Origin of the sequence: Bacillus sp. R86525, from assembly GCF_042466195.1 — a bacterium.
Taxonomy (GTDB): Bacteria; Bacillota; Bacilli; order Bacillales; family Bacillaceae_G; genus Bacillus_A; species Bacillus_A nitratireducens.
In genome coordinates, this window is sequence record NZ_JAXHPX010000007.1 from 3,168,669 (window position 1) to 3,225,250 (window position 56,582).

At 34.9% G+C, this 56,582-nt stretch carries 72 protein-coding genes and 1 pseudogene (2 of these 73 cut by a window edge); 10 read left to right on the top strand and 63 right to left on the bottom strand.

All coding sequences use genetic code 11. The annotated features are described in order from the left end of the window. From SJY24_RS18905 to SJY24_RS18945, 9 genes are all read right to left on the bottom strand, one after another. A protein-coding gene (locus SJY24_RS18905; RefSeq protein WP_088009808.1) for a phage major capsid protein crosses the window boundary here: on the bottom strand, positions 1-366 show its beginning. 792 nt of this gene lie to the left of the window's left edge; 366 of the gene's 1,158 nt are visible here — the first part of the coding sequence; it begins with the start codon at positions 364-366; its stop codon lies off the left edge, out of view. A gap of 37 nt (positions 367-403) precedes the next feature. Further along, positions 404-1,096: a head maturation protease, ClpP-related gene (locus SJY24_RS18910; protein ID WP_088009809.1), complete on the bottom strand. Its 693-nt coding sequence runs from the start codon at positions 1,094-1,096 to the stop codon at positions 404-406. After that, positions 1,077-2,318: a phage portal protein gene (locus SJY24_RS18915; protein ID WP_016079332.1), complete on the bottom strand. Its 1,242-nt coding sequence runs from the start codon at positions 2,316-2,318 to the stop codon at positions 1,077-1,079. The genes SJY24_RS18910 and SJY24_RS18915 overlap by 20 nt, the downstream gene beginning before the upstream one ends. A 13-nt stretch (positions 2,319-2,331) precedes the next feature. Further along, entirely contained in the window at positions 2,332-4,047 is a 1,716-nt protein-coding gene (locus SJY24_RS18920; protein WP_088009810.1) for a terminase large subunit, read from the bottom strand. Between the two features lie 8 nt (positions 4,048-4,055). Next, on the bottom strand, positions 4,056-4,577 hold the full coding sequence (locus tag SJY24_RS18925) for a phage terminase small subunit P27 family (protein WP_088009811.1): 522 nt from the start codon (positions 4,575-4,577) through the stop codon (positions 4,056-4,058). Positions 4,578-4,677: 100 nt separating this feature from the next. Continuing rightward, positions 4,678-5,091: an HNH endonuclease gene (locus tag SJY24_RS18930; RefSeq protein ID WP_088009812.1), complete on the bottom strand. Its 414-nt coding sequence runs from the start codon at positions 5,089-5,091 to the stop codon at positions 4,678-4,680. A 5-nt stretch (positions 5,092-5,096) separates the two neighbouring features. Continuing rightward, positions 5,097-5,339: a hypothetical protein gene (locus SJY24_RS18935; RefSeq protein WP_377865796.1), complete on the bottom strand. Its 243-nt coding sequence runs from the start codon at positions 5,337-5,339 to the stop codon at positions 5,097-5,099. 1 nt (position 5,340) lies between these two features. Continuing rightward, complete coding sequence (locus tag SJY24_RS18940) at positions 5,341-5,559, bottom strand: hypothetical protein (RefSeq protein WP_016079327.1); 219 nt, start codon at positions 5,557-5,559, stop codon at positions 5,341-5,343. A 481-nt stretch (positions 5,560-6,040) separates the two neighbouring features. Then, the gene (locus SJY24_RS18945; RefSeq protein WP_088009814.1) at positions 6,041-6,556 is read right to left on the bottom strand and encodes a DUF3231 family protein; all 516 of its coding nucleotides are present in this window, start codon (positions 6,554-6,556) and stop codon (positions 6,041-6,043) included. A gap of 346 nt (positions 6,557-6,902) precedes the next feature. Between SJY24_RS18945 and SJY24_RS18950 the strand changes: the two genes are divergently transcribed. Then, entirely contained in the window at positions 6,903-7,256 is a 354-nt protein-coding gene (locus SJY24_RS18950; RefSeq protein WP_088009815.1) for a WGxxGxxG family protein, read from the top strand. 365 nt (positions 7,257-7,621) lie between these two features. On the opposite strand, the gene SJY24_RS18955 is transcribed toward SJY24_RS18950, so the two are convergent. The 23 genes and pseudogenes from SJY24_RS18955 to SJY24_RS19065 form a co-directional block, all read right to left on the bottom strand. Continuing rightward, entirely contained in the window at positions 7,622-7,855 is a 234-nt protein-coding gene (locus tag SJY24_RS18955; RefSeq protein WP_088009816.1) for a hemolysin XhlA family protein, read from the bottom strand. Positions 7,856-8,328: 473 nt separating this feature from the next. Further along, positions 8,329-8,871 carry a site-specific integrase gene (locus tag SJY24_RS18960; protein WP_002088115.1) on the bottom strand — a complete coding sequence of 181 codons (543 nt, stop codon included), beginning with the start codon at positions 8,869-8,871 and terminating at the stop codon, positions 8,329-8,331. Further along, positions 8,871-9,353 (bottom strand): ArpU family phage packaging/lysis transcriptional regulator, encoded by a 483-nt coding sequence (locus SJY24_RS18965; RefSeq protein ID WP_098388283.1) that lies wholly within the window; start codon positions 9,351-9,353, stop codon positions 8,871-8,873. The genes SJY24_RS18960 and SJY24_RS18965 overlap by 1 nt, the downstream gene beginning before the upstream one ends. 26 nt (positions 9,354-9,379) lie before the next feature. Continuing rightward, entirely contained in the window at positions 9,380-9,550 is a 171-nt protein-coding gene (locus tag SJY24_RS18970; protein WP_088009818.1) for a hypothetical protein, read from the bottom strand. A gap of 113 nt (positions 9,551-9,663) precedes the next feature. Continuing rightward, on the bottom strand, positions 9,664-9,786 hold the full coding sequence (locus SJY24_RS18975) for a DUF3983 domain-containing protein (protein ID WP_002010097.1): 123 nt from the start codon (positions 9,784-9,786) through the stop codon (positions 9,664-9,666). Positions 9,787-9,831: 45 nt separating this feature from the next. Then, positions 9,832-9,984 carry a hypothetical protein gene (locus SJY24_RS18980; protein ID WP_179884723.1) on the bottom strand — a complete coding sequence of 51 codons (153 nt, stop codon included), beginning with the start codon at positions 9,982-9,984 and terminating at the stop codon, positions 9,832-9,834. A gap of 112 nt (positions 9,985-10,096) precedes the next feature. Further along, positions 10,097-10,333 (bottom strand): hypothetical protein, encoded by a 237-nt coding sequence (locus SJY24_RS18985; RefSeq protein ID WP_088009819.1) that lies wholly within the window; start codon positions 10,331-10,333, stop codon positions 10,097-10,099. Between the two features lie 1,603 nt (positions 10,334-11,936). Further along, the gene (locus tag SJY24_RS18990) at positions 11,937-12,227 is read right to left on the bottom strand and encodes a hypothetical protein (RefSeq protein ID WP_257149337.1); all 291 of its coding nucleotides are present in this window, start codon (positions 12,225-12,227) and stop codon (positions 11,937-11,939) included. A 25-nt stretch (positions 12,228-12,252) separates the two neighbouring features. Continuing rightward, positions 12,253-12,729 (bottom strand): hypothetical protein, encoded by a 477-nt coding sequence (locus SJY24_RS18995; protein WP_088009821.1) that lies wholly within the window; start codon positions 12,727-12,729, stop codon positions 12,253-12,255. A gap of 3 nt (positions 12,730-12,732) precedes the next feature. Next, positions 12,733-13,242 carry a dUTP diphosphatase gene (locus SJY24_RS19000; RefSeq protein ID WP_016129321.1) on the bottom strand — a complete coding sequence of 170 codons (510 nt, stop codon included), beginning with the start codon at positions 13,240-13,242 and terminating at the stop codon, positions 12,733-12,735. 19 nt (positions 13,243-13,261) lie between these two features. Continuing rightward, positions 13,262-13,513, bottom strand: a complete 252-nt coding sequence (locus SJY24_RS19005) for a hypothetical protein (RefSeq protein WP_016129320.1) — start codon at positions 13,511-13,513, stop codon at positions 13,262-13,264. 25 nt (positions 13,514-13,538) lie between these two features. Further along, a complete protein-coding gene (locus tag SJY24_RS19010; RefSeq protein WP_016079313.1) occupies positions 13,539-13,706 on the bottom strand; it encodes a DUF3954 domain-containing protein in 168 nt (55 codons plus the stop codon). Positions 13,707-13,724: 18 nt separating this feature from the next. After that, positions 13,725-14,084 (bottom strand): hypothetical protein, encoded by a 360-nt coding sequence (locus SJY24_RS19015; protein WP_016079312.1) that lies wholly within the window; start codon positions 14,082-14,084, stop codon positions 13,725-13,727. Then, positions 14,077-14,355 carry an AbrB/MazE/SpoVT family DNA-binding domain-containing protein gene (locus tag SJY24_RS19020; RefSeq protein WP_016079311.1) on the bottom strand — a complete coding sequence of 93 codons (279 nt, stop codon included), beginning with the start codon at positions 14,353-14,355 and terminating at the stop codon, positions 14,077-14,079. The genes SJY24_RS19015 and SJY24_RS19020 overlap by 8 nt, the downstream gene beginning before the upstream one ends. Before the next feature lie 16 nt (positions 14,356-14,371). Then, the gene (locus tag SJY24_RS19025) at positions 14,372-14,566 is read right to left on the bottom strand and encodes a hypothetical protein (RefSeq protein WP_016079310.1); all 195 of its coding nucleotides are present in this window, start codon (positions 14,564-14,566) and stop codon (positions 14,372-14,374) included. 2 nt (positions 14,567-14,568) lie between these two features. Continuing rightward, a complete protein-coding gene (locus SJY24_RS19030; protein ID WP_016079309.1) occupies positions 14,569-15,432 on the bottom strand; it encodes an ATP-binding protein in 864 nt (287 codons plus the stop codon). Next, complete coding sequence (locus SJY24_RS19035) at positions 15,374-16,237, bottom strand: phage replisome organizer N-terminal domain-containing protein (RefSeq protein ID WP_016079308.1); 864 nt, start codon at positions 16,235-16,237, stop codon at positions 15,374-15,376. Before SJY24_RS19035 ends, SJY24_RS19030 begins: the two co-directional genes overlap by 59 nt. Further along, positions 16,225-16,419: a hypothetical protein gene (locus SJY24_RS19040; protein ID WP_016079307.1), complete on the bottom strand. Its 195-nt coding sequence runs from the start codon at positions 16,417-16,419 to the stop codon at positions 16,225-16,227. Before SJY24_RS19040 ends, SJY24_RS19035 begins: the two co-directional genes overlap by 13 nt. A 29-nt stretch (positions 16,420-16,448) precedes the next feature. Continuing rightward, a complete protein-coding gene (locus SJY24_RS19045) occupies positions 16,449-16,613 on the bottom strand; it encodes a hypothetical protein (protein ID WP_016079306.1) in 165 nt (54 codons plus the stop codon). After that, positions 16,613-16,879: pseudogene (locus SJY24_RS19050) on the bottom strand (helix-turn-helix domain-containing protein). The gene SJY24_RS19045 and the pseudogene SJY24_RS19050 overlap by 1 nt, the downstream one beginning before the upstream one ends. A gap of 10 nt (positions 16,880-16,889) precedes the next feature. Continuing rightward, on the bottom strand, positions 16,890-17,165 hold the full coding sequence (locus SJY24_RS19055) for a helix-turn-helix domain-containing protein (protein ID WP_016079304.1): 276 nt from the start codon (positions 17,163-17,165) through the stop codon (positions 16,890-16,892). A gap of 4 nt (positions 17,166-17,169) precedes the next feature. Further along, complete coding sequence (locus tag SJY24_RS19060) at positions 17,170-17,343, bottom strand: hypothetical protein (RefSeq protein WP_016079303.1); 174 nt, start codon at positions 17,341-17,343, stop codon at positions 17,170-17,172. A gap of 29 nt (positions 17,344-17,372) precedes the next feature. Then, a complete protein-coding gene (locus SJY24_RS19065) occupies positions 17,373-17,627 on the bottom strand; it encodes a helix-turn-helix domain-containing protein (RefSeq protein WP_016079302.1) in 255 nt (84 codons plus the stop codon). Positions 17,628-17,820: 193 nt separating this feature from the next. Between SJY24_RS19065 and SJY24_RS19070 the strand changes: the two genes are divergently transcribed. The 5 genes from SJY24_RS19070 (at position 17,821) to SJY24_RS19090 (ending at position 21,645) form a co-directional block, all read left to right on the top strand. Continuing rightward, complete coding sequence (locus SJY24_RS19070) at positions 17,821-18,225, top strand: helix-turn-helix domain-containing protein (protein ID WP_016079301.1); 405 nt, start codon at positions 17,821-17,823, stop codon at positions 18,223-18,225. Positions 18,226-18,337: 112 nt separating this feature from the next. Then, the gene (locus tag SJY24_RS19075) at positions 18,338-18,832 is read left to right on the top strand and encodes an ImmA/IrrE family metallo-endopeptidase (RefSeq protein ID WP_229165419.1); all 495 of its coding nucleotides are present in this window, start codon (positions 18,338-18,340) and stop codon (positions 18,830-18,832) included. After that, positions 18,829-19,947: a site-specific integrase gene (locus tag SJY24_RS19080; protein ID WP_016079299.1), complete on the top strand. Its 1,119-nt coding sequence runs from the start codon at positions 18,829-18,831 to the stop codon at positions 19,945-19,947. The genes SJY24_RS19075 and SJY24_RS19080 overlap by 4 nt, the downstream gene beginning before the upstream one ends. 79 nt (positions 19,948-20,026) lie before the next feature. Next, complete coding sequence (locus SJY24_RS19085; protein ID WP_001206934.1) at positions 20,027-20,341, top strand: thioredoxin family protein; 315 nt, start codon at positions 20,027-20,029, stop codon at positions 20,339-20,341. A gap of 422 nt (positions 20,342-20,763) precedes the next feature. Beyond that, positions 20,764-21,645, top strand: coding sequence for a cation diffusion facilitator family transporter (locus tag SJY24_RS19090; protein ID WP_212090752.1), 882 nt, complete (start codon positions 20,764-20,766; stop codon positions 21,643-21,645). Here SJY24_RS19090 and SJY24_RS19095 read toward each other — a convergent pair. The 5 genes from SJY24_RS19095 to SJY24_RS19115 all read right to left on the bottom strand — a co-directional run bounded on the left by SJY24_RS19095 (position 21,635) and on the right by SJY24_RS19115 (position 24,378). Next, positions 21,635-22,270 (bottom strand): phosphatase PAP2 family protein, encoded by a 636-nt coding sequence (locus SJY24_RS19095; protein ID WP_377865797.1) that lies wholly within the window; start codon positions 22,268-22,270, stop codon positions 21,635-21,637. The genes SJY24_RS19090 and SJY24_RS19095 overlap by 11 nt on opposite strands. Positions 22,271-22,347: 77 nt before the next feature. Beyond that, positions 22,348-23,103 (bottom strand): sporulation protein, encoded by a 756-nt coding sequence (locus SJY24_RS19100; protein WP_377865798.1) that lies wholly within the window; start codon positions 23,101-23,103, stop codon positions 22,348-22,350. Then, a complete protein-coding gene (locus tag SJY24_RS19105; protein WP_377865799.1) occupies positions 23,085-23,906 on the bottom strand; it encodes a serine/threonine protein kinase in 822 nt (273 codons plus the stop codon). The genes SJY24_RS19100 and SJY24_RS19105 overlap by 19 nt, the downstream gene beginning before the upstream one ends. Then, positions 23,906-24,088 carry a hypothetical protein gene (locus SJY24_RS19110; protein ID WP_033658247.1) on the bottom strand — a complete coding sequence of 61 codons (183 nt, stop codon included), beginning with the start codon at positions 24,086-24,088 and terminating at the stop codon, positions 23,906-23,908. The genes SJY24_RS19105 and SJY24_RS19110 overlap by 1 nt, the downstream gene beginning before the upstream one ends. A gap of 110 nt (positions 24,089-24,198) precedes the next feature. Next, a complete protein-coding gene (locus tag SJY24_RS19115) occupies positions 24,199-24,378 on the bottom strand; it encodes a YozD family protein (RefSeq protein ID WP_000658453.1) in 180 nt (59 codons plus the stop codon). A gap of 150 nt (positions 24,379-24,528) precedes the next feature. Here SJY24_RS19115 and SJY24_RS19120 point away from each other — a divergent pair, with 150 nt between their 5' ends. Beyond that, entirely contained in the window at positions 24,529-24,696 is a 168-nt protein-coding gene (locus tag SJY24_RS19120; RefSeq protein WP_000456534.1) for a DUF3930 family protein, read from the top strand. Positions 24,697-24,700: 4 nt separating this feature from the next. Here SJY24_RS19120 and SJY24_RS19125 read toward each other — a convergent pair whose 3' ends face one another. From SJY24_RS19125 to SJY24_RS19170, 10 genes are all read right to left on the bottom strand, one after another. Continuing rightward, a complete protein-coding gene (locus SJY24_RS19125; RefSeq protein ID WP_000101504.1) occupies positions 24,701-25,363 on the bottom strand; it encodes a hypothetical protein in 663 nt (220 codons plus the stop codon). 272 nt (positions 25,364-25,635) lie between these two features. Further along, positions 25,636-25,851, bottom strand: coding sequence for a YozE family protein (locus SJY24_RS19130; protein ID WP_377865800.1), 216 nt, complete (start codon positions 25,849-25,851; stop codon positions 25,636-25,638). A 72-nt stretch (positions 25,852-25,923) separates the two neighbouring features. Further along, positions 25,924-26,196 carry a YokU family protein gene (locus tag SJY24_RS19135; RefSeq protein ID WP_000995768.1) on the bottom strand — a complete coding sequence of 91 codons (273 nt, stop codon included), beginning with the start codon at positions 26,194-26,196 and terminating at the stop codon, positions 25,924-25,926. Beyond that, positions 26,193-27,611, bottom strand: a complete 1,419-nt coding sequence (gene kamA / locus SJY24_RS19140; protein ID WP_000902139.1) for a lysine 2,3-aminomutase — start codon at positions 27,609-27,611, stop codon at positions 26,193-26,195. The genes SJY24_RS19135 and kamA overlap by 4 nt, the downstream gene beginning before the upstream one ends. Before the next feature lie 210 nt (positions 27,612-27,821). Next, a complete protein-coding gene (gene rocR / locus SJY24_RS19145; protein WP_377867278.1) occupies positions 27,822-29,207 on the bottom strand; it encodes an arginine utilization transcriptional regulator RocR in 1,386 nt (461 codons plus the stop codon). Positions 29,208-29,399: 192 nt separating this feature from the next. Further along, positions 29,400-30,299, bottom strand: coding sequence for a putative beta-lysine N-acetyltransferase (gene ablB / locus SJY24_RS19150; protein ID WP_377865801.1), 900 nt, complete (start codon positions 30,297-30,299; stop codon positions 29,400-29,402). Continuing rightward, complete coding sequence (locus tag SJY24_RS19155) at positions 30,296-31,564, bottom strand: peptidase (protein WP_377865802.1); 1,269 nt, start codon at positions 31,562-31,564, stop codon at positions 30,296-30,298. The genes ablB and SJY24_RS19155 overlap by 4 nt, the downstream gene beginning before the upstream one ends. A gap of 15 nt (positions 31,565-31,579) precedes the next feature. Further along, positions 31,580-32,242 carry a CoA transferase subunit B gene (locus tag SJY24_RS19160; protein WP_377865803.1) on the bottom strand — a complete coding sequence of 221 codons (663 nt, stop codon included), beginning with the start codon at positions 32,240-32,242 and terminating at the stop codon, positions 31,580-31,582. Then, positions 32,227-32,925: an acetate CoA-transferase subunit alpha gene (atoD, locus tag SJY24_RS19165; protein ID WP_000208113.1), complete on the bottom strand. Its 699-nt coding sequence runs from the start codon at positions 32,923-32,925 to the stop codon at positions 32,227-32,229. Before atoD ends, SJY24_RS19160 begins: the two co-directional genes overlap by 16 nt. Further along, entirely contained in the window at positions 32,922-34,232 is a 1,311-nt protein-coding gene (locus SJY24_RS19170; RefSeq protein ID WP_377865804.1) for an aspartate aminotransferase family protein, read from the bottom strand. The genes atoD and SJY24_RS19170 overlap by 4 nt, the downstream gene beginning before the upstream one ends. A gap of 816 nt (positions 34,233-35,048) precedes the next feature. Here SJY24_RS19170 and SJY24_RS19175 point away from each other — a divergent pair. Beyond that, complete coding sequence (locus SJY24_RS19175; RefSeq protein ID WP_377865805.1) at positions 35,049-35,798, top strand: DUF4397 domain-containing protein; 750 nt, start codon at positions 35,049-35,051, stop codon at positions 35,796-35,798. A gap of 33 nt (positions 35,799-35,831) precedes the next feature. On the opposite strand, the gene SJY24_RS19180 is transcribed toward SJY24_RS19175, so the two are convergent. Beyond that, the gene (locus SJY24_RS19180) at positions 35,832-36,965 is read right to left on the bottom strand and encodes a BA2291 family sporulation histidine kinase (RefSeq protein WP_098763602.1); all 1,134 of its coding nucleotides are present in this window, start codon (positions 36,963-36,965) and stop codon (positions 35,832-35,834) included. Positions 36,966-37,203: 238 nt separating this feature from the next. Here SJY24_RS19180 and SJY24_RS19185 point away from each other — a divergent pair, with 238 nt between their 5' ends. Then, positions 37,204-37,596, top strand: a complete 393-nt coding sequence (locus SJY24_RS19185; protein ID WP_377865806.1) for a YueI family protein — start codon at positions 37,204-37,206, stop codon at positions 37,594-37,596. A gap of 121 nt (positions 37,597-37,717) precedes the next feature. Here SJY24_RS19185 and SJY24_RS19190 read toward each other — a convergent pair whose 3' ends face one another. Both SJY24_RS19190 and SJY24_RS19195 read right to left on the bottom strand, forming a co-directional pair. Beyond that, positions 37,718-39,142: an aldehyde dehydrogenase family protein gene (locus SJY24_RS19190; protein ID WP_377865807.1), complete on the bottom strand. Its 1,425-nt coding sequence runs from the start codon at positions 39,140-39,142 to the stop codon at positions 37,718-37,720. 144 nt (positions 39,143-39,286) lie between these two features. Next, entirely contained in the window at positions 39,287-40,642 is a 1,356-nt protein-coding gene (locus tag SJY24_RS19195; RefSeq protein WP_377865808.1) for a hemolysin family protein, read from the bottom strand. A gap of 362 nt (positions 40,643-41,004) precedes the next feature. Here SJY24_RS19195 and SJY24_RS19200 point away from each other — a divergent pair, with 362 nt between their 5' ends. After that, a complete protein-coding gene (locus tag SJY24_RS19200) occupies positions 41,005-41,490 on the top strand; it encodes a polar chromosome segregation protein (RefSeq protein WP_000456025.1) in 486 nt (161 codons plus the stop codon). 105 nt (positions 41,491-41,595) lie between these two features. Here SJY24_RS19200 and SJY24_RS19205 read toward each other — a convergent pair whose 3' ends face one another. The 13 genes from SJY24_RS19205 to gntK form a co-directional block, all read right to left on the bottom strand. Continuing rightward, a complete protein-coding gene (locus SJY24_RS19205; RefSeq protein ID WP_071745832.1) occupies positions 41,596-42,192 on the bottom strand; it encodes a hypothetical protein in 597 nt (198 codons plus the stop codon). Between the two features lie 316 nt (positions 42,193-42,508). Next, positions 42,509-44,359 (bottom strand): hypothetical protein, encoded by a 1,851-nt coding sequence (locus tag SJY24_RS19210; RefSeq protein ID WP_377865809.1) that lies wholly within the window; start codon positions 44,357-44,359, stop codon positions 42,509-42,511. Next, a complete protein-coding gene (locus SJY24_RS19215; RefSeq protein ID WP_377865810.1) occupies positions 44,349-46,166 on the bottom strand; it encodes an AAA family ATPase in 1,818 nt (605 codons plus the stop codon). The genes SJY24_RS19210 and SJY24_RS19215 overlap by 11 nt, the downstream gene beginning before the upstream one ends. Positions 46,167-46,272: 106 nt before the next feature. Then, entirely contained in the window at positions 46,273-46,533 is a 261-nt protein-coding gene (locus SJY24_RS19220; RefSeq protein ID WP_000504036.1) for a hypothetical protein, read from the bottom strand. Between the two features lie 76 nt (positions 46,534-46,609). Further along, the gene (locus SJY24_RS19225) at positions 46,610-48,037 is read right to left on the bottom strand and encodes a basic amino acid/polyamine antiporter (protein ID WP_000129456.1); all 1,428 of its coding nucleotides are present in this window, start codon (positions 48,035-48,037) and stop codon (positions 46,610-46,612) included. A 213-nt stretch (positions 48,038-48,250) separates the two neighbouring features. Continuing rightward, complete coding sequence (locus tag SJY24_RS19230; protein WP_377865811.1) at positions 48,251-49,762, bottom strand: ABC transporter permease/substrate-binding protein; 1,512 nt, start codon at positions 49,760-49,762, stop codon at positions 48,251-48,253. Positions 49,763-49,765: 3 nt separating this feature from the next. Further along, positions 49,766-50,713 carry an ABC transporter ATP-binding protein gene (locus SJY24_RS19235; protein ID WP_377865812.1) on the bottom strand — a complete coding sequence of 316 codons (948 nt, stop codon included), beginning with the start codon at positions 50,711-50,713 and terminating at the stop codon, positions 49,766-49,768. Between the two features lie 102 nt (positions 50,714-50,815). Continuing rightward, the gene (locus SJY24_RS19240) at positions 50,816-51,373 is read right to left on the bottom strand and encodes a YdcF family protein (RefSeq protein ID WP_377865813.1); all 558 of its coding nucleotides are present in this window, start codon (positions 51,371-51,373) and stop codon (positions 50,816-50,818) included. Between the two features lie 63 nt (positions 51,374-51,436). Further along, on the bottom strand, positions 51,437-52,666 hold the full coding sequence (locus SJY24_RS19245) for an MFS transporter (protein ID WP_377865814.1): 1,230 nt from the start codon (positions 52,664-52,666) through the stop codon (positions 51,437-51,439). 1 nt (position 52,667) lies between these two features. Further along, positions 52,668-53,204 (bottom strand): NADPH-dependent FMN reductase, encoded by a 537-nt coding sequence (locus SJY24_RS19250; RefSeq protein ID WP_071745885.1) that lies wholly within the window; start codon positions 53,202-53,204, stop codon positions 52,668-52,670. 152 nt (positions 53,205-53,356) lie between these two features. Next, complete coding sequence (gene gnd / locus SJY24_RS19255; RefSeq protein ID WP_377865815.1) at positions 53,357-54,253, bottom strand: phosphogluconate dehydrogenase (NAD(+)-dependent, decarboxylating); 897 nt, start codon at positions 54,251-54,253, stop codon at positions 53,357-53,359. A gap of 18 nt (positions 54,254-54,271) precedes the next feature. Then, complete coding sequence (locus SJY24_RS19260; RefSeq protein WP_377865816.1) at positions 54,272-55,621, bottom strand: GntP family permease; 1,350 nt, start codon at positions 55,619-55,621, stop codon at positions 54,272-54,274. A 14-nt stretch (positions 55,622-55,635) separates the two neighbouring features. Then, a protein-coding gene (gene gntK / locus SJY24_RS19265) for a gluconokinase (RefSeq protein ID WP_377865818.1) crosses the window boundary here: on the bottom strand, positions 55,636-56,582 show its 3' portion. The gene runs 592 nt beyond the window's last position; 947 of the gene's 1,539 nt are visible here — the last part of the coding sequence; its start codon lies off the right edge, out of view; the stop codon is at positions 55,636-55,638.

Genomic DNA, 56,582 nt, shown 5'->3' on the forward strand with positions numbered 1-56,582 from the left:
TGTACGAATATCTTTAGGTACAGTTAAACCGCCATCAGCTGGAATACCCTCCGTCATTGTGGTTGCATTTAATACTTCTTTTTCATCATCAGATAACTTATGTTTTCCAACAGCTGCTTTCATCGCATTAACAAACGCATCAGTAGGTTGCACTGTATTTGCCGATGATTGCGGAATAGGATTGTTTGGAATATTACTTCCTTCTTCTTCATACAATGCTGAAGCAATATCAAGTTCCTTCTGTAAATCCTTGATTTCATTTGTAAGTTGTTCTGCTTCTTCCAACTTTTTTTGAGCTAATAGCTCTCGTGCCGCTGCTTTCTTATTCTGAATCTTTGCTAACAGTTCTCTTAATTCTTTTGGCATTTTGCTTCCTCCTTAAAATTGGGAAATAAAAAAAGAGTTAGATTAAATCTAGCTCCCTCATCAATTTATTAATTTTTTCCTGGTCATTATTTTGCGGTGGATTTCTCCTTGGTTCTTTAAAAGCTTTTGGTGTATTCTTGTACTCATTAAAAAGATTGCTTGTACAAGCCACTGCTGTATTTTCTGCTGCTACCTCAATATTAAAATACTCACTAGCTTTAAAACCATTTAACCACGTCTCGTTTTGTACCATTTCTCGTATTCCTTCGATATCTACGCCTTCTTTTAGATTATCCTTATAAACATTGATAATCCCTTCTTCAATTGTGTCTAAATCGTCAGCCATTTTCCTAAAATCATTCGCATTTCCATACGTGCTATTCCATGGTTTATGAATCATAAGATACGCATTAGAAGGCACAATCAATTTATCACCTGCAAACGCAATAACTGAAGCAATCGAACCGCCAAGTCCATCAATGTGAACCGTTTTGTAACCCTCATGACGTTTAATCATATTGTAAATTGCCATCCCAGCAAAAACCGATCCGCCGCCACTGTTAATATAGATATTTAAGTCTTTTCCTTTCACACTATCGAGGATATTTCTTACATTTTCAGGATATTGATCTTCGTCCTCCCAAGCACCCCACCAAGAAGAGACAATATCACCATAAAAATAAAGGGATGGTGTATCTTCAGTTTGATTTTTAATCTGTAGCCAATCCATTTCCCTCACCTCCTTTCTCAACTGAAGTTAGTGGAACATAATTTCCATTGCACATTAATTCATCACCACCTTTTTTACGTGGCAAGTCTACAAACTCTCGCGCTTCGTTCGGTGTATAAATGGCATTATTCACACCTTTTGATAGTCCTTCCATCTGTATCGCGAAATCAGCACGTAAAATACCATTTACATTAAATTTAAAGCAATACCCACTTTGAAATTCATCGGTAAGAAGGAGTTTATAACTCATTTCTTCTTCATAATGTTTCAAAATATATAAAAGGGTATCTACGTAAAATGAACGCTGCTGCGTTTCAACATTTGCATAGTTACCCTTGTCATAGTTATTTACTTGTGCCGGTTTAATTCCAAATGCTCCAGCAACCTGAAGTGCTGTGTACTTATTGATTTCTAAGAATTGAGCATCAGCCATATTTACATTTAATGGAGTGAGTTGAAACCCCAAAGGTAGCGGAACAATTCTCCCTGCATTTTTCAACCCATTACTAAACTCTTCAATCTTTGCCGCCATTTTCTTTGCTTTCTCTTGGTCTAAATCACCAGTATATTGCACAACTGCTTTCCCCATTAAGCCATTGGAAAAATAATTACTAAGATATAAAGCTCCACTTTGTATGTTCTCAATTGAGACTTTTAATATATCCTTTACAGCTAATCCGGAAATCCCATCTAAAGATAGGGATGTTTTAAAATGCATAATCTGATCAAAACGGAATCTATACTGTTTACCTGATTTATTATCTCCCCAGATATACCAAATTGCGTTTTCTTTTTGGAATATCCCAGCATTATCAATCCAAACCTGCACTTGTTCACTTGGAAGAATCCACAAGTCTTTTACTTGAGCCTTGTCGGTATTGATATAAACGTATGCATTACCATGATGATTTTTATTTGCTTCAACTGTGGACCAGAATGTACTTGATGTCATATATGGATTAGGTCGCATTTTTAAAAGTGCATACAAATTATGCTCTGTCGCCTTTTCAAGCCCTTCATTTGTATCCTTATACAATTTTAAAGGTAATTTTCCTACACTTTCAGATAACAGCCTTAAACAGGTAAAATACGTAATCTCACTTAATTTGTTTTTATCTACACTTCCAATATCAATTCCTAGCATCTTTAAAAACTCTTCCGAATCCAAAGCCACGGAGTTTTGGATTTTCTTTGGTTTAATTTTGTTGAGCCAATTCCACATATATTCACCTCCTTTACCACCCTAATTTATCAAGATTCTCATCCGTAACATATTGGCTCAAGTTTAATCCGGCTTCACCTTTCATTGCCATCTTATATGCATCAATAATAGCGTCAATCGGATCAATTCTTTTCTCTTTTAAATGCTTATCAATCTTAATTTCACCAAAACTATTTGAAACTGTTTTAGCGTTTGCTACACTCCACGTTAACAATTGATTTTTACGATTATATTGGATATTTTCCGCCTCAACTTCTAGTCTAAAATCAGTTGTAGCATCATTTAAATTCTTCGCTGATTGAACAATCATGATGCTGTTATATCCAAGCTCTTCAAGATCATTCAAAAAGGCATCTGCATTGTGCGGATCGTATGCTATTATATTTACAATTAGTCCATACTCTTCTACAATCCGTTTTAAATAAGCAATTATATATTTATAATCCGTTTTAATGCCACCCAGTGTCTCTGTAACGGTTAATAATCCATCTCTAATCCAAATATCATAAGGAGCATGATCCGTCTTTATATGTTCCGCTACGCGATTTTTAGGGATAAAGCTATGTGAGTGAATGAAATAATTCTTCACATCCTCTTTTAAATACGGGAATATTGCCCCTAAACTCGTTAAATCACCGCCACTTGATAAATCAAGACCTATATAACACTCTTTCCCTCTAAAATCCTCTAAATCTAATTCTGAAGCACATTTCTTCCAATGTTCCATGTTCATATATTGGCTATCTGTAAATTGCACCCAAATATTAAGGTGTTTTGTCATAAAGTTTCTTAATTCTGATCCACCCATATTTTTTGCTTTTACAGCCATCGTTTGAAGGGTTTTAACTCCTTCAATTGTGCTACAAACAAGCGGATTTGCCTTTATCCAGTTTTCTGGATTCCAAATATCATCTTCTTCATCCATCTGAGCAATATATACAAATTGCGTTTCGTCCTCAAACGCACCTTTTAACACATTACAACAGTATTCGTACAGCTCAAAACATGGTGAATTCAAATCAAAACCTGCTGTTGTAATAACACTAATTAGACATTGCTTTAACTTACTCGTTCCACCTTCAAGGAGCTTATACATTTGGTTATCTTTATGAGCATGATACTCGTCAATAACACCCAAATAAGGACGAAATCCATCTATAGATTGTGTATCTCGTCCTAATGCTCTAATCTCAGAGCTTGTATTTAATGCTAATATTGTATTCTTGTACTCTTTAATCTCAAACAACTCTGATAAATCTTCATCGGCATTGATGAATTTTATCATTTCTTTTAAAACGATTTTAGCCTGATCTGCTTTTGTAGCTGTACAGTAGACTTGGGCATAATTATATCCATCAAAATTTGAATAGTATGTGCCAAGAATACCGTTCTTCATTGATTTACCGTTTTGTCTTGCTAGCTGCGTATAACTAGTACGAAATCTACGATATCCAGTATCTTTATGAATCCAGCCATTTAACGATCCAAAAATAAAAGCCTGGAAATCAGCAAGTTCTAACTGGAATTCCTCGTCACCTTCAGCAATTGTTAACGTTTCAGAATAATCAACAATGAGATTTGCCTTTTCTTCATCAAAAATAAAAGGAAACTCTTCAGTTCCCTGTCTTTCTAAATCATTTATATGTCTTTGACAAGCTAGTTTAACTAAATTCCCAGCAATTACACGACCTTCCAACACATCCAGAGCATATTGAGTAACCCTATTCATATATCAATCTACATAAACTTATTAAATTTATTTTTAGGCTTTTCTTCGGTCTGTTTTGGGACTACTAATCTGCATCTTGATGTAATTGTTAAACCTAAATCGCTGGAAGCTTGTCTACATTGTTTAAAAAGTTTGTCTTGATTTATAAGTAAGTCTGAATAAACGCCGTTAGATATGTTATACCTATTCTCGGATATGATGTTACCTTCCTGATCCTTTTTTACATCCACCACTTCTTCTAACGGACTAAGTTCAAGCATAGCATTTGTAATTTCTACATACATTTTCCTTGCTATCAAAAATCTTGCTAAAGCATCAACATCCAAATTGGACATAATTTCAATCCTGATCAATTCATCTGATATCTTTTTAAAATCTCTCCTCAAATCTTTCGGAAGGTAAGTCGGTGCTCTGACTTTATCATGAGGTGCTTTAACTTCCTTCGCTTTCCGTTCTTCAATTTCAGCTTTTGTTAAATGTTTTTTCCCTTTCAGAACTACTAAATCAACAGGTTCTCTTGGTCTAGCCATCTACCTACCTCCTTTCCGAAATTTTCATTTAGGGAGTTTTCACGAAAAAAAAGACCACCCGGCGACTCGTCGCCCTCCTTGAAAAGTTTTTGATATCCCCCTACCCTATTAGACTTCTTAACTTCTTCTGGGTATTAAACTTTTCTTTACCATCTTCATATAACTTGTGGACTTTCTGGTGGCATTTCTCACACAACGAAATCAAATTACTTCTTACCAAAGCTAATCGATCATTCTCTTCTAAAGGAATAATGTGATGCACTGTGTTCATTGGCTTAACCTTGTTCTCACTCCAACACAGTTGACACAACCCATTGTCTCTATCCTTTATCCTTGCTCTAGTTACTCGCCATGGCTTTGAGTTATAGAACTTCTGGTTGTCCGTATCCGTTCGCTTCGCCTTATAATCTCTGTGTCTTTGCTTCCTTCTTTCTTCAGCAACAACAGCACACGCCTCACACATACCTTGTTCCATTGATACTGTCTTACCACACCTACATATCTTTAGTAACATAGGTACTAATCCTTAATTACAATAGGCTGGTTATGTTGTATCACTGTAGAATTACAGCGTTTATTGTCAACATCTACATGCTCAATATGAATGTAATTCATGCAGCAAACCTTATCTGTATCCGATGCCCAATCAAATACAACCCGTAACTTTCTATCTATCTGTTTACCTTTGTAATGCACAACTGGATTTGAATCTATATCTGACAACATAATTGTTAATAACGGTTGTTTCTCATTCATCCTCATCTCACTCCTTATTCTCCAGGAATTCATCTATTGTTTTATCTACCAAACTAACCATCGCTTCTCTTCTTTGCTTTGGCGTTGTATTATCTTCCATCTCATTAAAAATTGGAAGAACGCTTTCCAATTTCTTTTTATCAATACGCTCATTTACAACTTCTGTCCCTAACATAGAAAAGAATGTAGCAATCACAACCGCTTGTTCTTGTTTAATTAATTTCATTTGTTTCACTCCTTGTCTTCACCAAAATAAAAAGCACCCGAATGGATGCTTTTATACCAATTTTTTATTTGTACTTCAATTGCGGTAAATGAAGTTTTATTCTTCTTCCAATCACCTAATGTTGCTCCATTAATCTGCACCAATATTATTAAGTAGCTGGAAGAAGAGCAAAAGCCCTTCTCCTTCTACACAACGTGAATTGCAATTGAATGTGAAAACAAGAAACAACTGTTCATCCAATTTACAACCACCGCCACCGGTTATGACGATCCATTTTCAGTTATCAGGAATCTTGTGAGCATTGTTTTCCGCCACTACTCACAATACAAATATAACATGCTAATTCCAAAACAACCGGCACATTTACTGCCAAAAAGCGGTCATGACTCTGCCACTTATTTTAATTCGCTAATAAACTTTATTTTCCTAAACGACCTCACTGCAACAGCCATAAAGAATAGATTGAATTTTTATTTAGTTATTATGCTTGATCTGATTGTAGAACGTGTAATGGAGGCGGAATAATCCATCCTTTTTTCTTATTCAAACGAAGTAATATAGCTCCAGCTTGTGCTTTTTTCATATGAAATTGACCAAACATCATTCCAACATCTTCTCGAAGAGATTGTCCCATAGCTTGACTACATGCTACCAAACCTGCTGCAAGACCTGCCGAAACCGTTGCTGCAATTTCTGCATCATTTATACGTGCACCAGGAGGAATCGTTTCAATAGATGCAACTGGTCTTTCTGGAGGTGCTGGTGGTAATGCAACACCATTCAATTTTAAGATATTTTTTAATTCTTCAACTTCTGATTGGATATCATTCTCTACAAGGTTTTCTAAAAATTTCTTTAAATCCTCGTCTCCTGTGTGGTTAATAAGAACTTGATATCCAGCAATTGCGCCTTGTGCCGCTGTAAGATAACTCCAAATCCCAAAGACTTCTCCGTAGTGCATTGGTTCATTTTGTGGATTTCCACTTAAAATACCCATAAAAATATTCCTCCTTAAAGAAATTAGACTTTTAGCAACAATACTTACTATAGAAAAAATTTTCCCAACCATGCTCTGGATTAAAGAAAATAAGTTCTTATAACTCATAAGGAACACCTTACCCAAATATAGTAATTACCTCTCATAGAATGTACCGTCACCAAAAATTTATTCTTACAAAGAATAAATTCATTTCAATTAACTTAATCCATTATTATTAAGTAATTTTAATAATAAAAATTAAAGATATTTATCATAATTTCAATTCAAATGGTTTTATATATTTTCAACCGAATATTGTCTAAAGGAACTGGAGACATTACTAAATACGAAAGGAGGGAAAAACATGAAGAAAAAACTTTCATCTATTTTAGGTGCACTATTACTAACTATTATGGTTTTTGGTACAAGCGTCCATGCTGAATACGATGGATATAATACGAATAGAGTTAACAATAATAATATTACAACTCGAGTTAATGACTATAACACGAATAGAGTTAATGACTATAACATGAATCGAGTTAATGACTATAACATGAATCGAGTTAATAATGATGTGAGAACTCGAAATGTAAATACGACAAATGATTTAAATGCTAATCGTAATAAAAGTAATAATTGGACTTGGCTTGGTTTATTGGGACTACTAGGATTATTTGGTCTTAGAAAAAAAGACAATGATCCAGAAAGACGTTAATGTAGAACATTGTCTTTAATTTTAAAAGATATTTATTTTTTAAAATCAATAACAATTGTGATTTGAACCATAATTTTGCCGCTTGGGCAGGCTTATGGTTCTTTCGTTTTGTGGCGATCCTCCTATAACCTCAATGTTTGCCTATACTGTCCAAGACTGTCTCACCTATTGCTTGTTAAGAACAGGAGGTAATTTCTATGACTGTCAAAATATATGTAAACCACATCCACAGTAAAGAGTGTATCCTATGGAGGACTGTCCCCTTTGAGCCCCTCAATCCTTGAAGGGCTCCCACGCTAGTTAATCAAATCAAATAATCTCTTTGCTTCGCTAAATCCGTTTTGATTGACCAACATCCTTTTTTCCTATAACAGGGTTTTTGCTACTACACCAAGTACTCCTGTTAACAATCCGCTTATGATTAATCGTAAAATCCATGTAGTATTTGCACTAATTTTATCTAATTGTTTATTAATAGTTAAAACATCCTTTTCAGCTACTAGTATTCTTGTTTCTAAATTTTTCATATCATTTTGTATAGCTTTTAAATCTAGTTTCATTTGATTAAAATCTTTTTCTAGTTCCTCCAATTTTGTCATATAACATATTTCTCCTTTTAAATTTAATTTCAACACCTTATATGTATATGATAATTAAAGGATAATGATACAAAGAGAGGTCCCAAATCTATTAGGATTGCACCACCTGCCCATCAAGCTACATTAATAAAAAACACGGCGACTTTATGCTTTATATTTAAACTTCTGGCAAGTTTATAAGTAAAAAAGATTTATGGCAATATTATGGTTCAAATCACAACAATCAAAAAAAACAGATTCAGTTAATCGGAAACAATGAATTTCTTAACTTAAAAGTAATAGAGCATTACATCTGTTTGACGAGCTACGCTCCTTTTTTATGCCTTTTCTTCACTTACCCATATCTTATATTCTGTGTAACTGAGCCAAACGCTACAGCCCTTGCTATTCATAGTTTTATAACACTTTCTCTTTTGAGTTACACAGTAAGAAAATTATGCGTAACTGTATAAATTAAAAAGAAAAAACAATGCTTAGATTTTAAATCTACTCATTGCTTTATCCATTGCATCTTGGTTTACTCCTATATAACGCAGTGTTACCTTTTCAGATGAGTGATTGAATATCTCCATAAGTAATGCTATGTTCTTCGTTTGCATGTACATATGGTAGCCATACGTTTTTCTTAATGTATGTGTCCCTATTTCATCTAGGCCGAAATCTGCTGCAGCTCCACTTAATATCTTATATGCCATACTGCGACCAATCGGACGATTCTTCCCCTGTCTACTTTGTAATAGGTACTCATCATCTTCTCTATTTTCATTGAACCATCTAAGCTCTCTCTTTAGTGCTGCTGTAATCTGTATACGTTTCTGCTTGCCTGTCTTCATTTCACGCATTGAAATGTGACTACTTTTTAAATCTCCAACCTTTAGTTTTAAAATATCACTTATACGTAAACCTGTATTGATTCCCATTACAAACAAAATATAATTACGTTCACTCTTTTCTTTTAGATATTCCTTAATTTGTTGTATTTGTTCTGGATCACGAATAGGTTGAACAAAGTTCATTATTCATCACCTCCAGGTTGTTCAGTCTCGTATATTTCCAATCTAAGAGCAAAAGCAAGCTTATAGAAAGCTCTAGCTTTAACACGTCGATAAGTACGCTCGCTCATCCCGATTTCGTTATAAATCATATAATCACATACATCTTCATCTTCTAAATAACGCTTAATGATGATGTCTCTTTGATTCTTTCCTGCCGTTCCATTTCCAAAACGATTTAATGCCTGGTCAATACGAAAAGACATTTTCTCAAGCCATTCTTCTCGTTCACTTTGCTGTATATTCTCCATAGCAACATCTTCTAACGGCTTTCCAACATCGTATGTAGGACCATGATACCTAACTTCATAAGAAGGAGTGATTTTCATTTCTTTACGAATCATTCCAAACTGTCTATATATACGTACACTTTCGAGAACACCTTCTAGTTTCTCTTGTGTTGCTGTTCTATCGATTTTTGGTAAGAAAGATAATTGTTTAGTCATGTAAGACCACTCCTTTTTATTTTTAATTACTTTTGTCTTAACGCTCCACGTCTACGCTCATATCTCGGTCCATGAATTCCCATTAAATCTTCAATGTCACGAGTCGTTAGTTTCTCTTTTCGCTTTCTCTTATGCTTCTTTTTTGCTTGCTTAGATTGTTTTTTCCATTCACGTAATTGATCTTTTAATACCTTCATTCCCCACATCCCCTTTCAAAAATAAAAAGGACACCATTTCTTAAAACAGCTTGATTGCTGCTCTAAAAATTGGTGTCCTCTAGTTTTCTAGCCGGACTGTATTCAGTTTCTTTTCACTTTAAAATACCAGCCTGTACAAAAATGTTTCTCCAAGCATTTTTAACCCTATATTTTTCAAATGATTTCGCACGTCGAGCAATAGCTTTCCTAGTTTTCTTTTTCTTTAATTTAGACATTTCTCTTAACCTCACTTTCTATTCAAAGGATTATTTTGTTCAAGATTACTTATCTTTTAACCCACATTGCTGCATAGCTTCTTTTCTAATTTTGGTAGCTAACTTTCTATCCTCATCGCTTAAATGTGCAAAGTTGGTGGATCGGATGTAGTAAAACCATTCGTATATTTGAAGTAATTCGTTTTGATTTAATTTCATTTCCCCCTATCCCCCCTGTATAAAACCCAATATTCCGTCAATACTGTAGATACATGGTTATCTTTCTCTGTTTTCCTTATATGAGCAGTTAGTTTTTGCTAGCTGCTTTTTATTATGAATAACTAGCTATTTCAGTTTCGGTTTCCTTCATCTCAACCTTTACTTCAATAAGGATAAATCCTAATACTTCTGCGCAATATGCCGCTGATGCTTTTGACTTGAATTTTTTTGCAAACCTTTTTTCACCCGACACTGTAATTACATCGAATGGGGCTTGCATATCATCATGCGTCGTCTCTGCATCACTTACCCATAATCTCCCTTTTCTAACAAGATAATAATCGTTCACACTAATTCCCCTTTTCTACAAAATGAAATTTTTATTACATTCACTTCCGTATAACATTTCCAATTCGGTTTATACTATAACTGTAACTTTAAAGTTACAATTCCTAGCTTGTAAGGCCTAATGTTCTTTTGTACAACAAGCGGTTAGCTTATTAAGCTGGCTGCTTTGTTGTGCAAATTGAAGTTTTTATTTAATTTATGAATAAAGTTATAAAAACCTGATCATACTACTCATGAGTTATTTCAGATATAGCTTAATCTTCAAAAAATAAATAAGGTTCAATCACAAGACAGTTAGCTTTTGCTAGCTGTTTTGCTGTGTCAAGTGAGGTTTTTATTATACTTTTCACACTAAAACAAGTGATACATATATTGAATTAGTGACCGCAACTCAATGATTTCCATAAAAGAGCCTCCGACCAGTAGACGGAGCTCTTTTTACTTTTAAAGCTGGCTACCAAATAGCGTTTTTGTTAAAATTCTTTTCACATTTTTACTGAACAAGCATATGTTATTGCATGGGATTAGCTACTCATAAAAATAACCTTAATTATCTAAGAGCATGCTTATATGTGTGCTCTTTTTCTTTCTATGAAATAACGATTTCATTTAAAATTTGCACATATCCTAGAAACATACATAAGATAAATTGCTGCTACGTTTTTACTTCTCAATATGATTTGAATCTTAGTCAAAGAGCGCTTTCCCGAGCGCTCTTTTTCTGTTTAAATTACGAATAAGCTTTTTTACATTACACATACTATCTGCGAGTCAGCTTCCCAGAGCTACACTCTTTCAAAACGGAGCGCTACCCTCCAAACTGTTTAGTAACATGGCAGGTAACCTAGTCAATTACCTGCCATTTTTACGTATAAGCTCAAATTTTTTTTTATAAAATAAGGATTTTGTTTAGTTATCATTTGACTAATCATATTTAATTTTTTTTAACATACCTTAATATTAACCAGGAATTACACTACCCCTCAGTAGATCTATAGTTCCTGTAATTGAGCCTATGGCTCTGATTAGAACCTGTTATAAACAACAGGTTCTATTTATTGTCATTCTTCATCTTCGTCAAATAACTATTTTGTTAAATTTTTTCACATTTAAACCGGACAAGCATATGTTATTGTATGGAGACCCTCCAGGCATAGGAATCTACCTTTCTAATCTAAGAGCATTGTTATCTACGTGCTCTTAGATTTTTTACTATGAAATAACATTCTTATAAAAGTTTTCACCTTTAGATAAGACAAGCATATATTATTGATATGGAAGCTTTTCACTTATAGGAATCTCATTACAAAGAGCACTTTGAAAAGGTGCTCTCTTTTCACCCTTCATGAGAAAATACATATATTAATATCGGCTGCACATGTATTCAGCTTACAAATTAGGCCTTGTGAGTTGTCACCTTTTTAAGGAGCAGAGCGCATTTAAACATGTGCTCTTTTTATTCAATTTTGATTACACGATTATGCAAAAGAAACATAAAGTATATGGTAATTCAATACTCATAAAACCTATCTTTCTAAGAGCCTACTCATTTGTACGCTCTTTTTTTCTTTTTCAATTAACGCTTTGGTTAAAATTTAATTGCTTTATTTCTCCCAGCCAGCCTTATAAATCTCACCTGTTTCAATGTTCTGCAGCTGACGGTACTTTTCTGTATCAATAACACGTAGTCCGTAGGGCTCTAACATTTCTGAGTTTTCTTCGTTATTTTGATTTCCTGAGAAAATCATTTCGCCTGATTCAATCTCATACAAATCAAATTCGTAATTCCAAGCAAAGTAGATCGCTTCTACAACGTTTTCTTTTGGGATGGCATAAAAACACCCTTCGTCCCAATCCCACATTTTAAATTTGTGATTATTACCCAAACGAACCATCTCCTTTTTATACAAAATTCAAATTTTAAAAGAATGCTAGTTGCCCACTAGGTCTTTCTAACAATGAAACAAATTCCTGCTCTGGTGTTACTTTAATTTCTTCTTGTTCTGTTGCTAATTCCTCAAAATTAGCAAACCAATGTATCGGAAAACATCCGCATAATTTTTTACGTTCACGATCATGCCAGAAGAAACAATGATTACCTTCAGGCTTTATAATGTAATCCTTAAGCGGTTTATTTTTATAACCTTTTGTTCGCCAAATCAATTGTGCTCTATACAATAAACTTTTATCTAATTTAGGTGCATTATCTTGCGGTTCTGGTGCCCAAACCTCTTTTTCCACCACTTGAAATCTCTCTGCCGGGTAACATCCAAAATGTGCTTCTTTACGATCAAATTTGCTGACAAAGTAATGATTAGGCTTTGCTGGGAATAAAAAATATTCTTCATTTATTCCCAGTAGCGCTGAATGGTCTACATCTATGCATATACCTTTCATTGCTTAATACCCGTTATTCTGGCGTTGATGGTTTACTTCATTCTTCTTGCAATAGCCTTGTTCAATTTCTTCAAATGTGAATCCTAATTTCTTACCTAATCCTAAGAAGGAATATAGTAACTCTTCATACAGCTCCATATCTTGAGTTGCGCGAAATTCCGATACCGCTTCATATACATTGTTAAATTGATTGACTAACGTACTTGCACTAAATACATTTGCTTTATGATCAAACAATTTCACACTATATTCTTCAGGATTAAACCCAATACCATTCCCTAATGAAGCTATAAAGTGCAACCCGTCTACATATTCCATTAGGATGACTTCTTTTTCACTAGGACCTTTATTACTCCAATGCTTAAAGCATCTTGTTTCATTTGCAAGTTCTCCAATTTCAACCTGTAAAGCAAGGATCATATTGTAAAATAAATTTTGTCCTTCCAATCCATGTTCCTTAACGATTCTTGTATCTAACGCCTTTTGCATTCCGAATATTTTAGTTAAATTCATTTTGATTTCCCCTTCCTATTTAGCAAATTCCTAATCCTATCGGACGATTGTCAATTAAGTACTTATCAGCCTGATCTATTACAAGAAGCGCGACTTCCGCTTGGTGTCTCCTTAACGCTTTTGCCATCTTCGGTAAGCTCATACCTTTACTCCACATTTCACGAAAACGTACTACATCTCTTTCATCCCAAATGAAGTTAGCTTCTTCTAAAGCGATGTATATCTTTAACCTTGATTCCTTCATCGCTTCATGATTTATTGCCACACTCATAAGCGAACCCACCTTCTAAAAATGATTATTTTATCTTTTCAGTAAACTTAGTATCCACTCGATCCACTTTACCGTTAACCCATACAGCGACTTGCTCACCGAATCCACTGATTGGCGGATTAACTGCCGTAACATTCCCGTCCTTGACTATATAAAGTTTGTTGCTGCTAACATCAATTTCCATTTTTTTCATATGTCCATCTCCCTTTTACTACCGCATGTACTCGACAACATCAGGTTTGAATCCACTTCCTAAGTAAATTCGTACCGGAATTATTTCTTTTTTATCCCTTGCTGCCTTACACAATTCTTCAGCTGTATCCCAATTGAAAAACTTATCTACGGCTCTTTGAAATCTCCATATTGCCATTACATATTGTTCAAAGATGTCATAACGATCATCTTGTTTAGTTGTGCGTGGTAACTCATCCGTACACTTTGCATTCTTTGGAACTTGGACGCGTACATCAGCGTATGTATTGCGTCCAGTTCCTTTCTTAACATTGGCTTTCATTACATCAAACTCACAAATTGCTGGCTCTACATCGAAAATATTTAATTGCTTAGGCATGAGCCTTCTCACTCTTTTGAAGAATGTCCAACAATTCCCTTACGCCTTCCTTGCTCAAAAACATTCGACCGCCCAGTAATTCCATGTTTGATTCAGAAACTTCACCCGTTACAAAGCATGACTTTTCTTGTTTTCTTAAAACGATGTTTTCCCCTTCAACATGAAAGTCTAATGCTGTACCTTCAGCAATCCCCAAAGTTCTGCGTAACTCTACTGGAATTACTACACGCCCTAGCTCGTCCACTTTTCTTGCAACACCTGTGTTTTTCATCACTTGCTCCCCCTTGTTAACTAACTTTTTGTTGTTTATTACGTTGTAACTCTTGTTTCATTGATTCGAATTTTATTAACCATGCTTGCCAACGCTTATCATTTTCTGCTTGCTGTTGCTTAGCTACTTCACAATTACAACCGTTCGTTTCAATTACACCCGGATAAGTTTCTTTACGAATGATTCCTGTATTACGGCATAATACACACATGCTTATTCCTCCTTTTTGAAATTGCGTAATCTATAATTATCACCATGCATTTCTAACATTTCAGCGTTTTCCATCATCCGACTAAAATCACGTTCTCCATACATTCCTGCTAATTCACCGATTGTAAAATTGGTAGTAAATAACGTGCTTTTACCTATACGGCTATCTACGATTTCGTTTGTCTTCGTTTGCTTCCATGTAACGCCTTCTTTATCTTTCTCTGTGAATTCCGCTCCAAAGTCATCGATAATCAAGACATCAACTTTTGCTAGAAGGGACATAAGCTTGTCCTCTGTCATTTCACTGTTTTTATTCCAAGTTGATTTGATTTTAGTAAATAGCTTATTCATTTGAATAAACATTGCACTGTGACCCTTTTTCATAAGTTCTTTAGTGGCTGCCACACACAAATGACTTTTTCCTACTCCGTAATCACCTGTAATAATCATGCTTGTTGGTTCTTCTTTATTGAATGAAGTAACAAAATTCATAATCATTTCTTTCGCATCAGCCAATTCCTTTTTAGGTGGTACATAATTTTCAAATGTGGCTTTTTTGAGTTTGTCATTTATTAAACTGTTATCTGCAAATGAATCATATAAATGAATGATCTCATTTTTCTTTTTTATAGCTAGTGTCTCTATAGCCAATTTCTGATCTTCTTTTTCTACCAATCTACATTGAGGACAAAATTCCTCATTTGTTTCTATATCTATCAACATGCGTTTACTGCAAACGTCTTTAAATTTTTCTTTCCCTACTAAAAAGACATTCGTGCATCTATTAGGAGATAATACATATCTTTGACTAGCGTTTCTTGAAGTCGTATTTGTCGATGAAGCTACTATCTTTTTGATTGCTTGCATTAATTGGTCCTCCTTTAAATGTTCCTTTTCGTTGTACAGGTTTTTCATTTAAATAACTTTCGAATTTAGTTCCAAATAATGTGATAGGTCTCAAATAGCCCCTCATTTCTGTATTATCAATCCATTGTGAAGTCTTGATTTCAATTACCTGTTGGAAATGAGTTAATCCGAACCCTTCTTTCCATCTCGCTTTAATTAGATCCTGTGTTTTTTTAGATGTATGTTTATAATTGGTATTTGCGTTCATATTGAGGTAATCCATAATCTCTTGATACGGAATAGATTGAGCGTTGTCCTGAGATTTTTCAGGACTATTTTCTTCTTTTATATCTTTATCTATATCTTTATCTAAATCTTTATCTATGTCCGTTACGCCATCGTTACATGTAACGTTACAACTAAGTGTTTGTTGTTTTTTTCTTTCTCGGTGTGCGGCTACACGTTTTCTAGTGTCTTCCTTAATCTTTTCTAAACGATCTAGATTTTGATGGGTTCCCCAATTAATGACATTGATGTAATGATTATCGTCAATATCAATCATCCCGAATTTTTGAAATACATTTAGTGCCATTCGAACTGTATTTAGGGGTCTATTAAAAAGTGTTGCTAGCATATCTTCCGTATATGGGATATTTTCGTTTAAAAAAATATACCCACTTGCATTTGTTTTACCAGCTTGAGCTAACATCTTAATCCAAATGATTAATAATGTATCAGCTTCAGGCATGCTCTCAATTAGACGGATTTTTTCATCCTCAAACATTGTTGTTGAAAGTTTAATCCACTTCACTTTTACTTCAGACATAGTCCTTTCCTCCTTATACAAACTGCTACATATGCTTGTCCATTTTTTATAATTCGTTGAATTTCATAATGTGGATACCCAACACTGAAATATTGTTCAATCATTTGTTTTAATTCATCTTTGCTATTTGCTAAGTCCCAGAACTTATTAGGTAATAGCACTTGATATTCAATTAAATCCATGTACTATTTCCCTACTTCCCGTGGTATACTTATAACAACTTATTTTTTTCAAAAGGACCCATTGCCGTGGGTCTTTTATTTTGTTCTACGTCACTCCAAGCCCATTGTTTAATTGGTTCATAAGTAATGTAAAGTAACCATACGCTGAATACGATAAACATTGCGAATACAACTAACGATGTTGTATCTTCCACTAAATCACCTCCTTTTGTGTTTCAAGCCATGCTTCCAAATCCTTTTGCAGAAAAAGTAGTTTGCGGCCTTCCCTAATCACTGGAAATTGCGGGTGATTCGCTTATTCATACATTCTGCAAACTGCGATGTTGAGATAAGCAGCTGCCTCCTTCACTCGCATTACTTTGTTTGGTTGTGATTGTTGTTGGAATTCAGCGAGCGCTAATCTAATTTCTTCCCTCACAACCTCACGAATAATTTCTTTTAACGATTCTTCTAAGTTCATAAATACACCCCTACATCATTTCTGTATTTTCTGCTTGCTGTTCAATCCACTCATAAAATTTATGAGTAATGATCATCCACCGTTTCCCTTCCCTAAATGCCGGGAATCCATCAGTTTTAACAATTTCATACATTCTGTTCTTACCGACACCCAGAATCTCCATCGCTTCTTCTAATGTAAGTAACGGCTTTTGATTAACGACTTTTGACTGCTGATTTTGAAGAAGTTCTATTAATGGTTGAATCGCTTTTGTTACTGCTTGTTGGATTTGTTCTTCGATGGTCATTCATTCACCTCATTTCTTGAATATATGGCTTTTCACAGTCTAAGTTTTGTATCAATTCCAACAACTCCTGGACTGCATCTTCTTTTTTATAATTTGGATCATTGTCTAACGCGTAGGTAATATCCATTAATTTCATTTGAAGATGTATAATGCGATACCATTCTTGGAATTGATTCATAAAGTTAGCTCCCCTTTCATAGATAAGTGTTAATTTACAAATTTGTTTTCCATCTCTTTTATAACGGATTCCGTTAGTTTATCATCAAAAAAAATACATATTGGTACATTTAAAGCGCCCGATATTTTCTTTAACCTTTCTACATCTAAACGAACATCTTTGTTTACAATATGTCTATACCCTTGAAGAGATAGGCCAGTTTTATTCGCTATAAAAGTCTTAGTAACCCTTCTTGCCTTTCGAATCTTTTCTACATTTTCTATAACTAATATCTTAAACACCACCTTAAATAACGTTTTCCGTTATATTTAATATACTAACGTTTTCCGTTATAGTCAATTTCTTTTTTTATTATTTTCTCAAATTCCGTTAGTTATGTATCGAAATCCGTTAATTTTAGTTAAAATTAATGTATTGGTGTGTTACTAACTAACTTATACAGTTATTCATATACAAAGCATAGAGAGGTGAACTATCTTGAAAAACGGAATTGGAGAAAGAATTCGTGAGGGAAGAAAACGAATAAATAAGACTCAAAAAGAATTAGCTATTCACATGAAAGTATCACCTCAAGTAATTTCCAACTGGGAAAGAGAGTACACATATCCTGATCCTGATGACATAGTTGTTTTATCAGGCATTTTAGGTTGTTCAACACATTTTATAATTACTGGTGAGGAAGAAGAGATACCAACTTTTTCAGCAAATGAAAAGCACTATGATTCCCTTAATGAAATTTCTAGGCACGTTAAACAACTTGGCATAAACGACATGGGATTCTTCGAAATAGAAAAGTGGAAGAACCTTTCTCCAGAGGATGTTGAAATGATTAAACGTCATTTCGATATGGTGGTAGAATTAGCGGAGAAACGTAGAAAATAGGATATATAAATGGAAGTTTTAATGAATTTTATACTAATCAATAAAAGCCCACTTCACGGGCTTTTATTTTTACAGTAAAATAAGAACAAACGTTCCTATTTTTAACAACGAGGTGAACTACTTGAATTTTTCATACCAAACTACTCTACTAGAAGATTGGATTACGGCGTTTTATCAAAATCTCGATATACGAACACCAAGTGATTTATGTATTGATAAAATCGCACATAAATGCAATATCATACTTTTGAAAGAAAATATCAATTCATATTACATAGCGAACGACCTTATAAAGATGATTGTTCTCGATGCCCGTCTCCCTATAGAAAAACAACGAGAAATCTTTTTCCATGAATTATGTCATATCATGCGACATGTTGGTATACAAGGAATAATGCCCCGTGCTTTTCGTGAGTTGCAAGAATGGGATGCGGTACGTTTTACCAAATATGCAGCTATCCCCTTCCATATGCTAAAATATATTAATCCTACAAAGGATACTATGGTCGCTGATATGTCTGAAGTGTTTCAAGTTACTCCTGAATTATGTAAACAGCGTCTTACACAAATTCAAATGAAAATACAAATCAAGGAGTGTTTAACATGAAAGGACATATTCGAAAAAGAGGTTCAAAGTGGGCAATAATAATAGACATTGGCCCTGATCCAGAGACAGGGAAACGAAGACAGAAATGGTTTTCTGGATATAAAACGAAAAAAGAAGCACAAGCCGACATGGCTAAAAGAATCGTAGAAATAGAAGAAGGCTCATATATTGAGCCCACAAAAATGAGAGTACGTGAGTTTTTCCTTCAATACCTTGAAGCGAGGAAGATAAATCTTCGAGAAACCACACACTACAACTATCGAAAACATATAAACAATCATATTATACCAAAACTCGGAAACATTCCAATTCAAAAGTTAAAAGGTGTAGATCTTGAAAAGTTCTATGGTGATTTATCAGAATCTATGAAACCTGTCACAGTTCGCAGTATTCATCAAATTGTTAGAACGGCTCTTGCCTACGCTGTACGACATGAGATTGTAAAAAGAAATGTCGCTGACGTAATTAGCCCCCCCACAGCTGGTGCCGATGCCAAAACGGTAAATACATGGACTGAAGAAGAAGTACTTCGATTTCTTGATTACGCAAAAGAAAGCCGCTATTACATTGCTTATTTACTTGCTATCACTTGTGGCATGCGTAAAGGTGAAATCTTAGGGCTCCAATGGAAGGATATTTATTTTGACAGACGTACCTTATCTGTTAATCGTTCCCTCTCGCATATAACCAAAGAGTTTCATGAGCCTAAAACATCTTCAGGAAAAAGATTAATTGTTTTACCTGAAATTACTCTGCTGGCTCTTCAAGAACATCTTCAGAAGATAAATGAAGAAAAAGAACGGTATGGCGATGGATATAATAATTATGATTTAGTTTGCCCAACCTATAATGGTAACCCCTGCAATTTCAGAAGTTTGACACAGCTCTGGAAAAAGCTTATAAAGAAAAGTGAGGTTCCTGATATTCGATTCCACGATCTAAGGCATACTCATGCAACATTAATGTTGAAACAAGGTATTCACCCGAAGATTGTTAGTGAACGATTAGGACATAAAAGAGTAGGTATCACATTGGACACCTACTCACATGTTGTACCAGGCCTACAAGAAAAAGCAGTCGAAGATTTTGCAAACAATCTATTTCAAAAACACTAATGTTTGCAAAATGTTTGCAATTACGGATTTTGCATAAAAATACTAGCTTATCCGTGTGACATTGAGAGGAGTCAAAAACATGAGAGAAATCAAGTCTGACAAGGAATTCAAAGACATCATCGCGAGCGAGGAGCCAGTAGTTGTTAAGTTCTTTACTACATGGTGCCCGGATTGCGTGCGTATGGACAACTTTATCGGAGATGTAATGGAAGAGTTCAATAAGTTTGAATGGTATTCTATTAATAAAGATGAGTTCCCAAGTATCGCGGAAGAATATCAAGTAATGGGTATTCCAAGCCTGCTTGTATATCAAAATGGCGAGAAGCTTGGCCACTTACATAGTGCTAACGCAAAAACTGAAGAGCAAGTTACTGAGTTTTTAGAAGCATACTAAGAAACGAAAAACCTCTGAAAATATTTTCAGAGGTTTTTTCGTTTTCAAAATGCTCTTTGTATTTTTCTCTTTATAGAAAATGAACATTTTTATATTATTCTCCTCTTCTTATCCACTAATTTTTTTATCATTTCTTATATATTACTCCCACGAGGAATTACGAAGAGTCATTTTGTGAAATATATATGAATGGAATTATGCGAATCATTGTTCACGCCACCTTCTCCTATACCATAATCATCGTTAATGGATTAAACAATTTTCCGCTTTGTACTTTTCAACATTTTTTTCCTTCACGAAACTTTGTTATCCCCTTCTTAAAAAGCTATAAAACGTCAACAATGTTTGTATAGACCCACACGAGTTTCGTTTGATACTCTATGTATAGAAAGAAATTCCTTATAGGAAGGTGAGTGATTAAAATGGATTCTCTTTCTCATAAAGAAGCTGATAAAGGTGCTATTGTCAGCATTATGGCCTACATATTTTTATCCTCTTTGAAAATTATCATCAGTTATATTACCCTCTCTAGCGCATTACGTGCTGATGGATTGAATAACTTAACGGATATTGGTGCTTCTTTAGCAATATTAATTGGCCTGAAAATTTCTCGTAAGCCTCGCGACCCAGATCATCCATATGGGCATTCGCGTGCAGAACAAATCGCATCACTTGTTGCTTCTTTTATTATGGCAACGGTCGGATTAGAAGTTGTGATTAGTGCAATTCAATCGTTTTTAAATCCGAAACAAGCAGCGCCTAATGTACTCGCTGCGTGGGTTGCTTTATTTTCTGCCGTCGTAATGTATTTCGTATATAAATATACGAAAAAGATTGCGATTCAAACAAAGAGTAAATCGTTAGAAGCCGCTGCAAAAGATAATTTATCAGATGCACTCGTAAGTATTGGTACAGTAATAGGTATAGTCGGATCACAGTTCCAAATGCCTATTTTAGACCCTATTGCCGCTTTAATTGTCGGTCTTATTATTTGTAAAACCGCATGGGAAATTTTCGTAGAAGCTTCTCATATGCTAACAGATGGAATTGACCCTGAAAAAATGGATGAATATGCTGATGCTATCGGGCATATTTCAGGTGTAGAACATATTGTAGATATTCGCGCTCGTATGTATGGAAATCAAACGTATGTAGATATTACAATTGAAGTTGATGCTCGAATGGATGTACGCGAAAGCCATTGTATCACTGACAATATTGAGGAAATGCTTCGAAAGAAATTCGGAATATACCATGCTCATATTCATGTGGAGCCCATGCAAAAAGAACCTATTATGACATAGGTTCTTTTTTGATGAACGCCTTATGAAATATAACACATAAAACGAGCCAGCTACCGCCCGCTGCCCATCCGGCCAATATATCAGATGGATAGTGCACGCCAAGATAAATTCGGCTAACTGAAATAGATAATACAACGAAGCTCGCTATAAAAATAATCAGCAACTTTTTATGCAATGAAATACGATCTTCTGTAATTGTGACGTATGCAATAAATCCTAAAAAAGCAGTAGCATTCATCGTATGCCCGCTCGGAAAGCTATATCCAGTTGCCGTAACAAGCTGCGTTACATCAGGTCTTGCTCGTTCGTACCATAGTTTAAGCATACTGTTTAAATAACGAGATCCATAATAATTAATTGTTAGAAGTAATGCACTAAGCAACTTTTTTCTAACGAGAAAATACATTACAAAAATAATGAGTAAAGGAAAATATATTCTTTTGGAACCGATAAAAGACACCCAAGTAAAGTAGACTGTCAAGTAATCGTTTCGAAAACTTTGAATAAAATGCGCGACTATATTGTCAAATTTCTCAATACAAGCGGTATGATACGAAAGTGATAATACGACAAAACAAATGAGTAGCGTAAAACTTAACAAGTATAAATGTCGATATCGTTTCACATACATAACCTCACTATGCAAAAAAATGGAGCGGTTGTTTTAGTTTTCCTCTCCATTTCTTTTTTATGCATAGTTTATTAAAAAATATAATTGTTAATTTTTTCTTTCATTGCTGGAATATCTTCATTCGTTACTGTAAAGCGAATCACTTTCTCGTCAAGATCAAGCGCTTCTGCAAATAAACCTGCTAATCCACGAGATTTTCTGTCTACTTCCATAATAATCTCTAAGCGATCGTAAGCGCTTGGCAAGATTAATAATTCTAGTTCATCTAATTTCCCATAATACTCTCCGGAAACAGGCACAAACTCAAATTCTTGCGCAAATGGAACTTGCTTACGTAATCGATACGGTAATTCTTCACACTCTATATGACGCGCTTTAAAACCTAATTGATTTACACTCTCTAACACACTATTTAATAATGCATTTGGCAACACTTGAATGTAATCACGATCACTTGGATCTATATTGCGTTTAATATCAAGGCCTGTATGCACCCAAACTGTTTTCATTCCAAGTGTAAGCGGAGTTTCAACTGGCATTATAAATGAAAATGGAATTTCTTTTTTTTCATTTGGCTCTACAGAAAAAGGTTCTGTTAAACGAACTCGCTCTAAATCATATGTTGCTGTTACTTTTTTATCATCCACTTCTCGTACATACGATGTTGATAACGTTAAGTAAATGCTTTCAATTTGTTGGCTAACTAAACCTCCAGTTATATGAACCTTCCCTAGTATCTCTTCTCCAACAATATACTCATCTTTTTCAAGAACTGTATCCACTTTTGAATTACCAATACCAACGCTTGCTAAAAACTTTTGAAACATGGGGTCCCCATCCTTTCTAAAGCGTAAGCTACATCTTTTTTCAGATCTTGTACATTCTCATAGTATGGCGCTTTCATTTGTAACATTCGCATTAGCATTTCGCGATTATATTCTTCCAATACTAACTCTTCATACCAAGGTTTTTCTTTTTTTTCAGTTGATTCATAACCAGCATACAGTAAAAATAATACGAAATGACCGAGCGCATAAAAATCGCTACAAAAGTGAACTTCTCGCATCAAAGCTTGTTCGCCTTCATAAGTTGTAGCTCTCTCATCACCCTCACCTTTCAATTTAGCCAATCCAAAATCAATAATACTAATTTGATTTTCTTTCATTAATATATTCGGAATACGTAAATCTCTGTGAATGATACCTTTACTATGAAAAACCGAAACAATTCCTAATATTTCATATAAAATTTCAAAAGCTTCTCGTTCTTCATATACATGCCCATCTAGGAAAATATAATCTTCGAAATTTTCTCCTGGCATATACTCCATCACAAAAAAGCTCTTTTTCTCCCATACGAAATGATCATATAGAGTAGGAATAGCATGATGATTTAATGTTTGTAAAATCATTTTCTCTTGTTCAAATGATTTTCTACCAGACTCGTATCTTTGTTTACTTTGTCTTAATTGTTTTAAGACTTTATATTTATTTATTTGTAAATCATTAACGACATATGTAACCCCATAACTGCCCATTCCAATTACTGATTCAATGCTATAACGTTCTGCAACAATTGTATTTTTTCGCAGTGGTCTATCAAATAAAGCTAGTATACGACGCCATTTCATCAACTACTTGAAAAGAAGCTACGGCTTTTACGTTTTCTTTTATAATGATGATGCCCATAATCAGATGAACGTCGTTTATAATCGCTACTTGAATAAGAGCGCCCTCTACGGCGATAATCACTACTTGAATACGAACGATATTTTTTCTTTCCTAATATAGAATCAATAATTTTTTTGAACATCCCTTCACCTCTTGTATAAAATTTTCTTTTAATTATACCAATAATTGTTGACTCTGTTTGTGACAAGTTTGTAAAGAGTAAAAAACGACGAGTTAAGCCCGCCGTTACTTTCAATCTTCCTCTTCATCAAAAACTTCATCAATCATGCATTTCTCTAATAAATACTCAAATGTAATATCTGCTAGGTCCTCAACTTCTTCTCTTTTTGGAACGTATCCTCTTTCAATTAGTTGCTCATAAAAAAACTCCGCAATCTCTTCCGTATCAATTACGACTTCAATTTCCTTCATGAGCATCACTCCTTTATTTCTGTTTTATGAAAAAATCTCAAAATTATGTATATGAGATTAGAAAAATAGTTTTTCTTTTTTTATAGGTCATATCTTTTGGACGAGGTGCATACGATGGTAGTACAAGCTATCAAAAAGGGGGAAATAATTATGGAATACCAATATGAAGTAGATCAAGAAGTAGGGCAAACAAAAGAAGAGTTCATGCATGAAGATCAATGGGCAGACTCTCTTATTAAATGGCTTTTTATTTTTTTAATAATTGTAGGCATACCTTATACTGCATATGTTGTTGTTCAATTTATTCTCTCTTTCTAGTTAACTATTTTTTCTCTGTCAATTTAACTAAATAATTATGAACAACATCCATAACAATTTTGTATTCTTCATCTTTAAATGTATCGAATAACAAATGATAATCATTATAAATATCTAATAATCCATCAATAATTTCTTGGCGATTCGTCTTTACACTTACTTTTTTCGAATTGTTAATTGACTTCAATTTTCCTAAATCCAATTTATTCATACCAGCTTTATCTTGTTTCATTTTCTTCAAAATTGCATTTGCCGTTTGCGCATTAGCAAGTAATGTTAAATCCGATTCATCAGCTTCTAACCATTCACCATCCGTAATTCGTGACAATTCATATATAGTATCTTCCCATGCATCATTTTTATATCTCCATACTTCTGTACGAAAACCAACAATACGAAAAACGTCTTTATCATACCCAGTTACTTGCACGAGATCACCAAACGTAAAGTTATAATTTAATTCAATCCACTCTGTGTCGCCCTTTTTCATTTCTTGCTCTGTTACGTGCTGCAAAGTTTGCTCAACGTAAAACCCATCGTGATTATTTACTTCGTATACGTAAACTCCATCTAAAACCTTCATATTTGTAACTTTCCCAACGGTTCCATATAGCGTAATCACGACAATGTCCCCTACGTTGTATTTAGGTTGTTTTTTCCTTGCCATCTATATCTCTCCTTTTTTTAACGTCGTGATTTTGATAACAGTATATGCAACCTACATAAAAACGCTTATCACAGAAGCTTATATTCATAAATTTTTTCAATAAAAAAGTAGAATGTGTATATAACTCAAAAAAGCTAGTATATATACTAGCTTTTACTTAACATTTAAGTTCTAACAGCAAGACGAACTTTAATAAAAAAACATAAGAAATACTTCACTTTTTTTAAGTAATGTATTCCTTATGTTTTCATTTACGTAGCACTTCAATATCGTTATCTCTCTTGTATATATAAATCCCATGCATCATCAAATATAGACATACTTTCTAGCATTCCACTTAACTCTAAGTATGAACTAATTACATCATAGTCTTCAGATTGCTTTGGAAAGCTTAAATCATCATACATCGCCTCTGCTAAATCTGATATTTCATTTTTAAATAAAGCTGCACGATGCTTCATCATATAATGGTAAAATGTCTTATTCAAAAATATTCCCTACCTTTCTAACTTGGGTACATTATACAAGGCGAAAAAGAAAAAAACCAGCATAAAAGCTGGTTAAAAGTCGAAATAATTCCTTTTTAATAAACGTGGTCTTCCCATCAACTCTTCGTATGTTAGTTGTTTTGGCAAATCTTTCGTATAAATTAAAAACAACTGATCTTCAATTTCTTTTACAGTATGGTCTGATTGATAGTCCATTCCACATGAGGAACAAGTAATACATGGTGTCTTTTGGATTTCAATGGCTTTCGTACCATCTGGTAACTCCCAATATACAGTATTCAAGCTTTCTTTCGCTTCTGTACTGTCACACCACATACAATTCATACTGCGTCACCCTCATTTTTTTTGTCATCATCTAACTTTGCCATTTGTGCTTGATATTTTTTATCTTTTAATTGATCACGCTTATCACGTTTATCTTTTAAAGAAGCATGCGTTTCATTGACTTCATAATCTTTGCGGCGATTCATACGTTGTAAATCATCTGGAACAAGATTAAATTTCTTATCACTCATCAATCCTGCAACACCGATATCAGAACGTTTCTCTTCATAAGTCGGATAAATTTCTTTAAAGTAGCCTTCTGCTCTTCCTGGGATATAGTTTTCTGGTTCTGGATACGTTGTAATAACCCCTTCAAAGTTACGAAGAACAACTTTATCCGCACTTTGTGAAATTAAATAGTTTGGCTGAAGCGCAATTTTTCCGCCTCCACCCGGTGCATCGACAACGAAAGTTGGTACTGCATAACCAGACGTATGTCCACGTAAGCCTTCAATAATTTCTAATCCTTTAGAAACTGGTGCACGGAAATGACCGATACCTTCTGATAAATCACATTGGTAAATATAATATGGACGAACACGAATTTTCACTAAATCATGCATAAGTTTTTTCATAATTGGAACGCTGTCATTAATTCCAGCTAAAATTACAGCTTGGTTTCCAATTGGAACACCTGCATTTGCAAGCATTTCACATGCTAGTTTCGATTCTTCTGTAATCTCAATAGAAGTATTAAAATGCGTATTTAACCATACTGGATGGTATTTTTTAATTATGTTACACAGGTTTTCTGTAATACGCTGCGGGAATACAACTGGCGCTCTCGTTCCGATACGAATAATCTCAACATGCGGGATTGCTCGTAAATTCTTTAATACATATTCTAAAATTTTATCATTAATTAGAAGTCCATCACCGCCAGAAATTAAAACGTCACGTACTTGTGGTGTTTCACTAATATAAGCAATCGCATCATCTAATTGCTTTTTCGGTACGCCCATCCCAATTTGTCCACTAAAACGACGACGTGTACAGTAACGACAATACATAGAACATTGATTCGTTACTAAAAATAGTACACGGTCTGGATAACGATGCGTTAATCCTGGAACTGGTGAATCTTCATCTTCATGAAGAGGATCTTCTAAATCATATTTTGTTTTATATAACTCTTCCGAAATCGGTACTGATTGCATCCGAATCGGACAGCGTGGGTCATCAGGATTCATTAGCCAAGCATAGTACGGTGTAATGTTTAACGGGATCGTTTTCGTTGAGATTTTAACGCCTTCTTCTTCGTCAGGTGTTAAGTTAATTACTTTCTTTAAGTCATCTAAAGTTTTGATCGTATTCGTTAATTGCCAAACCCAATCATTCCATTGTTCTTCTGTAACATCTTTCCATAATTCAATATCCTTCCAGTGACGATTTGGTTTGTATACATCATGTAACATTGCTATTCCCCCTTTTTATACGCTCATCCTTTATATAAGCAATAATTATGCCAACTTCATATTCTTGATAAGTAAATGTGAGAAATACCCTATTATATATGAGGAAAAATATTTTCATGTGCAGTACTAACACAATATTTACTATCATATTCATTACTTTTTATATATGTAAACGCTCTTTTATTGGTGCAAACACACAAAAACCGCCGATTATTCGGCGGTTTTGTCGTACTTGCTCAGTTTATATTGAAGCGTTTGACGCGGAATACCTAACATTTTTGCTGCTTGCAAAATATTCCCTTCCGTTTCAATTAACGCTTGATCTATTAATTCCTTTTCCGTTTGATGAAGAGCTTCCCTAAGCGGTAATATACTTTTCTTTTTCGGAAGTTTCTCTTTCCTAAATGTACGTGGTAAACACTTTGCGGTTAATGAACTCCCTTCCGCAATAATGACAGCATGTTCAATCGTATGTTTTAACTCACGAACGTTTCCAGGCCATTGATAAGCTTGTAATCTTTCTTTCGCTTCCTTATCTATTTGAAGTACACCTTTTTTATAACTTTTATTATATTCTTTCAAAAAGTAAGACGCTAATAACAGTACATCCTCAGTTCTTTCGCGAAGTGGCGGGATATATAATGAAAACACATTTAATCGATAGTATAAATCAGTGCGGATTTTATTTTCTCTTAAACATACTTCTGGAGGCTGATTCATTGCGGTAATAACGCGAACATCTACTTTTCTCGTCTTATTATCACCAATGCGACGAATAACTCCATCCTCTAATACACGTAGCATTTTCGCTTGTAAATCGAGCGGCATTGAATTCAGTTCATCTAAAAACAATGTTCCTCCATCCACAAGTTCAAACAATCCAGCTCGTTCAATTGCCCCTGTATAGCTTCCTTTTGTCGTTCCAAACAATAAACTTTCTAATAGCGACTCTGGCAAAGCTGCGCAGTTTTGTGCAATAAATGGCTTATTTTTCCGTTTAGAAGCTTCATGAATCGCTTGCACAAATAGCTCTTTCCCTGTTCCAGTTTCACCATATATTAAAACATTTGCATCAGTTGGCGCTACTTTTTGCGCTAATTCTTTCGTCTGTTTAAACCGAGCATCATTAGTTACTATCGTCTCAAACGCAACATGCTTTTTTATCGCTTTTTTGCCAGATGATCGCTTTATTTTTGACTGTAAATCGACTATTGTATCAGTAAGTTTTTGAATTGTAGAATAGTCCTTTGCAATTTCAACAGCACCAGCAATATTTCCATCTATAAGAATAGGTAACGTCGTATTTACCGTACAAACATCTTCTCCATTTAAATTTTGATAATGCTGCACTTGATGTACAATTGGTTTTTTTGTATCTAACACCTTCATCAATGTACTCGTGTCCCTAGATAAAGAAGGGAACGCTTCTAACAAATGCTTTCCTAACACTTTTTCAATTTTGGATCCATCATGTTTTGCCGCAACGGTATTGTAAAAAATCGTAATACCATTTTCATCTACTGCGTGTATAGCCTCATCAATACTGCCCAAAATCGCTTCAATGACTTCTTGTGTCGAAACTGCTAGCAATGTCATCCCCCCTTTTGCCGAAAATCCGGCAAATGCATGCCGGATTTTCGGCATCCCTCTGTGCGATTATAAGCATGACGATTCCGTTCTATTATTTTGATGAAACTTGTATATATTTCTATTGCTTATTTATGGTTAAGTGAAACTTTAATCAGTGGGGTTTTATTCATCCCCACTGATTATTATCCCGATTCCCACCTAACTGCTTTGCTTTACAGCCGAATTTTGAGGCGGGAGTCTTACTGCTTTCGAATAGCTAGATAAATCTTTCACCCATATATTCATATCTTCCAACTTATCAAAAATGTAGCAATTATTCGCGAGCCTTCCCGTATATGTATAGCCTAATTGATGAAAGGCTGCATTCATACCGAAAGATAGCGAACGAGCAATTGTATAGGAACAAAAAATAGATCTTTCTTGAAGTTCTTCCTCTAACTTAATTAGCAAACTTTTCATAAAACCATGTTTTCGATATTCAGGTAATGTAGCACAATTCGTTAATTCTGCATTACCTTCTTTTACATTCATTTCAGCAGATGCTGTGCTAATAATTTTCCCTTTGAATTCATAAACATAGTAAATTGTATCGTCTTCCTTCATCGTCTGCTTTACATAACTCGCTTCATTTAAAGGTGTCGGATAAACTTCAAATACTTTCCCAAAGACAATTGCTAATTCTTCCGCGTCCTCTTCTGTCGCTTTTCTTAACACAAACTCCTCTGGGACTATTTTTTCTTTCACTTCTTTTGCTTTTACACCACTTAAAATGCTATCTTCCTCATTCCAATGAATGCTATTTCGTCTTTCATTGGAATGATATTTAACAAAGAAGTACGCATCGTGTCCTTGAAAATAATGAGGTATCGTTGCTTCCAATAAGAAGCCGAAAGAGAGCCATGTTGAAACATGCTCTCCCTTTCCTTTAATAATACATTTAGTGAAAGAATGTTTCTCTGCTAATTTATCGATTGTTTGTATAATACGTTCAACATTTCCTGTATAGTGATCAACTCTAACACGTTTATTAAAATAGTCTAATACCCCTTCTACTGTGTAATACTTTGTCTGTTCACTAAAAGATTCATAGTATTTCATTTCTTCACCTCACACCAATCCAGTAATGTACATGCAATTATTTTCGCGGCAGCAATCATTTTATCAACTTCTATATATTCGTTTGGATAATGTGCTACTTTCGTCTCTCCTGGACCAAATATTATCGTTGGTACGTTAGCGATTTGTGTGAACAAACCTCCATCTGTTCCCCATGGTGATGCTTCTATAATCGGTTTGTTCCCTTCAATTTCAACAAAATTTTGTTGAAGCGTTGTAATAAGCGGATGATTTTCTTCTAGTTCACCAGGAACCCATCTCGCTCCAAACCATTCTACTTCTACAGGATTTTTTACAAACCAACTATCCACCTCTTTTAATTCACCAATCCAGCCTTCAAATTCTTCTTTTGCTGCCTCTATAGTCTCATTCGGCGCAATACCACATCTTCCTTCTAAAATTAATGAATCGGGAACAGAACTTGGCCAGCTTCCCCCTTCAATTTTCCCAACGTTAATTGGAATCGGAATCGGAATCCCCTTAAATAATGGATCTGTAATTCGACCATTTCTCTTCTCTTCTAATTTTCTCAAATGATCTACAACAAACATACTTTTTTCTATTGCACTTACTCCTTCATAACGTGTACCACCGTGTGCTGCTTTGCCTTTTATATGTAGACGAAACCACATTGACCCTTGTTGTTTCGGAAAAAATTTCATATTCGTCGGCTCAGGAATAATAACGCCATCTGCCTTATACCCTCGTAAAATAGTTGCTAATGTTCCTGCCCCACCGCTCTCTTCTTCTATTACACTTTGAAAATGTATATCACCTTTTAGTTCAATACCACATTCAATAATCGCTTCCATCGCAAGCATAAGTGAGACATTGCCGCCTTTCATATCTGTTGTTCCACGTCCATATATGCGGTTTCCTATTTTCTCTCCACTATACGGATGATGGTCCCACTGATTTACATCCCCTTCTGGCACGACATCAATATGACCATTTAAAATCATAGATTTCCCTTCGCCACTTCCTTTTAAAGTCGCTACAATGTTCGGGCTATCTGTAAAGCTCGTACGAGGTGATACGAAATAAGGGTGGTCTTTTATTTCATTAAAAGCAGGCTCCCAAATGTCGAGGTCTAGACCTAACTCACGCAACTTTTCAATAACAATTGCCTGCGCACCACTTTCATCACCAGATACGCTCTTTTCTTGAATTAATCGTGTTAAAAATTTTACGCTCTCTTCTTCATGACTCTCAATATAATCACAAACTTGTTTTTTTAATTGCTCCATATATTACAACTCCCCTCATTCAATTACTAGTAAATTTGAGCTTATTTGAAAATCAGCCGTCGTATGTCGTTTTACATCTTCTACAGTGTACGGACTCATTAATTCTTGTAAGACTAGTCCACTTGAAGTCACTTCCATTACAGCCATGTCTGTAATAATTAAATCTACACATTTTTTCGAAGTTAATGGCAATGTACATTCCGAAACAATCTTTGCATTTCCGTATTTATCAACATGATTCATCACAACAACGACTCGCTTCGCTTTTTGCGCTAAATCCATCGCTCCTCCAATACCTGGAACGCGTTTTCCAGGTACAATCCAGTTTGCTAAATCACCATGTTCACTTACTTGTAACGAACCAAGTATCGTAACATCAAGTAATCCTTTTCGAATCATGCCAAACGCCATGCAGCTATCGAAATAACTTGCTCCTGTAATAAGAGATGTTGGTAAACCCGCTGCATTACATAAATTCTCATCTTCATTCCCTTTACTTGGCGTTGGTCCCATACCGACAATACCGTTTTCTGCATGAAACATAACATTCATATCTTCTGGCAAATGATTCGGTACAAGCGATGGAATTCCAATACCTAAATTTACAATCATGCCATTTTGAATTTCTCTCGCTGCACGTCTTGCAATCTTATCTCTCACTTCTACGCCCATACCCATTTCCAATTCACTCCTTCCGATGGCACAATATAATTTACAAATACACCTGGGACGACAATTTCTTCTGGATCTAAACTTCCAAGTGGAACAATTTCTTCTGCTTCTACAATCGTTATGTCCCCAGCCATAGCTACGTGCGGATTCATATTACGAGCGCTTTTATCAAATACCAGATTGCCAAACGGATCTGCTTTTTTCGCATATACAATTGCGACTTCAGCCGTTAAAGCTGTTTCAACTAAATATGTCTTTCCATTCATTTCAACTGTTCGTTTTCCTTCTTCTACAATCGTATCAACACCAACATCAACTAAAATACCACCAAGGCCTACACCACCAGCGCGAATACGTTCTGCTAATGTTCCTTGCGGAGAAAATTCAATTTGCAATCTTCCTTCATTTAATTGTCTTCCCGCATTTGGGTTTGATCCAATATGAGAAGTAACTAAAGATTTAACCCTTTCATTCGTAACAAGGCGACCGATCCCTACATCAGGAAATCCAGTATCATTTCCTATTAAATTTAAATTTGTAATGCCTTTATCTAAAACAGCTTGAATTAAAGATGGAGGGGATCCAATCCCTCCAAATCCTCCAAACATTAATGTCATATCATCATGGAACAAAGAAATTACTTCCTCTACTTCTTTTAATTTACCGAATGTATTTGTAATAGTTGTCATACGATACTATGCCCTCCTTTTTGCATCATCTCTTCCACGCTCTTTACAAAAATTGAAAGTAATTCATCTAACTCGGAATATGTAGTTGTCATTGGTGGTGCAACAAGCAGTGCACTATCCTCTTTTCCTGCTTGCCCTGAAACAGCTTGGTATAAGAGCAATCCATTTTTAGCCGCAACCGAAATAAGTTCCGACGCTTTTGTAAACGGTTGCAATTCTATTCCAATTAACAATCCTTTTCCACGTACATCGGCAATGATTGTCGATTGCTGCTGAACTTTCTGTAAACCTTTTAATAAATACTCTCCCTTTTCTGCTGTTTTTTCAGGTAGATTATGTTTCTCCATATATTCAATAACAGCTAAAGCTGTTGCTGCAGACAATGGATTTGCACTAAGCGTATGCCCGCTCATTACAGAACGTGATCCACGTAAAATCGGCTCCATAACACGGTCACTTACAACTGTCGCTGCCATTGGTGTATACCCCGCTCCTAGCCCCTTACCAAGCGTCATAATATCCGGTTCTACACCCCAGTGCTCCATCGCAAACCATGCACCAGTACGACCAAGTCCAGTCATTACTTCATCCGCAATAAATAATATATCGTAATGACTACAAATATCTTTAATTACTTTATAATATTCTTTCGGCGGGACAATCGCGCCTCCAGCAGCCCCAATAATCGGTTCAGCGATAAAAGCTGCAATATGTTCTGCACCAATTCGGTCAATCGCTCTTTCTAGTTCAGTCGCACAAGCAAGCTGACAAGTTGGATATACCTTCTGTACAGGGCATCTGAAACAATATGGAGCTGGAATAGTTGGATAATCTTCCAAAATAGATACGAAACGTTGTCTGCGCAGCGGATGCCCAGACATTGATAAGGCTCCCATCGTAATACCATGATAGCTCATCCATCGTGACAAAATTTTATGTTTCCCTTGAATACCGCGCTCCTGAAAATGCTGAATTGCGATTTTCATAGCTGTTTCATTTGCTTCCGTACCACTATTTACAAAAAAGCTCCAGTTCAAATCTCCTACACTTAAATCACTTAACTTCTTCGCTAATTTTTCAGCTGGTTCACTCGTAAACTGTGACCTATATACGAAAGCAATCTCCTCTGCCTGCTTTTTAATAACGTCTGCAATCTCCTTTACGCCATGCCCAATACCTGCCGTAATTGCTCCTGACGAACCATCAAAATATTTATTTCCGTTTTGATCATACAAATATACACCTTTTCCATATGAAATCATTGGATACGGCTGACCAACAAGTGGTTTAATTAAGTAATCGCGCATAGCGCTCCCCCATTTCTCCAATTTGTATATATATATGAAGAAAATTGACGTTTCTTTCATAAAAAAGAACCCTCTGCGAAAGCAGTGAATTTATCAAAAAACTATTATAAAATATACAAATGAGTGCAAAATATTAGTTTAAAAACAGAAAATTCAGAACTTAAATTGAAGACCAACCCTTATCTTTACGCTTAGACACCCCTCCTTGATTAAAGATAACAACAAATTAAATGCTTTTTTAACATAATATCAGCTTCCCTCAATTGCCGATATTGTGTAAACTTCGACGGAACTCCCGTTATTCTCCTTCCTATTATCCTACTTTATATTGCATATTTTCAAACAAAATTCGACATTTCACTTCACTATATAGATAACAAGCCACAATTATCGTAACTATTACTAAACAAGTAGCACCATCTATTTAAAACAAAAAAAAGAACCGATTAACCACAGTAATCAGTTCGGCACGACGCTCTTTTATCCGATATTACCTTTTCCAGCCAGTTCACTTATTGGGAATAGAAATACTTATAGTGCAAATCCAACATTTGTACCACAGCCTAAAGCACGAAATCCTCCATAACTAAATTCACACTACATACCTGGGATATCCACATCCCCATTGTGCTCCTTCCTTCAAAGTCAAACTACCTTTCCTTTATAAATTATGTAGGACAATTACCGATTTGTATGTGTGTTTGCCTATAAATAAAAAAATCCCTATTTTAACTTTTCCTTTTAGAAAAACAGTTTTTTTCGCATATCTTCTTTCCAGCTCCGCATATAGTTGTAATGATGAAGGAGGAATGTTTTATGACTCAATCCGAAATTGAAAAATACGGACAAGAAGCTGCACGATACGAACAACTCGCTCGTTACTACCAATATAGCAATCCTAAAAAGTATGTGGAGCTCTATATGAAATACCATGATGCAATTACAAAACTTGTACAAGCATATGAAAAGAGAGATTCACAAGAAGCGACTTTGCCGTCACATATGAGAATTTTCCACACAGCTCCCCACACACCAGCAGTTGATATTATTGTAAATGGACAAAAAGTGATTAAAAATATTTCCTTTAAACAATTCAGTCCTTACTTATCATTAGTGCAAGGTAAATACCGTATTGATATTGTCCCTGTTGGAAACGAAACTCCAATATTCTCAGCATTAGTACCCATAATGGGGAATCACACTTATACCCTTGCAGCGGTCAATAGCGATAATCATCTCCAATTACAACCTATTCTTGATAATACTCATTTACCATCTGGTCAAGCAAAAATACGGTTTGCACATTTTTCACCAGACACTCCTGTTGTAAATGTTAATTTGAAAGATGGGGATCATTTATTTGAAAATGTACTCTTTAAACAAGTAACAGATTTTTTACAAGTTAGCCCTGGTACAGCAGATATTGAAGTTTCACTTGCTGATTCAAAAAAAGTACTATTAACCATTCCTAAGTTCAACGTTGAACCAAATTCAATTTACACAATTTCAATAATAGGTTATTCAACTGAGGACCCAAAGTTAGAGGCCATTATACTTACAAATTAAAACAGTCTACACCATTCGTATGGTGTAGACTGTTTACTTTTGAAACTCAATTTGAAATTCTGTCCAGTCATTATTCGAACGACACAATATGGATCCTTTATGCTTTTCTACAATTTGTTTACATACGAATAGTCCAATACCAGTTCCTAGCTTTTTAGTAGTTACAAATGGCTCAAAAATGGTTTCTACGCTTTCCGCTGGAATCATAGGCCCATTATTTTTTATAACAATGCGAATAGTAGTATCCTCTTCAAATACATCAATGATAATTTTCCGCTCTTCTTTCACCGATTCAAGAGCATCCATTGAATTCATTAAAATATTTAAAAATACTTGTCTCACTTCACTCCGGTAGCCAATGAGTGGAATAGGATACGGCAAATTTTTTTCAATCAAAACATTTGCATTAACTATACTTGGATACAAGAATTGTATAATATCTTGAAACAAGTCATTTAGCCAAAAACGTTCAGATTCATTCCACATTTCTTTTTTCGACACAAGTAAAAATTGTGAAATCCTAAAATTCAATTGATCTAATTCATGTGAAATAATATCTAAATACGATAGATTAGGATGGTCTGTCTTCAATAACTTTACAAATCCCATAATTGAAGTTAGCGGATTACGAAATTCATGGACAAAACTAGCCGACATTTGCCCTAGAATCGTAAGCCTTTCTTTATGTGTTTCGTTTATATATTGCTGTTTTTCTTCTAAATTTTTCGATATAATTTCTGAGTATTTTAAAACGGTATAATAAATTAATTTGTCAAAACAAGTATGTATTTTGGCCATAATCGGTTTCAGTTCACGAGCGCTTACATCCAATTCGCACATTGCTTCAAAAAGTTCATTTCTTCCCACATTTGCATTGTAAACAAAATCTCCAATATTCGCATCTGCCCCTGCACGCTCAATGGCAATTTTCTCACATAATGGTTGAAGATAATTAATATCTTTATCTTCCATAACAAGTTCGATAATTAACTCTAATAAATTTTCTCCATTTTGAACTACTTCTTGTTTAAATGGATCTTTTTCGGAAATTATCATTTTGTTTTTCCAGTTCTCTACGAATTGGTGCTTGTTGTTTTTCAAGTGCGAACAAAATACTTCTTTAATATCCTTATCGATTGGAAAAACCTCCATTCCCTCCATTTCCATACGACGAATACCCTTTATATTTTGAATATTAACACAAAAAATACATTTCGTTAATAGATTATTGTCACATTTTGTTAATTTCTGTTGATAAAATTTATTTTTCCTTTCTTATTAAATAAGTTTTATTCATATATCTCTTTTTCTTTCTCATTTTTTAATTATTTTTCTGTTCAAAACTACTTTTTTTTGCATCCTTTTTAATTCTTGCGTACAATAAGAATTGAAAGGTGTGAAAAATATGGTAAATAAAAATGTGGAAGATTATCTCCAAGAAGGCATATATGGCCAAAAGCAAAACAAACCAGAAGAACGTAATATGTACTTAACTACATTACGTGAGCGTGTAGAAGTCGCTTTAACAATCGGTCAAGTAATGCAAAGTAATGTGTATACAGAAGTAACTGGTAGCATGCGTTCTTCTCAATCATTACAACTATTCCTAAATGGTGGCATTGCTTACCCACATTTATCAAAATACATTAAATTAGCAAATGAAAAAAATGTTCCTTTTACAATTGTTCAAAATAAAGGTACGGAAACACCAATCGGTTTAGTACTATCTCATAGCACTGCTGTTGACAAAGAACAAATTTATGTAGAAGATGCTATTTTCAAACAAGAAATGAAGTAAAAGGTACACTTGATTAAATGAAATCGTTCCGAGAAACGTAAAACAAACAATAAAAAACGAGTATGGAATCGTAAACATTTCCTGCTCGTTTTTTTATTGCGATGTTTAAGCTCGATCTACTTTATTTTTTAATACACACTAATTTCATTTCTGTCATTTCTTCTATTGCATATTTAATTCCTTCACGACCTGTGCCACTCTCTTTCACACCACCATAAGGCATATGATCAACCCTGAACGTTGGAATATCATTAATCATGACACCACCGACTTCTAATTCATCAATGGCACGCATTGCTTTACATAAATTGTTTGTAAATACACCTGCTTGTAGACCGTAACGTGAATTATTTACTTGCTCTATAGCCTCATCAAATTCTTTAAATGTATTTACTGTCATAAGTGGACCAAATACTTCTTGGCACTGAACAGATACATACTCTGGAACATTTGTTAATACAGTTGGTTCAAAGATCCTTGCATCACGTTTGTTACCACCGTATACAACATTTGCTCCTGCCTTAACTGCCTCTTCTACCCATGAACTTACACGTTCTACATCTTTTTTTGAAATAAGTGCTGATACATCTGTTTCTTCATGAAGCGGGTCTCCTACTACAACGTTTTCCATTGCTTTTGTTAATTTTGTAATAAACTCATCTATTTTGCATTCATGTACAAAAACACGTTGTACAGAAATACAAACTTGTCCATTATTCACAAACGCGCCCCATTTTACACGTTCAATTATTTCGTCTGTCAATTCAATGTCTTCATCAATGATAACAGCAGCATTTGATCCTAATTCTAACGTCACTCGTTTCAATCCAGCTTTTTGTTTAATTCCAATACCTACTTTTGGACTTCCTGTAAAAGTAATACAAGCAACGTTCTCATCTTTTACTAATGGCTCACCTACAACAGGTCCAGGCCCAGAAATTATATTGAAAGCTCCCTTTGGTAAACCAGCTTCTTCAAATAATTCCACCAATGCATATGACGAAAGTGGCGTTTGGTCGGCTGGCTTTAGCACTATAGTATTTCCAGCCGCAATTGCCGGACCTACTTTATGTGCTACTAAATTAAGTGGAAAATTAAACGGTGTAATAGCACCAATAACTCCGATTGGTTGTCGAATTGTATACGCTATACGGCCCTCTGCTCCTGGTGCCGCATCTAATGGTAACGTCTCACCATATATTCTCTTCGCTTCTTCAGCTGCAAACTTATATGTTTGAACAGTGCGATCTACTTCTCCCCGTGCAGCACGAATTGGTTTTGCAGCTTCTTTTGCGATAATCACTGCAAACTCTTCTCTTCTCTCATCCATTTTTTGTGCAACCTTTTCTAAAATAGTTGCGCGATCGTATGCAGATAATTTTTTCATTTCTTTCATTGCATTTTTAGCAGAAACTATTGCTTCCTTTACGTCATCTTCTGTACCTTGCGCAATCTCCGCTAATATTTCTTCAGAATATGGTGCATACAATGGTTTATACGTCCCTACTGATTTCCATACCCCATTTATATATAAATGCTTTTTCATAGTGGTTCTCCTTCCAAATATATGTATACACTAATACGTTACATTTATTTCACCTAGTGAAAGGTCTGACTTATGTAATTGTATCATAGCCCTAACACCCCAAAAAACATTTTGCTCAAAAAAAACTCTGCTACAAAGCAGAGTTTACGAACTAATTTGTTCTTGGAGAGAAATCTTTTTTTCATCCCCCACAATAACAATCGATTCTGTAGGTTTCGTTACTTCCAACCTCTTAATATAGTGCCCATCTAATTCCTTCACACAAAACTTATAGTTTTCAATTTCAATGGTATCTCCTTCGGCAATCTCAATATTTTTCGTTAGTATCCAGCCGCCGATCGTATCGACATCATCGTCGTCAATAGTCAAACCTAATAATGCATTCACTTCACTAACAAGTACTTTTCCTTCTAAAATTGTTTTCGTCTCACTAACTTGTTGGATTTCCGGTTGTTCATCAGTATCGAACTCATCTTGAATATCCCCTACAATCTCTTCTAAAATATCTTCAACGGTTACAAGACCTGATGTACCACCATATTCATCAATTAATATAGCAATATGCGTCCTTTCCCTTTGCATTTTTAAAAATAGATCATGAATTGGGATAGATTCAATTACTAGAATAATTGGCCTAATATATTGCTCCACTGTCTTTTCACTAACAACTCGATGCTTCACAACATCTGTAAATATATCTTTAAAATTCACAAAGCCTATTACATGGTCCTTATCACCATCAACCACCGGATACCTCGTATATTTTTCATGAGACATTTTTTGTAAAGCCTCTTCGGCAGGCATTTCTTTATTTAAAATATTCATTTCTGTTCGTGGTACCATTATTTCTTTCGCAATACGATCGTCAAATTCAAATATTTTATTTACATACTTATATTCAGATTGATTGATCTCACCGTTTTTATAACTTTCTGAAACCAACAACCGCAATTCTTCTTCTGAATGCACTTCATCATGCTTTTTTGGTGGTTTCAACCCAAAAAATTTCGTAATTAGCCGAGCTGATCCATTTAAAAGCCAAATGAATGGGAATGCAATACGATAAAACAAAATGAGTGGCTTAGCAACAAAGAAACTCACTTGTTCTGCTTTTTGAATCGCGAATGTTTTTGGAGCTAACTCTCCTACTACCACATGAAAAAATGTGATAAACAAAAACACTAAAGTTATAGCCAAAATATCTGCGAGTTGAGTGGGGACATTCCAATTAGCAAACAACACATCAAACATGTGCTTTAGCGCAGGTTTACCAGACCACCCAATCCCAAGAGCTGTAACAGTTATTCCTAACTGACAAGCTGATAAATATTCGTCTAAGTTTGTAATGACTGTTTTGACAGATATTGCACGATTATTTCCTTCTGCAATTAAATAGTCAATTCGTGAACTCCTCACTTTAACAATTGCAAATTCTGCTGCAACGAAAAATGCCGTTAAGGCAATTAAAACAATCACTATACTTATACTATATATGTCCAAATACTTTTCCTTACTTACAGTGTAAGCAAGGAAGCCACCTCCTACTTAAATTTATTCAAGTGAAGTAAGCATTCTTATACTCTAATAAAATTCTACATTAGCAACCACCTTTTTATATATTATATGCATACATAAAAAAGATATTTATAATTATGATAATCTAATTAACTTATTATCGTCAAACTATAATAATCCCAATTTTTCGATAAATAAAATATTTTATATGAATCGTATATGCTAAATAGCTCCATTTCGTGAAAAAACACTTTCTTTGCCGATTCCACACTTCTTTTGTCACACCTGAAGGGAACTTACTACATAACTAGAAATCATTCAACAGGATATATATAGGAGGGATTATTTTGGAATATAAAACACCATTTATCGCGAAGAAATTAGGTGTTAGCCCAAAGGCTGTTGTCCGGATTGCACAACAATTAAATCTTACGATAGAAAAAAATAAATATGGTCATTTTATTTTCACACAAGGTGATTTAGATCAAATGTTAGAATACCATCGTTCTCAAGCAGACCAACCTCACAACGTTCAACCTACTCAAACAACATCATCAAATGATTTTGAGCAATTAGCAGCTCAATTAAATTCAATTACGAGAAGACTAGATCGAATGGAAGAACAAATGCTAGATAAAGCAAATGATGTCGTTACATACCAACTTTTACAACATCGCCGTGAAATGGAGGAAATGTTAGAGCGAATTCAAAAACTAGAAGCTGCCTTAAAAAAAGAAGAACCAATATATATTACTCCTGATTCAAAACCAACATATGAAAGAGAAAAGAAACCTAAGCGCCGCAAAATGATTTTTAGTATATTTGGACTATAACCTTGTAGACCCTTATTGCAAGAATAAGGGTCTACTTTTTATATGAAGAAAGAAGGCTGTAACATGACACCCTTCTTTCTTCATATTATACATATTCATATATTTTTATTTTGTTAACATAATATTTTTACTGTATTCTGCAATAAGTGCCTGCGCATGAGCATTACCTTGAATAATATCACGGAATTCTTTCAAAGAATACAAATGTGTAGCCCCTTTACGAGCATGAATCCGTACTGGTACACCTTGTAAAGTATCATGAAACTGGAATGGACTATCTATCGGCTCAATTGGAAAACCGAGTGTAAGTAAATACATATACATTCTTTTTGTAACTGCTGCAATATACCATTCAGCTTTCGTCTCTAACGCATGCATAAATAAAATAGCTGCCAGCCTTTTGAAATGTCCTCTCCCCCGAGACGTTTTCGCAATGCTTAACTTTCCTATTTCATATACATTTTTCAAATCTTTCACTAAATCATTTTTAGAAAACGGATAGAAAAACTCCGAATTTGATTGTTCAGGTACTGTATACTTAATACATTCTACTGTACCGATATGATGTTCATCTTCTATTAATAAAAATCGTGATGGATTTAAATTACGTTCTACAAACATTAAGTTTCTTTCTTCACAAAAATCTCCCCACAGTTGCTCGAACCAAAAATGTTCTTCCTTTGTTTGAACACGCTGGAACATATTTACCCGCCTTTCCCATCGCCGCTCTGTTTTTGATAACGCTTTCACTTACTATCATATAAGAACAAACCTTCGTATGCAACTAAAAATATTTACGTCTTATTATATTCTGCAAATTGAATTAAATTCCTATTTCACACTCTGTTCCCCCGCATGTACCATTTCTTGCTTTCTTATACAATCGTATATACAAAGAAAGTTAATTTCTCTAATGAAAGATGATTATCATTTCAAATTCGATCCAGGTTATGCTTCTTTCCTTATGGCATATAATTCTTCTTAACCTAAAGAAATCCTTTTAAAAAAAGGATTTCTTTTACATTTTATTGCTTTTTAACCATTTTTCAAAAACTTGAATCATCCCGTGCTTTCCCGCCAACTTCTCTTCTCCTTGTTTCGTCTTATACGGATATAATTGTAAAAACACACCACAACCAGATTCTATTTTTTTACTATGCATATGACTCCCTGGATATACACAAATCACTTCATAAATTGCCCTACGATGAAAAATTCGTTTTCCACTTTGTTCTTCTACATACTTAATAGACCAGTATTTATACATTTGCTCCGTCGCTTTCGTGTTACCAATAGGTTGAAAAATATTATACATAGGGCTATATTTCACTTCAATAATTATAGATGATTTATATACGTACTTCTCTTCTTCCTTTACATAACAATCTAGACGTATATCTGGCTTCTTTGTGTCCTCTCCATTATAAAAATTACTTCCTTTGCTAAGTGCAATAAGGGGGTGTGTTTCAATTAGATCATTAAATGCGACGTGCACTTTTATATTATCTCTATGCAAGATAACTGTCGTTCCATCTTGTAATCCGTCTAAATAAAAATGTTCTTGTATTTGTTCACGGATAGGATTCTTATCTTCAAATCCGATTTGTTCTAATATAGAAATAACGATAAAAAAAGCGTAATACTCATACACTAAAAATGTTGGTTTATATACGAATAATAAAGATGGGGGTTGCTCCGTTTGCTGCGGTAACAATTCTAAATGATGGAGTAATTGTTGATGTGGTATAGATAAAGTGTGCGAATTAATGTTAGCTGTTTCAGAAACTTCCCTCCAAAATGGAGAATACAATAAATTTCGAAAGTATTGTACACTTTCATATACGATATGGGCTAATATTTTATATTCTTGTATTTTCACAGAACTTTTCCGTAAATCTGCTTCTTTTAGTAAATGTAGATTTCTATATTTTTGTTTTTCTCTGTCCGTCACTGATCCATTTCGTTCGATCGTTTTCATAATTGTTTTAACAGCTTGGAATTCATCTGATTTTTTCTTCTTTTCTCCTTCTAGTATTTCAATCGTTTTACGTACAAAACTTTCTGCTTCAAGTAAATAATAATAGAATTGCATCGTTTTAAATTTAAGGAATGCATTTTCAATACTATTTTTTTGCTCCTTAAATTTACGGTTGTAATATTTCGCATAAAACTTTCTTTCTGTCATAATGGCAGTTTTTCTCGTTGTCTTCCGCTCTTTCGTTTCCCAATTATATTCGTTTACAAATTCCGCATTCGATTCTACTTTCTTAAAAATTTGTTTTATTCTTTTCATTTTTTGTGGCAATTTTCTTAACAATACCAAATAAGAAGAATCTTCAATATCGCTCAGTGCTGAGAAAGTTTTCTTGTAATAACCTCTATCTAAAATTAACTCGTTTAAAATTGACTTCACATAATCTTGAATCATTTCAAATTGGTCATCAAAAAAGTTTTTAGGAACAACTTGAAACGCACCATAATAAGTTTTATCTTCTATACGCACTTCAAAATGATATAAGCCACAGCGCCACGGATAAAAAAATTCAGTTTTTCCATGTTCATACACTAATACTCTTTGTTTTTTTTCATTTAATTCATATTGCGACTCTTTTATATTCTTTTGTCCCTCATATACTTTATTCCATATGAATGTAATATCCATTGGATTTTGATAATGGAAATGCAATTTCAGTGGTTTTAATTCCTGTACCTTATAAATACATTGAACTAGTGCTGTAGTAGACGTACAGAGCCTATTTAAAAGGATAAAATCGCCTTTCCCCTCCGTACCAATGATTAGCTTCAATACAAACGGGAGCGTTTCTTTCGTATCGACGATTGCTGTTTCATAACGCTCCTCATTTTGCATATCCATACAGCTCCAGTTCTCTACGCTTTTGTCTTATATAAGCTAAAGAATGTTCAAATGTAGATACACGATTTGCAAGCGGAGACTGTAAAAGTGGTATCAATATTGCTCCCCTTTTTGCTTCTTCAGAAAGTAGAGAGCCCACTGTCATTTCTGTCCCCCTTAATTTCGTTAATACGCGTTGCTTTATTTGCAAGTCAAAGCCTTCTTCCCTGCTAATCATATAGGACTGATTATTTTGGAACGGTATATTTTGCAAATACGTAGCGATTGCGTTTGCACATCGGAAAGAAATTCCTTTTGATATATCGTGTGATGATAATACATCATGTAACTTATCCAATAACTCTAATTCCTCTTCAGTAAACACTTCAATCATCTCTTTATTCCTAAACCAATTAATTCGAAATTCTCCCGTTGTTACTTTCAACGGGGGTTGCTGAACTACTTTTTCTTGTTCTATACTCATCTCGCAAAACGGAATTTTTTGTAACGTAATCAAATTTGTTCGATCTAATAATCGATCGGAAAGCTCTTTCGTCGTTTCATCAAAATTTACAGTGCCTACGAAAATAACATTCTCACCAATTTCCACTGAAGGCGGAATTTGATTTTCTATTTCTTGTACTTTCTCATACAAATTCAAAATGCGATTTTGCTTTTCAAGTTGAAGAACGGATAGAAATGGAGTAAACCAATGCTCAATATGTGACATGTTCATTTCATCAAACACAATTATATACAATTGATTTGGGTTTTCTTTAGCCTGCAGCAATGTGCGAACTAACTTCGTTTCACTTTCAATAAAATTACCATTCGGATGAAGGTAGCCGAGAATATCATGTGGTTCTTGATACGATGGTGAAATTGGGATCCAAATTAATTCTTCCCCATAACGTAAGCCCAGTGCTTCTGCATATGCTTGCACAAAGCGTGATTTCCCAACACCTGGTATACCGCCAACAATCGTTAACATATTGGTTTTAACACTAATGTGAAAATTATATATATCTGTATCATCCAAATATAGACCTTTTTTACGAACCATACTTTGTACATACTGCAAAAAAGAGGATTCACGCTCATCCCATTCCCAGTCCTCCTTTTGCATTTTAATATCCTCTGCTTCAACTAACTTACCTTCTTCAACAATTCGTTTATTTAGTTGCTCATACGCATTTTCACTTACAAAATATAAATGATCATCTACCGCTATTTCTACATGTTTCATCCAATCGTTTATTTCAATATATTTGCATTCTTTTCTTTGCTCAAAATATGAAATTGAACTTATTGATGATTTTAACGATAAATTCCCATATAGTCTTCCTTCATGCCATAATAATTCTGGAGGCTCAAAGTCTTTTGGTAATTTAGGCATAAGAAATGATAAATAACCGTTGCTTAACTTCCGTTCCAAAGACGCTCTCTTTTTATAATTCGAGACCTTTGGTGAAGGAATCAATTTATATGAAGATGCTATCTCCCTAGGCTCTTCTGTACATATTAATTCCAAAAATAAATTTCCTCGATCATAATAAAGACGAAACATAACCAATTGCTTTTCTAATTTACGCTTCTTTAAATCAGTAAATATTTTTTCATTTTTTTTATTACTGCATAATCCTTCAAATAAATATTTTCCAGCCGGAAATAACTCTTGTAAAGTTAAGGGTAATGGAGAAAGGCATTGTACAAAGAAATTTTCTCCATTCTTCTCTCCCTCCGCTTTTGCAAACGTTCCAATAAACCTCATATAATACATTCGTTTTATAAAACTTGGATGAAGAGCTTTATGTAATTTCAACGTAGTCACCTTCTTTTTTCATACTATTCTTATTGTATGAACTACAATCTAAAACTAGAAATAAAAAACCTGACGTCATCCGTCAGGTTCAAAAATAAAACGTATATTAATGAGAAGGAAATGCTTTTTTCTCTTGTAAAATGGCATTATGAGCAATTTTCATTTTAGCAAGCACGTACCGCAATCTATCTTCGGCATTTTCATCTTTATTTTGCTGCAACTCCGCCAAATTCTCTACAGAACTCGCTAAATTTTCAATCACTCCTCGTAGTTCAGGATGATGATTAAAAAAAGATTCTTGCACCAGTACTTTCCTTAAATCACTAGCTAACTCCATAATTCTAGACAACTGTTCTTTTTCTCCCATTTTCATCCCTCCTGAATATCTTATGTATTAGATATTCTCTAACCAAAGAAAAAAGCCCTTTAAATGAAAAGGACTTTTACATTTTTATATTTCCTGTCACAAGCATATAAAGTGATGTAATAGCGGCAATAACAATCGCCCACATCACATATCGCTCTTTGCCTGCAAAACAACGATTCCCTTTTTCTTTTCTTGCAAACATATACACGAGAATCCCAATACCATATACGATTGAAACAAGCAGTAAATTCTTTAAACCAGCTGCGTAAATGAGCCATACAGAATATACAGAAGCAATTAAAGCTAACAAACCATTTTTCACTCTCGCAACTTCCAGCTCTTTCGTAATGACTAATTTCAATTGATATAACGCTGATAATAAGTACGGCAGTAATATAGATGTTGACGCAATAAAATACATAATTTGATATGTCGATTGTGAAAACAGAACGATTATAAATATAGTTTGGGCAACGATATTTGAAATCCACAATGCCATATGCGGCGTTTGTTTCTTATTTGTTTTCGTAAAGACTTTCGGAAACACGCCGTCTTTTCCTGCTACGTGAGAAATTTCAGAAACAAGTAAAAACCAGCCAATTAATGTACCTACAAGTGACGCAACTAATCCAATATTAATTGCCATTGCACCCCATGGCCCAACAACATGTTCTAATACATGTCCCATTGAAGGAGTTTCTAAAACGGAAAGTTCTCCTCGTGTCATTGCTCCCATTGACAGAACAGAAATTAAAATATAAATAGACATTACTAAAATAAGTCCAAGTACTGTCGCTTTTCCAACGTCTCTGCTATTTTTAGCTCTTCCTGATAATACAACTGCTCCTTCAACCCCAATGAACACCCAAAGGGTTACAAGCATTGTATTTTTCACTTGACCTAGTACAGAGGAAACTGAGATAGTTCCTTCGCCCCAAAAGTCATGTGTAAATGTATCCCAGCGAAACGCTGTTACCATCACGACAATAAATAATAAAATCGGAACTAATTTCCCAATCGTTGCGATAACATTCATAATGGAAGCTTCACGAATTCCAAATAAGATAAGAAAATGAAGTGTCCATAATAAAAGCGATGCACCTACGATTGACGCAACATTATTTCCGCCTTTAAAAATTGGGAAGAAGTAACCTAATGTACTAAACAGTAACATAATTGTTGCAACATTTCCTAAAATCCCTGCTAGCCAGTATCCCCAAGCACTGTTAAAACCAATATATTCACCGAATCCAGCTCGTGCATAACTATAAATTCCGCCCTCAAGCTCCGGTTTTTGTCTTGCTAACGTTTGATATACGAGCGCAAGTGGAATCATTCCCATTGCTGTAATACACCAACCAATTATCGTTGCACCACTATTTGCTCCTACTGCTAAATCATGCGGTAAACTAAAAACACCGCCACCAACCATCGTTCCAACTACTAATGCGATTAACGGAAAAAATCCTAACTTCTTTTCTATTTGTACCACCCCATCTGTCATTCTAGGTGTTATGTTCGTTCAACTATTAAAGTCACCTTTTTCTCTAATAGACGTTTCTCTTATATTTTTTCAGGAAAACATTACTTATTCTAAAAGAAAATGAGGAAAAATGGAATACTTTTTTGAAAAAATGTATAAGTATGCACAAAAAAACCGTTCATTTTGTAATGAACGGTCATTTCATACATATAAAATTGTATATTTATTGTAAAATTAACGAAGTAACTTCTCTTTTTGTAAAAATTGTTTTGCGACTTCTTCGCTACTTTTACCATTTACGTTTACTTCATAATTCATTTTTCTCATTTCTTCATCTGTAATCTTTCCAGATAATTTATTTAATACTTTTTCGAGTTCAGGATATTTCTGTAACGTCTCTTTTCTTAATAATGGTGCTCCTTGATAAGGCGGGAATAGTCCTTTATCATCTTTTAACACTTTAAGCCCATATTGCTCCAATTCACTATCTGTTGAATATGCATCGATTACGTTAACATCCCCCGATTGTATTGCACTATAGCGCAGTTTCGGTTCCATCGTTTTAACATTTGAAAACTTATAGTTATATAATTTTTGCATTCCTTTATAACCATCTTCACGATCAGCAAACTCTAATGTAAATCCTACTTTAGCTTCCTGTGCAATTTTTCCTAAATCAGAAATTGTATTTATGTTATTTTGATCTGCTATTTTTTTCGGCATGGCTAGTGCGTATGTATTGTTATACTCCATTGGCTTTAACATAACCATATTATATTTCTTTTCCATTCCAATACGAGCTTGTTCATATACTTCATCACGATTTGTACTTTTCGGCTCTTCTTTCACGAAAGTAGATAAAGCTGTACCTGAAAATTCTGGGTATATATCTACTTCACCTGATTTTAACGCTTCAAATACAAATGCTGTTTTTCCAAGGCCCGGCTTTAATTCCACTTGTAAATCTGTATCCTGCTCAATAAGTTGCTTGTACATTTGAATTAAAATTTCTGGTTCGGATCCAAGTTTGCCGGCAATAACTATGTCTTTCTTTTGGGTATTCCAAAGAAATGGTGCAGCTATCATTACTATAACTATACATATCGTCAATATAACGCGCTTAGAAGAGCGTTTCGGGCTCTCAAGCATGCGAAGTACTATATCAAAGAATAAAGCGAGTAACGCGGCTGGTACGGCCCCTAAAATGATAAGTGCATGGTCATTTCGATCTATGCCTAATAATATGAGCTTACCGAGCCCACCAGCGCCTATTAAAGCAGCTAATGTAGCTGTTCCAACAATTAATACCATTGCTGTACGAATACCAGCCATAATAATTGGCAATGCGAGCGGAAGCTCTACCTTCCATAATCTTTTCCAGCTATTCATCCCCATAGCTCTCGCCGCTTCTATAAGTGATTCATCTAATTCCCGTATTCCTGTATATGTATTTCGTAAAATAGGTAATAGTGCATACACAACTAATGCGATTATAGCTGGCAGTTTTCCAATTCCTACTAACGGAATTAATAGTCCAAGTAAAGCAAGTGAGGGCACTGTCTGCATAACAGCAGAAGTCCCTATAATAAATTCAGCCATTCGTTCTTTTCTCGTTAATATAATGCCGAGCGGCACTGCAATAATTACTGCAAAAAATAGTGAAATAAGCGATATTTGTAAATGCTCACTTAATGCACTTAGCAATTCTATTTTTCTTTCTTGGAACGTTTGAATAAAATCAGTCACTGTTTAGCCTCTTTCCTTCATTTGTTCAACAATATAATTGACAATATGACGACTTGTTAACATACCAACATATTGACCATCTTTTTCAACCGGCACTGATTCTTCAGTTTGTAAGCAGACTAGCGCTTCTTGTAATGACGAATGTAAAGATAAAGCATTCCCTTCAACTCGTATACCATCGTCTAGCGGCAATACCTCTTCTATACTCTTCCCCTCATACCAAGGTCGTCCACGATTTCCAATGAACTCCTCTACAAACTCATTTTTCGGGTTATGTATAATTCCTTCTGGTGTATCTAATTGAACAACTTTTCCTTCTTTCATTACACAAATACGATCACCAAGTGATAAAGCTTCTTGCATATCGTGCGTTACGAACACGATTGTTTTTTGAATTTTTTTTTGCAGTTGTACGATATCCTTCTGGAGCTGCTCCCTACTTAACGGATCTAACGCACTAAATGGTTCGTCCATAAGTACAATTTTCGGGTTTGCGGCTAATGCCCGTACGACACCAACACGTTGTTTCTGCCCCCCCGACAATTCATCTGGCATGCGATCACGATATACATCTGGATCGAGCCCAACCATCTGTAGCAAGTCATCGACACGTGCTTTTATTTCCTTTTTGGTCCATTTTCTCATTTCAGGGACAACTGCAATATTTTCAGCAATTGTCATATGTGGAAACAGCGCAATCTGCTGCAACACGTACCCTATATTCCAACGTAGTTCGTTTATGTTATATTGTTGAATATCTTTTCCATCGATTAAAATTGATCCTTCCGTCGTTTCAATTAAACGGTTAATCATCTTCATTGTCGTTGTTTTCCCGCAACCACTCGGACCAATGAGAACAAAAAATTCTCCTTTTTTAATTTCTAAATGCAATGAATCCACTGCTTTTGTGCCATCTTCATACGCTTTTGACACATGATTAAATTGAATCACAGACACAACTCCTTTCATGTTGTTTCCTTTATTTTGATGGAATATAGCATTCATTTCAAATGATACGCTTTATTATACAAAAAAAGAGCTCTCATTTGAGCTCTAACGGTCGAACAATAATGTTTTCATAATTGCAGCATATTCACGCACATACATTTTTCTCTTAGAACGACTCGGTGTTTCAGCAGCTAAAGCTTCCATCTTTATCCCTAAACGCTTTGCAATTATTTTCGTTCGATATAAATGATACGTATTACTTACAACTACCGCATGCTTTACATCATATAAATCCATACTAAACTTTAAATTTTCATACGTATTTGTAGAGCGGTCTTCAATTAAAATACGATTCTCATCTATACCATGTACCATTAAATAGTTTCTCATACTGTGAGCTTCCGGTATATCTTCATCTTCCCCTTGACCACCTGAAACAATTACTTTCACCTCAGGGTGAGCATGTAAATATTCCAACGCTATATCCAAACGATTTTGAAGAGATAAAGACGGTCTATCTCCAAATAACTTTGCACCTAATATAAGAACGTATGGAGAGTGATTACTCAATGTTTCACGAGCAACTTTATTCATTCGAAACGTCATATAAATGATGTATAGCAGAGGTAGTAATAAGATTATAAGCAAGATCCATTTGTTCATAAATAAGTTAGCACTCCCTTTCTTTTTATTATATAGAAAAAGAAGGGGAGTAAGAAGTGTTTTTTAAACGATGAATTTATTAGACACATTCGCTTCCATTTTACGTTTTGAAATTACATAATAAAAAGCAATTCCTAATGATAGGATCAATATACAGCTTAGTACGTAAAACGGGATCATTACCCCTGCCTTAGATACGCCTGCCGTAAACAACATTAATAATACAATTCGAATTCCTGTACCAATTAATCGAAATAAGCTGTCCACACGTCCCATTACTTCATTTGGGATTTCCTCCATCATCAATACATTTCTCGCCACTCTCGTTCCAGCATTTCCAATCGCATGAAAAATCGCAAGTCCATATAATAACATAATGGAAGGCTCAATAATCATTGCGGTAATTGAAATTACATAAATGAACATCGTCATAACGATTGAAACTTCTGTTTTGACATATTTCATCATGATTGGAATACTTATTCCTGCAAGAACCGCTCCGACACCGTACATCATACCTTCAATTGCGTATACAGAGGCACTAGCTTTGAGTATATCTGAAATATATACTGGGATTAAATAATTTGCCATCATGACACCGATAAACGGCATATAAGTCGCTAGTAAAAACCAAAATAACTTAGGGCGCTTTTTCATAAAGTGAATTCCTTCGAACAATTGCTTCTTAAATGTTACTTTCCCTTTTACTTCTTTTTTCTTTACATATGGTATACATAAGAACAGGAAAAATGCTCCTGCAAAAGTTAACATATCCACTAACAAGATCCATTTCAAAGAAATAATCTCAATTAAAAAGCTAGCAGCTGCACCTGAAATAACTTGCGTTAATTGTCCTTGTATTTCCATTGTGCCACTTAAACTTTTATAATGCTCTGATTGAAATATTTCTTGGTTAAATGCAAATATTGTGGGATAGAATAATAGATAATAGAAAGAACCTGCTATATAAATAATAATGTAATGAATAGAATTGTATGATTGCCCAGCAAATCCCCAAATGGCCATCATTCCTATAATGGCTATCCCGATACCTTCGTTACATAACAATAAAGATTTTCTTGAAAAACGATCTATGCTTTGCCCAATGAATGGTGTTAGTAAAAACATGATGAGAGTTGCAACGATAGAAATATACCCAAACGTTGTCTCTCCCCCACTTTCCTTAATCAATAGCCACGGAATCGTTATCATAACAATCCCAGAGCCAATAGCAGATAAACTATTGGCTCCTAGAATATAATACAAGCGAGAATCATGATAAAGAGAGGACATATCACTCAACTCCTAATTGTTTTTTCACCTCTTTATATACGCTCATATATGCTTTTAATTCTTTAACTAAATCATGAATTAATGGTTTTGCATCTTCTCCAAGTTCACCATCTTGCACATGTAATCCATCAAGTACTACTTGTTTTGGGATTGCATTTGCGTAAACGCCTCTAGCGACAGTGCGCATACTATTTAATGCGTTTATTCCCCCTTTACCTCCTCCAGCAACTGCTAGCAATGCGACAGGTTTATGGATGAATTCACTGCTACTTAAGTAGTCTAAAGAATTTTTCAGCGCTCCGCTCATCGCATTATGATATTCTGGTGTACATAGTACTACTCCATCCGCAGCTTTCACTAAAGCTTTTAATTTTTTTACTGCCTCTAATTCACGTTGTGATTCTTCTCCATTATATAAAGGCAATTCCGCTACTGCTAAATCGTATAACTCCCCTTCAAATTGCTCTGCAATATATTTTGCCACAACGCGAGTTCTACCGAATTTTCTTGGTGTACCGTTAATAACGACTAGTTTCATAATTATTTCTCCCCTTTGTTTTCAAGTTATATTTATATATTATCAGAAATTTCTATACAAAACACAGTAAAAAGAGGGAAAAACTTTCATTAAATAGTATGAGAAATAAAAAAACTCATACTTTCGTATGAGTTTCACAAAACTAATATTCCCTATTTTTTCACAACCTCATGTCCACCGAATTGATTACGAAGTGCAGAAACCACTTTTCCGTGGAATGTATCATCTTCTTGTGAACGGTAACGCATAAATAATGACATAGCGATAACTGGTGCCGCAGCTTGTAATTCAAGCGCAGTTTCAACAGTCCATTTCCCTTCTCCTGAAGAGTTCATTACACCTTTAATGCCATCAAGTTTTGGATCATCTGCAAATGCTTTTTCAGTTAAGTCCATTAACCAACCACGGATAACCGAACCGTTTGCCCATACTTTTGCAACATCTTCATAATTGAAATCAAAATCACTTTTATCTAGTACTTCAAATCCTTCAGCGATTGCTTGCATCATTCCGTATTCAATACCGTTGTGAACCATTTTTAAGAAATGCCCACTACCGACGCGACCTGCATATGAATAACCATTTTCTACTGCTAAATCTTTAAATAAAGGTTCTAGTTGATCATAAATTTCTTTTTCTCCACCAACCATTAAGCAAGCACCGTATCTAGCTCCTTCAACACCGCCTGATGTACCGATATCTACGTAATGTAAGCCAAAGCTTTTCGCTTCTTCAGCTCGGCGCAACGTATCTTTATAGAATGAATTTCCACCTTCAATAACGATATCGCCTTCTTCTAATAATGGATATACATCTTTTAGTACTGACTCAACAACTTCTCCTGCAGGTACCATTACCCAAATTGTACGAGGTGCTTCTAGTTCAGCGATCATTTCTTTTAACGTATGACGTGCAGTAATCCCTAAGTCCCCTGCCTCTTCAACAAGCTCATTATTTACATCGTATACAACTACTTCATGCTTGTCTTCATGTAAGTGTTCAGCTAATGGGAATCCCATTTTTCCTAATCCAATTAAACCTAGTTTCATATTAATCAATCTCCCATTCTATACAAATATATTTAATAACGAAATTAGTCCAAGTGCTACAACAGATAGTATTGTCTCCATCGCAGTCCATGTTAATAATGTTTCTTTCACAGTCATTCCGAAATACTCTTTAATCATCCAAAATCCAGAATCGTTCACATGTGATAATATTAATGACCCAGCACCTGTTGCAAGTGCTAGTAGTTCAACATTTACACCCGGTGTACTTGCTGCAATTGGTGCTACAATTCCAGCTGCTGTCATCATAGAAACAGTAGCAGAGCCCGTCGCGATTCGGATAAGTGCAGCAATTCCCCAACCTAATAATATCGGTGAAATATGCGATTCTTTCGCCATTTCCGCAATTGTAGTTCCGATCCCAGAATCTAATAACACTTTATTAAATGCGCCGCCTGCACCGATAACTAACAGTATGTTTGCAATAGGCCCTAAGCAATCGTTTGTAAATTGTAAGACTTTGTCTTTAGAAAATCCTTTTGCATAGCCAAGACTAAAGAAAGAATATATCATTGCAATTAATAATGCGACTATTGGATCTCCAATAAAGTGCAATACTTGCGCAAGTTGACTCGTTTTGCTTAACGCTACTTCCGCAATGGATGCACCAAGCATAAGAAATACTGGAAGTAAAATAGTAAACAATGTATTTCCGAAACTAGGAAGTTCCTTCTTCTTATCTCTTTCAATAAATTGCTCCGCTATTTCTAATGGTACTTCTTTATGTATACGAGCACCGATCCATTTCCCATAAAGCGGACCTGAAATTATTGCAGTTGGAAGTCCGACAATTAATGCATATAAAATTGTCTTCCCTACATCTGCTTTAAATATACCTACCGCTGCCATTGCTGCTGGATGCGGTGGAACAAGTCCGTGTACAACCGAAAGACCTGCTACTAGCGGAATACCGATTGTAATAAGTGATACCCCTGTTTCTAACGCAATTGTAAATACTAACGGAATTAATAGTACAAATCCAACTTGGAAAAACACCGGAATCCCTACTAAAAATGCAACGAACATCATTGCCCAGTGAACACGCTTTTTCCCAAAACGTCCAATTAATGTGTTTGCAATTCGTTCAGCACCGCCAGACTCAGCCATCATTTTCCCAAGCATTGTTCCTAAAGCTAAAACAATCGCCAAAAACCCTAACGTATTACCAAGACCTAATTTAATAGAATCGATAATCCCTGGATGTTGTGGTGAAGTTCCAATTAAGGGCATCCCCATTGCTAGCCCTACACCGATTGCTGTTAAAATTAACGCGACAAATGGATGCCATTTTACTACCGTAATTAGTAAAAGTAATATGACAACAGCCGCTAGTACAATCCCAACTACCATTTCTCCCAATCCCCCTATTGTTTACGTTGGAAAGCAGCTATACAATCAAATTCTTCTTTCAAACGATTGTAAAGTCGTTCATACATATAAAACATCTCTAAATATAAAGCCGTATTTTCTTTATTCGGTACATGGTGATGGACAATATCAATCCAATCCTTCACCTCTTCAAGAGAATCAATTTTCCCAATTGTATACAAAGCAAGTGCCGCTGCCCCAAGCGCAGATGCTTCATGACTTTCTGGAACAAGCAATTCTTTCCCCATCATGTCAGATAACATTTGTCTCCAAAATGCAGACTTTGCAAAGCCTCCTGAAACACGTATTTCAGTAAGTGGCCCCGTACAATCACGAATGGCAAGTGCAACTGAATACACACTCATACAAACTCCTTCCATGACAGCACGTATGAAATGTTCACGTTTATGCTGAAGGTTAATTCCGAAGAATGTACCACGAGCATTTGCATTCCAGTAGGGTGCACGTTCTCCAGATAGAAACGGTAAAAATAGCAATCCATCTGCTCCAGCTGGTACACTTTCTGCATACTTAATTAATAAATCATAAGGATCAATCCCAAGCTTCTTTGCAACTTCTTGCTCTGGGCTACCAAATTCATCACGTAACCATCTCAGTAATATCCCGCCATTATTAGTTGGCCCACCGATAACCCAGTGCTCATCTGTTAATGCGTAACAAAACGTTCTTCCCTTTTCATCTGTATTGACATTTGATGAAATTGTTCGAACTGCACCACTTGTTCCAATCGTAATTGCAGCTGAACCAGGCGATATTGCACCGACACCCACATTTGCAAGAACACCATCACTTGCACCAATAACAACCGGAGTATCTTCACGAATGCCCATCTTTCGTGCTAATTCCGGTTTCATTCCCGATAAAATATATGTAGTTGGTACAGGTGTTGATAATTGTTCTGGTGACACATTTAACATAGTTA

Bases quoted from the DNA above. Each gene is read 5' to 3' on its own strand.
- SJY24_RS18910 (WP_088009809.1), bottom strand. From the start codon at position 1,096: ATGGATTGGCTACAGATTAAAAATCAAACTGAAGATACACCATCCCTT.
- SJY24_RS18915 (WP_016079332.1), bottom strand. From the start codon at position 2,318: ATGTGGAATTGGCTCAACAAAATTAAACCAAAGAAAATCCAAAACTCC.
- SJY24_RS18920 (WP_088009810.1), bottom strand. From the start codon at position 4,047: ATGAATAGGGTTACTCAATATGCTCTGGATGTGTTGGAAGGTCGTGTA.
- SJY24_RS18925 (WP_088009811.1), bottom strand. From the start codon at position 4,577: ATGGCTAGACCAAGAGAACCTGTTGATTTAGTAGTTCTGAAAGGGAAA.
- SJY24_RS18930 (WP_088009812.1), bottom strand. From the start codon at position 5,091: ATGTTACTAAAGATATGTAGGTGTGGTAAGACAGTATCAATGGAACAA.
- SJY24_RS18935 (WP_377865796.1), bottom strand. From the start codon at position 5,339: ATGAGGATGAATGAGAAACAACCGTTATTAACAATTATGTTGTCAGAT.
- SJY24_RS18940 (WP_016079327.1), bottom strand. From the start codon at position 5,559: ATGAAATTAATTAAACAAGAACAAGCGGTTGTGATTGCTACATTCTTT.
- SJY24_RS18945 (WP_088009814.1), bottom strand. From the start codon at position 6,556: ATGGGTATTTTAAGTGGAAATCCACAAAATGAACCAATGCACTACGGA.
- SJY24_RS18950 (WP_088009815.1), top strand. From the start codon at position 6,903: ATGAAGAAAAAACTTTCATCTATTTTAGGTGCACTATTACTAACTATT.
- SJY24_RS18955 (WP_088009816.1), bottom strand. From the start codon at position 7,855: ATGACAAAATTGGAGGAACTAGAAAAAGATTTTAATCAAATGAAACTA.
- SJY24_RS18960 (WP_002088115.1), bottom strand. From the start codon at position 8,871: ATGAACTTTGTTCAACCTATTCGTGATCCAGAACAAATACAACAAATT.
- SJY24_RS18965 (WP_098388283.1), bottom strand. From the start codon at position 9,353: ATGACTAAACAATTATCTTTCTTACCAAAAATCGATAGAACAGCAACA.
- SJY24_RS18970 (WP_088009818.1), bottom strand. From the start codon at position 9,550: ATGAAGGTATTAAAAGATCAATTACGTGAATGGAAAAAACAATCTAAG.
- SJY24_RS18975 (WP_002010097.1), bottom strand. From the start codon at position 9,786: ATGTCTAAATTAAAGAAAAAGAAAACTAGGAAAGCTATTGCTCGACGT.
- SJY24_RS18980 (WP_179884723.1), bottom strand. From the start codon at position 9,984: ATGAAATTAAATCAAAACGAATTACTTCAAATATACGAATGGTTTTAC.
- SJY24_RS18990 (WP_257149337.1), bottom strand. From the start codon at position 12,227: ATGGTTCGTTTGGGTAATAATCACAAATTTAAAATGTGGGATTGGGAC.
- SJY24_RS18995 (WP_088009821.1), bottom strand. From the start codon at position 12,729: ATGAAAGGTATATGCATAGATGTAGACCATTCAGCGCTACTGGGAATA.
- SJY24_RS19000 (WP_016129321.1), bottom strand. From the start codon at position 13,242: ATGAATTTAACTAAAATATTCGGAATGCAAAAGGCGTTAGATACAAGA.
- SJY24_RS19005 (WP_016129320.1), bottom strand. From the start codon at position 13,513: ATGAGTGTGGCAATAAATCATGAAGCGATGAAGGAATCAAGGTTAAAG.
- SJY24_RS19010 (WP_016079313.1), bottom strand. From the start codon at position 13,706: ATGAAAAAAATGGAAATTGATGTTAGCAGCAACAAACTTTATATAGTC.
- SJY24_RS19015 (WP_016079312.1), bottom strand. From the start codon at position 14,084: ATGCCTAAGCAATTAAATATTTTCGATGTAGAGCCAGCAATTTGTGAG.
- SJY24_RS19020 (WP_016079311.1), bottom strand. From the start codon at position 14,355: ATGAAAAACACAGGTGTTGCAAGAAAAGTGGACGAGCTAGGGCGTGTA.
- SJY24_RS19025 (WP_016079310.1), bottom strand. From the start codon at position 14,566: ATGTGTGTATTATGCCGTAATACAGGAATCATTCGTAAAGAAACTTAT.
- SJY24_RS19030 (WP_016079309.1), bottom strand. From the start codon at position 15,432: ATGCAAGCAATCAAAAAGATAGTAGCTTCATCGACAAATACGACTTCA.
- SJY24_RS19035 (WP_016079308.1), bottom strand. From the start codon at position 16,237: ATGTCTGAAGTAAAAGTGAAGTGGATTAAACTTTCAACAACAATGTTT.
- SJY24_RS19040 (WP_016079307.1), bottom strand. From the start codon at position 16,419: ATGGATTTAATTGAATATCAAGTGCTATTACCTAATAAGTTCTGGGAC.
- SJY24_RS19055 (WP_016079304.1), bottom strand. From the start codon at position 17,165: ATGACCATCGAAGAACAAATCCAACAAGCAGTAACAAAAGCGATTCAA.
- SJY24_RS19060 (WP_016079303.1), bottom strand. From the start codon at position 17,343: ATGAATCAATTCCAAGAATGGTATCGCATTATACATCTTCAAATGAAA.
- SJY24_RS19080 (WP_016079299.1), top strand. From the start codon at position 18,829: ATGAAAGGACATATTCGAAAAAGAGGTTCAAAGTGGGCAATAATAATA.
- SJY24_RS19085 (WP_001206934.1), top strand. From the start codon at position 20,027: ATGAGAGAAATCAAGTCTGACAAGGAATTCAAAGACATCATCGCGAGC.
- SJY24_RS19090 (WP_212090752.1), top strand. From the start codon at position 20,764: ATGGATTCTCTTTCTCATAAAGAAGCTGATAAAGGTGCTATTGTCAGC.
- SJY24_RS19100 (WP_377865798.1), bottom strand. From the start codon at position 23,103: ATGTTTCAAAAGTTTTTAGCAAGCGTTGGTATTGGTAATTCAAAAGTG.
- SJY24_RS19105 (WP_377865799.1), bottom strand. From the start codon at position 23,906: ATGAAATGGCGTCGTATACTAGCTTTATTTGATAGACCACTGCGAAAA.
- SJY24_RS19110 (WP_033658247.1), bottom strand. From the start codon at position 24,088: ATGTTCAAAAAAATTATTGATTCTATATTAGGAAAGAAAAAATATCGT.
- SJY24_RS19115 (WP_000658453.1), bottom strand. From the start codon at position 24,378: ATGAAGGAAATTGAAGTCGTAATTGATACGGAAGAGATTGCGGAGTTT.
- SJY24_RS19120 (WP_000456534.1), top strand. From the start codon at position 24,529: ATGGAATACCAATATGAAGTAGATCAAGAAGTAGGGCAAACAAAAGAA.
- SJY24_RS19125 (WP_000101504.1), bottom strand. From the start codon at position 25,363: ATGGCAAGGAAAAAACAACCTAAATACAACGTAGGGGACATTGTCGTG.
- SJY24_RS19135 (WP_000995768.1), bottom strand. From the start codon at position 26,196: ATGAATTGTATGTGGTGTGACAGTACAGAAGCGAAAGAAAGCTTGAAT.
- kamA (WP_000902139.1), bottom strand. From the start codon at position 27,611: ATGTTACATGATGTATACAAACCAAATCGTCACTGGAAGGATATTGAA.
- rocR (WP_377867278.1), bottom strand. From the start codon at position 29,207: ATGACATTGCTAGCAGTTTCGACACAAGAAGTCATTGAAGCGATTTTG.
- ablB (WP_377865801.1), bottom strand. From the start codon at position 30,299: ATGAAATACTATGAATCTTTTAGTGAACAGACAAAGTATTACACAGTA.
- SJY24_RS19155 (WP_377865802.1), bottom strand. From the start codon at position 31,564: ATGGAGCAATTAAAAAAACAAGTTTGTGATTATATTGAGAGTCATGAA.
- SJY24_RS19160 (WP_377865803.1), bottom strand. From the start codon at position 32,242: ATGGGTATGGGCGTAGAAGTGAGAGATAAGATTGCAAGACGTGCAGCG.
- atoD (WP_000208113.1), bottom strand. From the start codon at position 32,925: ATGACAACTATTACAAATACATTCGGTAAATTAAAAGAAGTAGAGGAA.
- SJY24_RS19170 (WP_377865804.1), bottom strand. From the start codon at position 34,232: ATGCGCGATTACTTAATTAAACCACTTGTTGGTCAGCCGTATCCAATG.
- SJY24_RS19175 (WP_377865805.1), top strand. From the start codon at position 35,049: ATGACTCAATCCGAAATTGAAAAATACGGACAAGAAGCTGCACGATAC.
- SJY24_RS19180 (WP_098763602.1), bottom strand. From the start codon at position 36,965: ATGGAAATGGAGGGAATGGAGGTTTTTCCAATCGATAAGGATATTAAA.
- SJY24_RS19185 (WP_377865806.1), top strand. From the start codon at position 37,204: ATGGTAAATAAAAATGTGGAAGATTATCTCCAAGAAGGCATATATGGC.
- SJY24_RS19190 (WP_377865807.1), bottom strand. From the start codon at position 39,142: ATGAAAAAGCATTTATATATAAATGGGGTATGGAAATCAGTAGGGACG.
- SJY24_RS19205 (WP_071745832.1), bottom strand. From the start codon at position 42,192: ATGTTCCAGCGTGTTCAAACAAAGGAAGAACATTTTTGGTTCGAGCAA.
- SJY24_RS19210 (WP_377865809.1), bottom strand. From the start codon at position 44,359: ATGCAAAATGAGGAGCGTTATGAAACAGCAATCGTCGATACGAAAGAA.
- SJY24_RS19220 (WP_000504036.1), bottom strand. From the start codon at position 46,533: ATGGGAGAAAAAGAACAGTTGTCTAGAATTATGGAGTTAGCTAGTGAT.
- SJY24_RS19225 (WP_000129456.1), bottom strand. From the start codon at position 48,037: ATGACAGATGGGGTGGTACAAATAGAAAAGAAGTTAGGATTTTTTCCG.
- SJY24_RS19240 (WP_377865813.1), bottom strand. From the start codon at position 51,373: ATGAACAAATGGATCTTGCTTATAATCTTATTACTACCTCTGCTATAC.
- SJY24_RS19245 (WP_377865814.1), bottom strand. From the start codon at position 52,666: ATGTCCTCTCTTTATCATGATTCTCGCTTGTATTATATTCTAGGAGCC.
- SJY24_RS19250 (WP_071745885.1), bottom strand. From the start codon at position 53,204: ATGAAACTAGTCGTTATTAACGGTACACCAAGAAAATTCGGTAGAACT.
- gnd (WP_377865815.1), bottom strand. From the start codon at position 54,253: ATGAAACTAGGTTTAATTGGATTAGGAAAAATGGGATTCCCATTAGCT.
- SJY24_RS19260 (WP_377865816.1), bottom strand. From the start codon at position 55,621: ATGGTAGTTGGGATTGTACTAGCGGCTGTTGTCATATTACTTTTACTA.